This is a genomic window from Pseudomonas sp. GW821-FHT07E12 (assembly GCF_058986605.1).
In genome coordinates this window covers 1-46,860 of the sequence record NZ_JBYSVX010000011.1, presented here as the reverse complement: position 1 = coordinate 46,860, position 46,860 = coordinate 1, and the positions used below count along the sequence as shown (strand labels likewise).

Annotated in this window: 43 protein-coding genes; 26 read left to right on the top strand and 17 right to left on the bottom strand. The window is 66.6% G+C overall.

What is annotated here, in order from left to right:
* Positions 1-82: 82 nt before the first annotated feature.
* Positions 83-307 carry a YbdD/YjiX family protein gene (locus tag AC3WJE_RS08425; protein ID WP_493730331.1) on the bottom strand — a complete coding sequence of 75 codons (225 nt, stop codon included), beginning with the start codon at positions 305-307 and terminating at the stop codon, positions 83-85.
* On the bottom strand, positions 307-2,379 hold the full coding sequence (locus AC3WJE_RS08420; protein WP_493730330.1) for a carbon starvation CstA family protein: 2,073 nt from the start codon (positions 2,377-2,379) through the stop codon (positions 307-309). Before AC3WJE_RS08420 ends, AC3WJE_RS08425 begins: the two co-directional genes overlap by 1 nt.
* A 215-nt stretch (positions 2,380-2,594) precedes the next feature.
* Between AC3WJE_RS08420 and AC3WJE_RS08415 the strand changes: the two genes are divergently transcribed.
* Both AC3WJE_RS08415 and AC3WJE_RS08410 read left to right on the top strand, forming a co-directional pair.
* On the top strand, positions 2,595-3,455 hold the full coding sequence (locus AC3WJE_RS08415; protein ID WP_493730329.1) for a pirin family protein: 861 nt from the start codon (positions 2,595-2,597) through the stop codon (positions 3,453-3,455).
* A 44-nt stretch (positions 3,456-3,499) separates the two neighbouring features.
* Positions 3,500-3,901: an OsmC family protein gene (locus AC3WJE_RS08410; RefSeq protein WP_493730328.1), complete on the top strand. Its 402-nt coding sequence runs from the start codon at positions 3,500-3,502 to the stop codon at positions 3,899-3,901.
* On the opposite strand, the gene AC3WJE_RS08405 is transcribed toward AC3WJE_RS08410, so the two are convergent.
* The 5 genes from AC3WJE_RS08405 to nfi form a co-directional block, all read right to left on the bottom strand.
* A complete protein-coding gene (locus AC3WJE_RS08405; protein ID WP_493730327.1) occupies positions 3,882-4,457 on the bottom strand; it encodes a P-loop NTPase family protein in 576 nt (191 codons plus the stop codon). The genes AC3WJE_RS08410 and AC3WJE_RS08405 overlap by 20 nt on opposite strands.
* 76 nt (positions 4,458-4,533) lie before the next feature.
* On the bottom strand, positions 4,534-5,250 hold the full coding sequence (gene aqpZ, locus AC3WJE_RS08400; protein WP_493730326.1) for an aquaporin Z: 717 nt from the start codon (positions 5,248-5,250) through the stop codon (positions 4,534-4,536).
* Between the two features lie 83 nt (positions 5,251-5,333).
* Positions 5,334-5,795, bottom strand: coding sequence for a hypothetical protein (locus AC3WJE_RS08395; protein ID WP_493730325.1), 462 nt, complete (start codon positions 5,793-5,795; stop codon positions 5,334-5,336).
* Between the two features lie 200 nt (positions 5,796-5,995).
* Positions 5,996-6,889 carry a pirin family protein gene (locus AC3WJE_RS08390; protein ID WP_493730324.1) on the bottom strand — a complete coding sequence of 298 codons (894 nt, stop codon included), beginning with the start codon at positions 6,887-6,889 and terminating at the stop codon, positions 5,996-5,998.
* Between the two features lie 57 nt (positions 6,890-6,946).
* On the bottom strand, positions 6,947-7,660 hold the full coding sequence (nfi, locus tag AC3WJE_RS08385) for a deoxyribonuclease V (RefSeq protein WP_493730323.1): 714 nt from the start codon (positions 7,658-7,660) through the stop codon (positions 6,947-6,949).
* A 99-nt stretch (positions 7,661-7,759) separates the two neighbouring features.
* Between nfi and gpmA the strand changes: the two genes are divergently transcribed.
* Both gpmA and AC3WJE_RS08375 read left to right on the top strand, forming a co-directional pair.
* Positions 7,760-8,509, top strand: a complete 750-nt coding sequence (gpmA, locus tag AC3WJE_RS08380; protein WP_493730322.1) for a 2,3-diphosphoglycerate-dependent phosphoglycerate mutase — start codon at positions 7,760-7,762, stop codon at positions 8,507-8,509.
* Between the two features lie 281 nt (positions 8,510-8,790).
* Positions 8,791-10,290: a sensor domain-containing diguanylate cyclase gene (locus AC3WJE_RS08375; protein ID WP_493730413.1), complete on the top strand. Its 1,500-nt coding sequence runs from the start codon at positions 8,791-8,793 to the stop codon at positions 10,288-10,290.
* A gap of 33 nt (positions 10,291-10,323) precedes the next feature.
* Here AC3WJE_RS08375 and mfd read toward each other — a convergent pair whose 3' ends face one another.
* Together mfd and AC3WJE_RS08365 are read right to left on the bottom strand one after the other, a co-directional pair.
* Positions 10,324-13,917: a transcription-repair coupling factor gene (gene mfd / locus AC3WJE_RS08370; RefSeq protein WP_493730321.1), complete on the bottom strand. Its 3,594-nt coding sequence runs from the start codon at positions 13,915-13,917 to the stop codon at positions 10,324-10,326.
* 127 nt (positions 13,918-14,044) lie between these two features.
* Entirely contained in the window at positions 14,045-14,668 is a 624-nt protein-coding gene (locus AC3WJE_RS08365) for a TetR/AcrR family transcriptional regulator (RefSeq protein WP_493730320.1), read from the bottom strand.
* A 121-nt stretch (positions 14,669-14,789) separates the two neighbouring features.
* Here AC3WJE_RS08365 and AC3WJE_RS08360 point away from each other — a divergent pair, with 121 nt between their 5' ends.
* The 3 genes from AC3WJE_RS08360 to AC3WJE_RS08350 are packed head-to-tail and all read left to right on the top strand — an operon-like array spanning position 14,790 to position 20,580.
* The gene (locus tag AC3WJE_RS08360; RefSeq protein WP_493730319.1) at positions 14,790-15,935 is read left to right on the top strand and encodes an efflux RND transporter periplasmic adaptor subunit; all 1,146 of its coding nucleotides are present in this window, start codon (positions 14,790-14,792) and stop codon (positions 15,933-15,935) included.
* Positions 15,932-19,102 carry an efflux RND transporter permease subunit gene (locus tag AC3WJE_RS08355; RefSeq protein WP_493730318.1) on the top strand — a complete coding sequence of 1,057 codons (3,171 nt, stop codon included), beginning with the start codon at positions 15,932-15,934 and terminating at the stop codon, positions 19,100-19,102. Before AC3WJE_RS08360 ends, AC3WJE_RS08355 begins: the two co-directional genes overlap by 4 nt.
* A complete protein-coding gene (locus AC3WJE_RS08350) occupies positions 19,099-20,580 on the top strand; it encodes an efflux transporter outer membrane subunit (RefSeq protein ID WP_493730317.1) in 1,482 nt (493 codons plus the stop codon). Before AC3WJE_RS08355 ends, AC3WJE_RS08350 begins: the two co-directional genes overlap by 4 nt.
* Positions 20,581-20,683: 103 nt before the next feature.
* On the opposite strand, the gene AC3WJE_RS08345 is transcribed toward AC3WJE_RS08350, so the two are convergent.
* Both AC3WJE_RS08345 and AC3WJE_RS08340 read right to left on the bottom strand, forming a co-directional pair.
* Positions 20,684-21,226 carry a GNAT family N-acetyltransferase gene (locus AC3WJE_RS08345; protein WP_493730316.1) on the bottom strand — a complete coding sequence of 181 codons (543 nt, stop codon included), beginning with the start codon at positions 21,224-21,226 and terminating at the stop codon, positions 20,684-20,686.
* A 151-nt stretch (positions 21,227-21,377) separates the two neighbouring features.
* A complete protein-coding gene (locus tag AC3WJE_RS08340) occupies positions 21,378-22,235 on the bottom strand; it encodes a 23S rRNA (adenine(2030)-N(6))-methyltransferase RlmJ (protein WP_493730315.1) in 858 nt (285 codons plus the stop codon).
* 93 nt (positions 22,236-22,328) lie between these two features.
* Here AC3WJE_RS08340 and creB point away from each other — a divergent pair, with 93 nt between their 5' ends.
* The 9 genes from creB (at position 22,329) to AC3WJE_RS08295 (ending at position 30,302) form a co-directional block, all read left to right on the top strand.
* Positions 22,329-23,018 (top strand): two-component system response regulator CreB, encoded by a 690-nt coding sequence (gene creB / locus AC3WJE_RS08335; protein ID WP_493730314.1) that lies wholly within the window; start codon positions 22,329-22,331, stop codon positions 23,016-23,018.
* 1 nt (position 23,019) lies between these two features.
* Positions 23,020-24,474, top strand: coding sequence for a two-component system sensor histidine kinase CreC (gene creC, locus AC3WJE_RS08330; protein WP_493730313.1), 1,455 nt, complete (start codon positions 23,020-23,022; stop codon positions 24,472-24,474).
* Between the two features lie 219 nt (positions 24,475-24,693).
* On the top strand, positions 24,694-26,010 hold the full coding sequence (gene creD / locus AC3WJE_RS08325; RefSeq protein ID WP_493730312.1) for a cell envelope integrity protein CreD: 1,317 nt from the start codon (positions 24,694-24,696) through the stop codon (positions 26,008-26,010).
* The gene (locus AC3WJE_RS08320; protein WP_493730311.1) at positions 26,007-26,411 is read left to right on the top strand and encodes a hypothetical protein; all 405 of its coding nucleotides are present in this window, start codon (positions 26,007-26,009) and stop codon (positions 26,409-26,411) included. The genes creD and AC3WJE_RS08320 overlap by 4 nt, the downstream gene beginning before the upstream one ends.
* Positions 26,411-26,743: a hypothetical protein gene (locus AC3WJE_RS08315; protein ID WP_493730310.1), complete on the top strand. Its 333-nt coding sequence runs from the start codon at positions 26,411-26,413 to the stop codon at positions 26,741-26,743. The genes AC3WJE_RS08320 and AC3WJE_RS08315 overlap by 1 nt, the downstream gene beginning before the upstream one ends.
* A 48-nt stretch (positions 26,744-26,791) precedes the next feature.
* Positions 26,792-27,397, top strand: coding sequence for a GNAT family N-acetyltransferase (locus AC3WJE_RS08310; protein ID WP_493730309.1), 606 nt, complete (start codon positions 26,792-26,794; stop codon positions 27,395-27,397).
* A complete protein-coding gene (locus tag AC3WJE_RS08305; protein ID WP_493730308.1) occupies positions 27,394-28,284 on the top strand; it encodes a carbon-nitrogen hydrolase family protein in 891 nt (296 codons plus the stop codon). Before AC3WJE_RS08310 ends, AC3WJE_RS08305 begins: the two co-directional genes overlap by 4 nt.
* A 91-nt stretch (positions 28,285-28,375) precedes the next feature.
* On the top strand, positions 28,376-29,782 hold the full coding sequence (gltX, locus tag AC3WJE_RS08300; protein WP_493730307.1) for a glutamate--tRNA ligase: 1,407 nt from the start codon (positions 28,376-28,378) through the stop codon (positions 29,780-29,782).
* 22 nt (positions 29,783-29,804) lie between these two features.
* Positions 29,805-30,302 (top strand): transcriptional repressor, encoded by a 498-nt coding sequence (locus tag AC3WJE_RS08295; RefSeq protein ID WP_493730306.1) that lies wholly within the window; start codon positions 29,805-29,807, stop codon positions 30,300-30,302.
* 78 nt (positions 30,303-30,380) lie between these two features.
* Here AC3WJE_RS08295 and AC3WJE_RS08290 read toward each other — a convergent pair whose 3' ends face one another.
* Positions 30,381-31,619, bottom strand: coding sequence for an MFS transporter (locus AC3WJE_RS08290; RefSeq protein ID WP_493730305.1), 1,239 nt, complete (start codon positions 31,617-31,619; stop codon positions 30,381-30,383).
* A gap of 431 nt (positions 31,620-32,050) precedes the next feature.
* Positions 32,051-34,090, bottom strand: coding sequence for a TonB-dependent receptor (locus AC3WJE_RS08285; RefSeq protein ID WP_493730304.1), 2,040 nt, complete (start codon positions 34,088-34,090; stop codon positions 32,051-32,053).
* A gap of 157 nt (positions 34,091-34,247) precedes the next feature.
* Between AC3WJE_RS08285 and AC3WJE_RS08280 the strand changes: the two genes are divergently transcribed.
* Together AC3WJE_RS08280 and AC3WJE_RS08275 are read left to right on the top strand one after the other, a co-directional pair.
* Positions 34,248-34,661 carry a MerC domain-containing protein gene (locus AC3WJE_RS08280; protein ID WP_493730303.1) on the top strand — a complete coding sequence of 138 codons (414 nt, stop codon included), beginning with the start codon at positions 34,248-34,250 and terminating at the stop codon, positions 34,659-34,661.
* A 178-nt stretch (positions 34,662-34,839) separates the two neighbouring features.
* Positions 34,840-35,019, top strand: coding sequence for a 30S ribosomal protein THX (locus AC3WJE_RS08275; protein WP_493730302.1), 180 nt, complete (start codon positions 34,840-34,842; stop codon positions 35,017-35,019).
* 267 nt (positions 35,020-35,286) lie between these two features.
* Here AC3WJE_RS08275 and AC3WJE_RS08270 read toward each other — a convergent pair whose 3' ends face one another.
* The 3 genes from AC3WJE_RS08270 to AC3WJE_RS08260 are packed head-to-tail and all read right to left on the bottom strand — an operon-like array spanning position 35,287 to position 38,591.
* Positions 35,287-36,552, bottom strand: a complete 1,266-nt coding sequence (locus AC3WJE_RS08270; RefSeq protein WP_493730301.1) for an alkaline phosphatase family protein — start codon at positions 36,550-36,552, stop codon at positions 35,287-35,289.
* Positions 36,553-36,606: 54 nt separating this feature from the next.
* Entirely contained in the window at positions 36,607-37,128 is a 522-nt protein-coding gene (locus AC3WJE_RS08265; RefSeq protein WP_493730300.1) for a methylated-DNA--[protein]-cysteine S-methyltransferase, read from the bottom strand.
* The gene (locus AC3WJE_RS08260; protein ID WP_493730299.1) at positions 37,125-38,591 is read right to left on the bottom strand and encodes a DNA-3-methyladenine glycosylase 2 family protein; all 1,467 of its coding nucleotides are present in this window, start codon (positions 38,589-38,591) and stop codon (positions 37,125-37,127) included. The genes AC3WJE_RS08265 and AC3WJE_RS08260 overlap by 4 nt, the downstream gene beginning before the upstream one ends.
* 137 nt (positions 38,592-38,728) lie before the next feature.
* Here AC3WJE_RS08260 and AC3WJE_RS08255 point away from each other — a divergent pair, with 137 nt between their 5' ends.
* From AC3WJE_RS08255 to ubiM, 6 genes are all read left to right on the top strand, one after another.
* Positions 38,729-39,805 carry a COG3904 family protein gene (locus AC3WJE_RS08255; protein ID WP_493730298.1) on the top strand — a complete coding sequence of 359 codons (1,077 nt, stop codon included), beginning with the start codon at positions 38,729-38,731 and terminating at the stop codon, positions 39,803-39,805.
* 113 nt (positions 39,806-39,918) lie between these two features.
* Positions 39,919-40,140, top strand: coding sequence for a hypothetical protein (locus AC3WJE_RS08250; RefSeq protein ID WP_493730297.1), 222 nt, complete (start codon positions 39,919-39,921; stop codon positions 40,138-40,140).
* 120 nt (positions 40,141-40,260) lie between these two features.
* Positions 40,261-40,788, top strand: a complete 528-nt coding sequence (locus tag AC3WJE_RS08245) for a DUF4019 domain-containing protein (protein ID WP_493730296.1) — start codon at positions 40,261-40,263, stop codon at positions 40,786-40,788.
* 84 nt (positions 40,789-40,872) lie between these two features.
* The gene (locus AC3WJE_RS08240) at positions 40,873-41,223 is read left to right on the top strand and encodes a FlxA-like family protein (RefSeq protein ID WP_493730295.1); all 351 of its coding nucleotides are present in this window, start codon (positions 40,873-40,875) and stop codon (positions 41,221-41,223) included.
* A 162-nt stretch (positions 41,224-41,385) separates the two neighbouring features.
* Positions 41,386-41,778, top strand: a complete 393-nt coding sequence (locus AC3WJE_RS08235; RefSeq protein ID WP_493730294.1) for an MAPEG family protein — start codon at positions 41,386-41,388, stop codon at positions 41,776-41,778.
* 64 nt (positions 41,779-41,842) lie between these two features.
* Positions 41,843-43,024 (top strand): 5-demethoxyubiquinol-8 5-hydroxylase UbiM, encoded by a 1,182-nt coding sequence (gene ubiM, locus AC3WJE_RS08230; protein ID WP_493730293.1) that lies wholly within the window; start codon positions 41,843-41,845, stop codon positions 43,022-43,024.
* Between the two features lie 101 nt (positions 43,025-43,125).
* On the opposite strand, the gene AC3WJE_RS08225 is transcribed toward ubiM, so the two are convergent.
* Positions 43,126-43,344, bottom strand: a complete 219-nt coding sequence (locus tag AC3WJE_RS08225) for an RNA-binding S4 domain-containing protein (protein ID WP_493730292.1) — start codon at positions 43,342-43,344, stop codon at positions 43,126-43,128.
* Positions 43,345-43,730: 386 nt separating this feature from the next.
* Between AC3WJE_RS08225 and AC3WJE_RS08220 the strand changes: the two genes are divergently transcribed.
* Together AC3WJE_RS08220 and AC3WJE_RS08215 are read left to right on the top strand one after the other, a co-directional pair.
* Positions 43,731-45,719 carry a DEAD/DEAH box helicase gene (locus AC3WJE_RS08220; RefSeq protein WP_493730291.1) on the top strand — a complete coding sequence of 663 codons (1,989 nt, stop codon included), beginning with the start codon at positions 43,731-43,733 and terminating at the stop codon, positions 45,717-45,719.
* Between the two features lie 152 nt (positions 45,720-45,871).
* Positions 45,872-46,594: a pseudouridine synthase gene (locus AC3WJE_RS08215; protein ID WP_493730290.1), complete on the top strand. Its 723-nt coding sequence runs from the start codon at positions 45,872-45,874 to the stop codon at positions 46,592-46,594.
* Positions 46,595-46,860 lie beyond the last annotated feature (266 nt).

Genomic DNA, 46,860 nt, shown 5'->3' with positions numbered 1-46,860 from the left:
ACCCCCCCCCCCCCCCCCCCCCCCCCCCCCCCCCCCCCCCCCCCCCCCCCCCCCCCCCCCCCCCGCTCCTACGAATCCCCAATCAACAGCAGCGAAATCCGCTCTTGCCGCCGTAACGCGCCTCCTGACGCTCGCGGAAGAACGTCTTGTAATCCATCGGCTGCTTGTCCGGGTGCTTCTCCAGCACGTGGCGGACGTAGTTGTCGTAGTCGGGGATGCCGCAGCACAGCCGTGCGGTCTGCACCAGGCGCCGCCATAAGCGGCGGTGCGCCTGGTACTGGCCGATCGGGACCAGATCGGTGCTCATCACAGGTCCGCCATCTGGGCCGGGGTGAGCGCGACGTATGGCGTCTCCTTGTCGGTGCGCTTGGGTGTACGGCGTGCCACGGCGATCGTCTTGATCGCGTAGGTCAGCGTCGAGAGCACCACGAACAGGAACAGCACGGTCAGCCCGGTGTTGACGTAGGCATTGGTGACGATCTGCTGCATCTGGCCGACGCTCTTGGCCGGTGCGGTGATCGTGCCGCTGGCGATGGCAGCCTGGAACTTCTGCGCCTGCGCCAGGAAGCCCTGCGCCGGGTTGCTGTCGAAGATCTTGATCAGGCCGGCGTAGCTGGTGCAGATCAGCAGCCACACCGCCGGCACCGCGGTGACCCAGGCGTAGCGGTCACGCTTCATCTTGAACAGCACCACGGTGCCCAGCATCAGCGCGATGCCGGCCAGCATCTGGTTGGAGATGCCGAACAGCGGCCACAGCGTCTGGATGCCGCCGAACGGATCGACCACGCCGGTGTAGAGCAGGTAGCCCCACAACGCGACACAGCCGGCGGTGGCAATGATGTTCGCGGTCCACGACTCGGTGCGGCGCATCGCCGGGATGAAGTTGCCGAGCAGGTCCTGCAGCATGAAGCGGCCGGCGCGGGTGCCTGCATCCACGGCGGTCAGGATGAACAGCGCTTCGAACAGGATCGCGAAGTGGTACCAGAACGCCATCGTGTCCTCGCCCGGCAACACGTGATGCAGGATCTGCGCGATACCCACGGCCAAGGTGGGAGCACCGCCGGCGCGGGCCAGGATGGTGTGCTCGCCGATGTCCTTGGCGGTGGCTTCCAGCATCTCCGGAGTGATGGCGAAGCCCCATTCGGACACCTTGGCCGCGACCGACACCACGTCCGAGCCGACCAGCGAGGCCGGGCTGTTCATGGCGAAGTAGATGCCCGGCTCGATGATCGAGGCCGCCACCAGCGCCATCACCGCGACGAACGACTCCATCAGCATGCCGCCGTAGCCGATGTAGCGCATGTGGCCTTCATTGGCGAGCAGCTTGGGGGTGGTGCCCGAGGCGATCAGCGCGTGGAAGCCCGAGACCGCGCCGCAGGCAATGGTGATGAACAGGAACGGGAAGATGCCGCCCTTCCAGACCGGGCCGTCGCCGCTGGCGGCGAACTGGGTCAGTGCCGGCATTTTCAGGTCGGGCATGACGATCAGGATGCCGATCGCCAGCGCGATGATCGTGCCGATCTTGAGGAAGGTGGACAGGTAGTCGCGCGGTGCCAGCAGCAGCCACACCGGCAGCACCGAGGCGACGAAGCCGTAGCCGATCAGCATCCAGGTGATCTGGATACCGGTGAAGGTGAAGGCCGGACCCCAGGTCGGATCGGCCGCGACCTTGCCGCCGAACCAGATCGCCGCCAGCAGCAGGATCAGCCCGACCACCGAGATCTCGCCGATCTTGCCGGGGCGGATGTAGCGCATGTAGACGCCCATCATGATCGCGATCGGCATCGTCGCGATCACCGTGAACATGCCCCAGGGACTTTCCGCCAGGGCCTTGACCACCACCATCGCCAGCACCGCCAGGATGATGATCATGATCAGGAAGGCGCCGAACAGCGCGATGGTGCCGGGCACCTGGCCCATCTCCTCGCGCACCAGATCGCCGAGCGAGCGGCCGTTGCGACGGCTGGACAGGAACAGCACCACGAAGTCCTGCACCGCGCCGGCGAAGACCACGCCGACCACCAGCCACAGCAGGCCGGGCAGGTAGCCCATCTGCGCGGCCAGCACCGGGCCGACCAACGGGCCGGCGCCTGCGATCGCGGCGAAGTGGTGGCCGAACAGTACGTGCTTGTTGGTGGGGACGTAGTCCAGGCCGTCGTTGTTGAGCACGGCGGGCGTGGCGCGGGTCGGATCCAGCTGCATCACCTTGTCGGCGATGAACAGGCTGTAGAAGCGATAGGCGATGAGATAGATCGAGACGGCGGCGACCACGATCCACAGCGCGTTGATATGTTCGCCGCGGCGCAGTGCCACGGTCCCAAGACAGAACGCGCCCACGACCGCGAGCGCGGCCCAGGCGAGCTTCGAGAAACCTTTCATGCAACGTCCCCTCCGGAAAGACTCGTTAAGGTTCACCCCCCGCCGCGACCCGGTCAATGGTGTGAAGGAGGTGGCTGCTAGCACTTTGGTCGTAGGCGGGGGGCGGTTCGTCCACATCGCGCTCCGGCGGTTCTGGAACAATAGGTTGCGCCGGTCGTCATTGGCGCCTGGAGTCCAGGCGCCCATATCCGCGGTTTCCAACAGGAGCGCGATCCATGAGCGACATCTCCCGTACCTCCCCCGTGCGGATCCTGCGCACGCTGCGTGGTCAGCCGACCTCCGATGGCGCTGGCGTCAAGCTGACGCGGGTCATCGGCACCTCCGAACTGCCGGACCTGGACCCGTTCCTGATGCTGGACGAGTTCGGCACCGATCAGCCGCAGGACTACCTCGCCGGTTTCCCGAGCCATCCGCATCGCGGCTTCGAGACGGTCACCTACATGCTCGACGGGCGCATGCGCCACAAGGACAACCACGGCAACGAGGGCCTGCTGACGCCGGGCAGCGTGCAGTGGATGACCGCCGGGCGCGGCCTGGTGCATTCGGAAATGCCCGAGCAGGAATCCGGGCGCATGCGCGGCTTCCAGCTGTGGGTGAACCTGCCGGCCAAGGACAAGATGACCGCGCCGAAGTACCAGGAGTTCGCGCCGGATCGCATCCCGGTGGCGACGCCGGCTGCGGGCGTGGCGGTCAAGGTGATCGCCGGTCAGGTCGGCGACGTGCTCGGGCCGATCGTGCAGCCGGCGACCGACCCGCTGTACCTGGACATCGAACTGGACGCGGACACGGCGTGGGAGTACCTGCTGCCGCCCGGTCACAACGCCTTCGCCTACGTTTTCGAAGGTGGGGCGACGGTGGGTGAGGGCGAGCAGGCGCGACCGCTGGAAACGCAGCAACTGGCGGTGCTCGGCGGTGGCGAACGGCTGGTGCTGCGCGCCGGTAGCCACGGTGCACGGCTGATCCTGGTCGCCGGCCGTCCGCTGCGCGAGCCGGTGATGCGGCACGGGCCGTTCGTGATGAACACCCGGCAGGAACTGATGCAGGCCTTCGTGGATTTTCAGGAAGGTCGTTTTTGAATCTGCGGCCGGCGAGTGCCGGCCGCTCCACGACGGAGCAGGCAATGAGCGACACCCCTTTCGTTACCGCGCGCAGCGATGCGGCGGCATATCACGTGGTCATCGGCGATGGTCGTCATGAATGGGCGGCCGACACGGTGCCCGATAATGGCGGCGGTGATAGCGGGCCCGATCCGGAATCGCTGGTGCTCGGTGCGCTCGGTGCCTGCACCGCGATCACGTTGCGGATGTTCGCCGCGCGCAAGCAGTGGCCGTTGCAGGGTGTCCAGGTGCAGCTGCATTACAGCAAGCGTGATGGCAGCGGTACCGGGATCGAACGCAGTATCCGTTTGCAGGGCGAACTCGACGACGCGCAGCGCCAGAAGCTGCTTGAGATCGCCGGGAAGTGCCCGATCCACCGGTTGCTGACCGGCGAGGTAAGCATCGCTACCGATCTGGCGGAATAGGTCGGTCCAGGCCCCACTGCCGATATGCGTGTTCGATCGCGCGCTTGGACGGCAACCGCACTTTCGGCAAATCGATTGCGCGGAACATGTCCGCGTAGCGTTGGCGATTCTTGCGGGTGACGATGGTGATGTGGTGAAGCATCTCCCACTTGATGCTGTCGCGGTTGCCTTCCAGTGCACCGGCTCTTGCGTGCTCGAACAGCGTTCGGCGGAAGTAGCGGAACAGGCTGGCGGGCGTGGAGATATCCAGCAGGATCAGGCCGGTCGCGCGCTGGAAGCGTTGCGGCATGTATTTCGAATAATTGCCGTCCATGACCCAGCGCTCGCCCGCGATTGCTGCATCGTGCAGTGCCGCGAATTCGGCGGCCGGACGCACTTCCCAGTCGGTGCCTGGGCGGTGATGCAGGCGATCGAGATGGATGACTTCCAGGCTGCGCTTCCGCGCGATGGCGTTGGCCAGGGTCGATTTGCCGCTGTTCGAAGGCCCCAGGATGCAGATGCGGTCGCCAAGATCAGCGAGCTGCAGGTCGGGTAGGTTCTGGGTGATGTGCTGCATGGAGAGCGCGATGAATGTCGTGAACCGGCTTCCCGGTCACGCCGAATCCGGTTTCGGCGTGACCGGGCGTATTGCATCAGCGCTTGCCCAGCACCTTGTAGATCAAGCCGCCGATCGCGCCGCCGAGCAACGGCGCCAGCCAGAACAGCCACAGCTGGCCGATCGCGCCACTGCCGGCGAACAGTGCTACGCCGGTCGAACGCGCCGGGTTCACCGAGGTGTTGGTCACGGGGATGCTGACCAGATGGATCAGGGTCAGTGCCAGGCCGATCGCGATCGGGGCGAAGCCGACCGGAGCGTTGCCATGGGTCGAGCCCATGATGACCAGCAGGAACACTGCGGTCAGCACTACCTCGCACAGGAACGCCGCCGCCAACGAATAGCCACCGGGCGACAGCGCGCCGTAGCCATTGCTGGCAAATGCACCTGCCTGGCTGCCGTCGATCGCGAAGCCCGGGTTGCCCTGCGCGATCTGCAGCAGGATGAAGCCGGCGAAGATCGCACCGGCGACCTGCACCAGGACATACGGCACCAGATCGGCGAGTGGAAAGCGTCCGCCGACCCATAGACCAAAACTTACCGCCGGGTTGAAGTGCCCACCCGAGATGTGTCCGAACGCGTAAGCGCCGGTCAGCACGCTCAGGCCGAACGCCAGTGCCACACCCACGAACCCGATACCGAGTGGATTGCCATCACCGCCGAACTTCGCGGCGAGTACCGCGCTGCCGCAACCACCCAGAACCAGCCAGAACGTACCCAGGAACTCCGCCGTCAATCGCTTGGCCAATGACATGGTCGAACTCCGACAAACCCGCCCGGGTCGGGCGGGACGCGTCATTCAATACCCGGGCGGGGGCAGGTTCAATGAGCAGCGTGTCAAGGCTGGATCGCCAGGCTGGCCGGCTCCAGATTCAGGCTCTGCACCAGCGACTGGGTCGAGGCCAGCTCGCTGCCGCTGGTGGCGTCGATCCAGATCTGCGCATAGCGGTGTTTGCCGAGCTCGACCACGGTGATGCGGCGCGACTCCATCTCCGGCGGCGTGTTGCCGCCCAGGTCGAGCTTGTACCAGTACATCGACTCAGGGCCGATCACACCCTTCTCGGCGCGGCGGTCGCGCGACAGCGCGATATTGGGATCACGGGTGGTGAACATCAGGCCGATCACCTGCCGTCCGTCGGCGATGGTGTTGGCCTTGCAGACCAGATAGTCGCTACCGGCTTGCTGGGTCCATTGCAGTCCTGCCGTCGGCGGCAGGGCAGGGCAGGTGGGTTGTTGCTGCGCCCACGCGGACGCGGACAGCAGCCAGGACAGGCCGACCAGGCACAAAGCGGATTTCATTCAAGGTTCCCCGGACAATGAGATGCCATCCGGCGATGCACCGTGTTGCGACAAACATTGCTGCGCGGACCCCCATCCCCGATTGCCCGTGCAACGCACCCCTGGCACACCCCCGTACCTGACCGGAGGTCAGGTCAGGCCACCATAACCAAGCGTGTCGGTCTTGACAATTGTGTCCGGGTGTTTGTCGTGCGCAAGCCTCAGGGATAGTTCGGCGGCTTCGGCGCGGGTTGTTCGGGCAGCGGGATGAACTCGTGGTCATCGCCGGGAATGGTGCCGAAGCGGCCGTTGCGCCAGTCGTCCTTGGCCTGCTCGATGCGTTCCTTGGAGCTGGACACGAAGTTCCACCACAGATGCCGGTGTGCATCCAGCGGCTCGCCGCCCATCAGCATCGCCTTCAGTGGGGTCCTGGCGCGCAGGCGTGCGCGACTGCCGGGTTCGGGGATCACCAGATGGCGCGAGGGGATGTCCACGCCATCCAGTTGCGCCTCGCCTTCGAGGATGTAGAGCGAGCGCTCGCGATGGCCGGCGTCGAGGTCGATCTCGGCGTCCGGTTCCAGATCGATGGCGACGTTGAGCGTGTCGGCGAATACCTTCACCGGTGATTCCTCGCCATAGGCTCGGCCGGCGATCACGCGCAGCCAGGCACCGTTGAGGCGTTGTTGCGGCAGCGCGGCAGCGGCGTGGTGGTAGAACGCCGGTTCGACTTCCTCGTAGTCCTTCGGCAGCGCGACCCAGGTCTGCATGCCATGCAGGTGTTGCCCGTTCGAACGCTCGGTTTGTGGCGAGCGTTCGGAATGGGCGATGCCGCGACCGGCAGTCATCCAGTTGACGTCGCCGGGGCGGATCACCTGGTCCGAGCCGAGCGTGTCGCGGTGGTGGATCGCGCCGTCCCAGAGGAACGTCACTGTCGCCAGACCGATGTGAGGGTGCGGACGCACGTCCATGCCACGGCCGGGTTCGAACACTGCCGGCCCGACGTGGTCGACGAACACGAACGGGCCGACGCTGCGCATCTGCAGGGTCGGCACGGCGCGGCGTACCGTGAAGCCGTCGCCCAGGTCGTGGGTGCGGGGATCGATGATCGTGGTCATGCGCGCTCCGGTTCGAGTCGGGGCGGCAGGATGGCATGAGGTCCGCGCGTTGGATGTTTACGGGGCGGGAATGGGGTGTTCCAGCGGTGGCATCTCACCGCGGCGTGAGGCCAGGCGGTCGGCGAGCCGGGTCGGCTCGGGCAGGCGATAGCCGCGCAGGGTGCGTTGGGTCCAGGCCAGCGCCGAATCGAGGCTGACGCCGTGTCCGGGCGAGACGATCAGTGGGTTGCAGCGCGCCTTGCTGCGCAGCGCCCAGCCGACCTGCTCGCCGCGCAACAGGATCGGGGAGTGGTCGCCGGCCGCCGCGCCGGGTGTATCGAAATGGCCGGCCAGCGGTTTCTTGGCCACGCCGAGTGTCGGCAGTCCGGTTGCCACGCCGAAATGCGCGGCGATGCCGAGCCGGCGTGGATGGGCGATGCCCTGTCCATCGACGAACACCAGCTCCGGTTGGCGCGACAACTGCGCCAGTGCCTTCAGCAGTGCGGGCAGTTCGCGGAAGCTGAGCAGGCCCGGCACGTACGGCATCGAGGTCGGTACCCGTGCCACCTGCAGTTCCAGTGGTTGCAGCGTGCGCGCGTCGAGCAGCACCGCGGCCGCGCGCGTGGTCGCGCCTTCGTCCTCGAAACCGACGTCGAAGCCGGCCAGCAGCGTCGGTGTGGCAGGGAAACGGTCCTCCAGCAGCACCTGCGTCGCCAGCTCCTTCTGCAGCGTACGAGCGCGGAGGATGCTGCCGTCCCAGTCCGGGAATGCGGAAGAAGTCTCGGTCGTCATGTGCCCAGCATGCACCCGGCAGGGATGGATGTCGTGCCAGGGGCGGGGGCGCTGCCGCTACAATCAGCGGTCTCACCCCGCGCATTCCGGAGATCCGTAGTGACCCGCAAACTCGTACTGCTGCGCCATGGCCAGAGCCAATGGAACCTGGACAACCGTTTCACCGGCTGGGTGGACGTGGACCTGACCGCGCAGGGCCGCGCCGAAGCCGCCGCCGCCGGCCAGCTGATGAAGGAAGAGGGGCTGCAGTTCGATGTCGCCCACACCTCGGTGCTCAAGCGCGCGATCCACACGCTGCAGGGCGCGCTGGCCGAGCTGGACCAGGACTGGCTGCCGGTGCAGAAGAGCTGGCGTCTCAACGAGCGCCACTACGGCGGCCTGCAGGGCCTGGACAAGGCCGAGACCGCGGCCCTGCATGGCGAGGAGCAGGTCAAGATCTGGCGCCGTTCCTACGACATCCCGCCGCCGCCGATGGCGCTGGAGGATCCGGGTCATCCCTCGCACGATCGCCGCTACGCCGGCCTGGACCGCAATGCGCTGCCGGCTACCGAATCGCTGGCGACCACGCTCGATCGCGTGCTGCCGTACTGGCACGACGCGATCGCGCCGCAACTCAAGGACGGCAAGACGGTGCTGGTGACCGCGCACGGCAATTCGCTGCGCGCGCTGTACAAGTACCTCAACGACGTGAGCAAGGAAGAGATCCTGGAGCTCAACATCCCGACCGGCATCCCGCTGCTGTTCGAGCTGGATGACCAGTTGAACGTGCTGTCCTACCGCTACCTGGGCGATCCGGAAGCGGCCAGACGCGCCGCTGAAGCTGTGGCCAATCAGGGCAAGGCGAAGTGAGGCATCGCTTTCGGCGATGAATCCTGGACACCCGGCTTCGGCCGGGTGTTTTCGTTTGGATGTGACGAGCCCATCCACTGGTCGGCGATGGGCTGACCGCAGGTCAGGGCGTGAATGTTGATGCAGATGTGGCGAGATGGCCTGCGTGCTGGGTAAGGTGGGCGCCAGCACACCCCGGTCGTTCTTCAATGCCAGGCAGCAGGCGCGGTCTTCCGCACATCAATCTTCGTCAGTTGGTCCTGATCCTGTCGGGGATATCGGTCGTTCTGACCTTGGCCAGCGTGCTTTCGGCGAGCTACCGCGTGCAGAAGGAACTGCTGATAGAAAGCACGCTGGAAGCCAACCGGGTCTATGCGCGCAAACTCGCCGACACCACCGACCTCTATCTCACCGGGGCCGAACGCATGGTGCAGGCGCATGCCCGCTCGGTGGCCGAGCAGTGGAACGCGCCTGCTGCCCTGGAACGGGAGCTGATACAGATACGGGACGAGTACCAGGGCTTCAATTCCATCTTGATCGTCGATGCCGACGGCCATGTGGTGACCATGATGCCGAAGGTCCTGGCGCCCGGTACGTTGCTGGACAACCTCGGCTCGCGTCTGGCCAGGAAGCATCACGAGGTGCAGATCAGCCCACCCTACGTGGCCGCGAGCGGGCGCCTGGTGGTGGTCGTGTCCAGCCCGGTATTCGCTGCGGATGGACGCTACCTGGGGTATGTCGCCGGCTCCATCTACCTGCTGGAGGACAACGCCCTGCACAAGCTGCTGGGCGAGCACTACTACAAGGACGGCTCGTACCTGTACGTGGTGGATGCCGAACGCCGCTTGATCTATCACCAGGACACGAGCCGCATCGGCAAGCCGGTCGGGGCCAATCCGATCATCGATCGCGTGCTGGCGGGCGGGGCGGGCAGCATGCGGGCCGCGAACAGCCTGCATGTGGAGGTGCTGGCCGGGTTTTCACCGCTCAAGACGGTCAACTGGGGCGTGGTGGCGCAGCGCCCGCTCGATATCACGCTGGCGGGGCTGGATGCGCTGTCGCGGCGGCTGGTGCTGTATACGCTGCCGATGCTGCTGGTGACGCTGGTGCTGATCTGGTGGCTGTCGCGGCTGATCGCGCTGCCGCTGTGGAAGCTGGCCCGGCGCGCGCAGATCATGGAGGAGCCCGGCGCGGAGCAGTCGATCCAGGGCGTGCGCGCCTGGTACTTCGAGGTTGCCCAGCTCAAGCGCGCGATCCTGGTCGGGTTGGCGGCGATGAGCAACACGATCCGCCGTCTCAATGTGGAATCGCTGACCGATCCGCTGACCGGCCTGCTCAATCGTCGCGGATCGCAGGCGTTCCTGGAGAACTGGCGCCAACTCGATCGCAGCTTCTCGGTGATCCTGCTGGACATCGATCACTTCAAGGTGATCAACGACACATGGGGCCACGACAGCGGTGACCGTGTGCTGGCATCACTGGGGCGGCTGTTGAGCGATGCCCTGCGGCCGGACGATGTGCCCTGCCGCAGCGGCGGCGAGGAGTTCACCATCCTGCTGCCGGACACCTCTCTGGAACTGGCCATGCAGATCGCCGAGCGGCTGCGGCGGCAGGTGGCGGATGCAGCGCTGGGCGTGGAGGCGACGATCACCATCTCGGCCGGCGTGGCGCATTTTCCCGAGACCGCCACCGATATGGAGGTGGTGCTCAAGCATGCCGACCGGGCGCTCTACAGCGCCAAGGAGCAGGGCCGCAACCGTGTGGTCCTGGCCACCCGGGACGAGCACCCGCTTCCGCCGTAGTGGCGACGCCACCCTCGCGGCTTCGAGGGGGCGTCAACCCGGCCGCAACGTCGTCAGCAGTGCCTTGGCGGCATTGAAGCGGTCGGCGGCTTCCGGCAGCGGATGCTTGATGCGCAGCTTGTCCGGCCCGTCCATGGTGTACAGCTTCGGCTGTTTCTGGATCAGCTGGATCACCGTCATCGGATCGATGTTGGGCTTGCTGTCGAACACGATGCGGCCGCCGCTCTCGCCCAGTTCCAGCTTGCGGATGCCGAGCGTGTTGGCCTGCAGCTTGAGTTCGGCGATCGCGAACAGGTGCTTGGTCGGGTCCGGCAGCAGGCCGAAGCGGTCGATCATCTCCACCTGCAACTCGCGCAGCGTGTCGCTGTCGCGCGCGCTGGAGATGCGCTTGTACAGGGTCAGGCGGGTGTGCACGTCGGGCAGGTAGTCATCCGGGATCAGCGCCGGCACGTGCAGCTCGACCTCGGCGCCGCGCGCTTCATCGCTGGTATCCAGGTCCGGCAGCTTGCCTTGCTTGATGCTGCGCACCGCGCGTTCCAGCAACTCGGTGTACAGGCTGAAGCCGACCTCGGCCATCTGTCCGCTCTGATCCTCGCCGAGCAGCTCGCCGGCGCCGCGGATTTCCAGATCGTGGGTGGCCAGGGTGAAGCCGGCGCCCAGTTCGTCCATCGAGGCGATCGCCTCCAGCCGCTTCTCCGCGTCCGAGGTCATCGAGCGTTTGTCGGGCACCACCAGATAGGCGTAGGCGCGGTGATGCGAACGACCGACGCGGCCGCGCAGCTGGTGCAGCTGGGCCAGGCCGAAGCGGTCGGCGCGGTTGATGATGATGGTGTTGGCGTTGGGGATGTCGATGCCCGATTCGATGATCGTGGTCGACAGCAGCACGTTGAAGCGCTGCTTCTGGAAATCCAGCATCACCTGTTCCAGCTCGCGCTCGGGCATCTGCCCATGCGCAATGCCGATGCGCGCCTCCGGTACAAGTTCGGACAGATCGCGTTGCATGCGGCCGATGCTTTCCACATCGTTGTGCAGGAAGTACAGCTGACCGCCGCGCGCCAGTTCGCGCTGGAACGCCTCGCGCAGCAGCGCGTTGTCCCAGCCGGTGATGAAGGTCTTGACCGCCAGCCGGTTCGGCGGCGGCGTGGCGATGATCGACAGGTCGCGCAGCCCGGCCATGGCCATGTTGAGCGTGCGTGGAATCGGCGTGGCGGTCAGCGTCAGCAGGTGCACGTTGGCACGCAGCGCCTTCAGCGCTTCCTTCTGGCGCACGCCGAAGCGCTGTTCCTCGTCGACCACGACCAGGCCGAGGTCCTTGAACTTCACGTCCGGCTGCAGCAGCCGGTGGGTACCGATGATCACGTCGATGGTGCCCTCGGTGACCTTCTCCAGCTCGGCCTTGATCTCCTTGGTGCTCTTGAAGCGCGACAGCACTTCCACGCGCAGCGGCCAGTCGGCGAAGCGGTCGCGGAAGTTGCGGTAGTGCTGCTCGGCCAGCAGGGTGGTCGGCACCAGCACCGCGACCTGCTTGCCACTGCTGGCGGCCGCGAACGCCGCACGCACCGCGACCTCGGTCTTGCCGAAACCGACGTCGCCGCAGACCACGCGATCCATCGGCTGGCTGCTGGCGAGATCGCGCAGCGTGGCCTCGATCGCGGCGAGCTGGTCGGTGGTCTCTTCGAACGGGAAGCCGGCCGCGAACGGCTCGTACATCGCACGATCCACCTGCAGCGCAAGTCCGGCGCGCGCGCGGCGGCGTGCCTGGATTTCCAGCAGCTCGGCGGCGACGTCACGTACCTTCTCGGCGGCACGGCGCTTGGCCTTGCTCCACTGCTCGCCACCGAGCGAATGCAGTGGCGCGGTCTCTGCCGAGGCACCGGAGTAGCGGCTGATCAGGTGCAACTGCGCGACCGGCACGTACAGGCGGTCGCCCTTGGCGTATTCGATTTCGAGGAACTCGCCGGGCATGCCGCCGACGTCCATCGCGATCAGTCCGCGATAGCGGCCGACGCCGTGGTCCTCGTGCACGATCGGCGCGCCTTCGGTCAGCTCGCCGAGATCGCGGATGATCGCTTCCGGCTCGCGACCGGCGCGGCGGCTGCGGCGCGGCTGGCTTGCCCGCTCCGGGAAAAGCTGGCGCTCGGTGAGCACCGCGATATTCGGGTCGTCGAGCGCGAAGCCGTCTTCCAGCGGCGCGACGGCGATGGCGAATCTTGCTTCGTCCCCGTGAAGCCGAGCGCTCGAGGCTTTTTTCTTTCCGGCACCGGTGCCGGAAGTCGCGGGATCCCCGGCTTCGCGGGGACGACGGCCGAGGAAGTCGGAGAAGTCACTCAGCACTGCCGGCCGCAATTCGGCTGCTGCGAGCACCTCCAGCAAGGCCTCGCGACGACCGGGCGAATCGGCGGCGATCAGCACGCGGCCGGGGTAGTGGTCGAGGAACGACTTCAATGCCTGCCCGGCCGGTGCGTCCTTGGCCGCCACCGGCAGCGGCGGCAACGGCTGGTCGCCGAGCGCGCTGGCCTTGTCGATGTTGGCGTGATCGGACGGCCACACTTCGATGCGCGGCAGCTCGTTCAGGCGCTCGCGCAGTGCGTCAGGCGACAGGTAAAGCTCGGTCGGCGGCAGCAGTGGACGCTCGACGTCATGCCGGCGCTGTTCGTAGCGGCCCTGGGTCTGCGCCCAGAACGCGTCGGCAGCGTTGGACATGCCCGGTGCGATCAGCGTCAGCAGGTTCTTGCCGAGGTAGTCGAACAGCGTGGCGGTGTTGGAGCGAGTGTCCTTGGTCGAGCCGCGTGCATCCTTGCCGGCGCTTTCGAAGAACAGCGGCAAGTAGTATTCGATGCCTGAGGGCGCCAACCCGGCCTTCAGATCCTGATACAGCGCGCTGCGGCGGGTATCGACGTCGAAGCGCTCGCGCAGCTTGGACAGCACGCGCTCGACGCTGGCATCGTCCATCGGCACTTCGCGGCCCGGCAGCATCTTCACCGCCTCGACCCGGTCCAGCGAGCGCTGCGATTCGGGGTCGAATTCGCGGATCGAATCGATGTCCTCGTCCAGCAGTTCCACCCGCAGCGGCGCGCTGGCACCCATCGGGAACACGTCGAGCAGGCCACCGCGTACCGCGAAGTCGCCCGGGTCCATCACCTGCGGCACGTTGCGGTAGCCGGCGCTTTCCAGGCGGCGCTTCTCGGTCTCCAGGTCCAGCCGCTGGCCGACCTTGAGGTCGAAGCTGCCGCCGACGATGTAGTTCAGCGGCGCCAACTGCTGCATCAGCGTCTGCACCGGCACGATCACGATGCCGCGCTTGAGCGAGGGCAGCCGGTGCAGCGCGCTCAGACGCTGGCTGATGATGTCCGGGTGCGGACTGAACTGGTCGTAGGGCAGGGTTTCCCAGTCCGGGAACGGCACCACCGGCAGCGCGGCGTCGCCGCCGAGCAGCGTCTGCAGGTCCGATTCGAGCTGGTGCGCGCCCTGGTTGTCGCGCGCGACCACCAGCAAGGGGCCGTCATGTGCTTCGGCGGCACGGGCGACGTACCAGGCGAGCGCACTGAGCGATGCGGGAGCGCGCCACCAGGCGCGGAGCTGCCCGGCACGGGGCAGCGGCGGAGCGGGGAGGGAGGTATGCGACATGAACCGCGATTTTAACGCGCTTGTCCAAGCGGCTGCCTATCCGATGTCTGCATACCGGTTCGGCCGTTCCGCATGCCGCGGCTCGATCGTCAAGAGCGGCGGAGAGGGCGCGCGATCCGTGAGCTAGTTACGGCTCACTTGGCGTACTGAAGAAAATGGCGGCGAATATCGCGGCCAGCATCGCGCGTGCCTGCTTGTCGTCGAACTCTTTTGACATGCATTCGCTGAAGAAGCGTGAGCCGTCGATCAGGGCCATGACGCCGAACGCGAGATCCTCGGCGGGTACCGGCAGCTTGCGGCCGAGCGTCTTGCAGAACTCGGTGATGAAAAAACCGATGGTGTCGCGCTTTTCCAGCAGCAGGGCGTTGAGCTTGGTGCGGAACTTGGGGTCGCGCAGGGCGCATGCGCGGGCCTCCGCCCACAACGCGAAGCTGGTGTCGCCGCAATAGGCCTGCACATAGAACGCCGTAAGCCGGGGCTCCAGGTCTTCGCGCGGCAGGTCCGCGTCATGGATCTGCTGCAGGCCGCCCTGTATGTCGGCGTGATCGCGCTTGAGCAGCTCGATGAACAGGTCGTCCTTGCTGGCGAAGTTGGAGTAGAACGCGCCTCGCGTGTAGCCGGCCTGGATGGCGATGTCTTCCACGCTGCTGCCGGCCAGGCCCTTTTGGGCGATGACGACCGATCCCGCCTCAAGCAGGCGGTCGCGGGTGAGGTCGCGGCTTTCTTCGCGGGTCATTCGCTTGCGTGGCATGGCGGCATGCTAGCACGGGCGGGTTTTCGTGTATTTGGATACAGTATTGTATTTGAATTCAAATATGAATTAGAATTCAGGACCGAATCCAAGGGCGAACCCGCCGTTGCAGGAGTGGCTAGTGAGTGCATCCCTTTTTCCTTCCCTGGTCGGGCCGGTGTGGGCCGGGCCTGCGCGCCGAGCGGCCCTGCCAATGGCGACCTTGCTGGCATCGACGATGCTGCTTTCCGGCTGTGGCCGCGAGGCGCCGCAAGCTGAGCCGGCGCGACCGGTGATCGCGATGCCGGCGCAGGCGGCCGACGGTGGCAACCAACTGCGATTCCCGGGCGAGGTGCAGGCACGCTACGAGATGCCGTTGGCGTTCCGCGTGCAGGGGCAGTTGGTGGCGCGGCTGGCGCATCTGGGCGACGCAGTGAAGAAGGGGCAGGTACTGGCGCGGCTCGATGATGCCGACGCCACCCGCAACGAAGTCTCGGCCCTGGCTGCCCAGCAGGCCGCCGAGCACCGCCTGGCGTTTGCCACCCAGCAGCGCGACCGCGATGAGGCGCAGGCCAAGGCCGACCTGATCAGCCGGCAGCAGCTGGATCAGACCCGTGATGCCTATGCTTCCGCGCTGGCCGGGCGCGACCAGGCACGCCAGCAGTTGGCGCTGGCGCAGAACCAGACCCGCTACACCAATCTCGTCGCCGATCGCGATGGCCATATCACCCGCGAGCAGGCCGAGGTGGGACAGGTACTGGCCGCCGGGCAGGCGGTGTTCGGCTTCGCCTGGTCGGGCGAACGGGATGTCTACATCGACGTACCCGAGCAGCAAGTCGCGCAAGTGAAGCCGGGGCAGACGGCGACGCTGGCCGCGTCAGCGCTGCCGGGTGTGACGCTGGCCGCGAAGGTGCGTGAGGTATCGCCGGCGGCCGATCCGCAGGCGCGCACCTACCGGGTGAAGCTGACGCTCGACGCCGCTGCTCAAGACCTCCCGTTGGGCTTGACCGTCGAAGTGACGTTGTCTACCGGAGCGGCCGTGCAGGGCGTGCGGTTGCCAGCCACGGCGCTGTTTCATCAGGGTGAGAAGCCGGCGGTGTGGGTGATGAAGCGCGACGCCACGCTCGAACTGCGGCCGGTGACGGTACTGCGCTACGGCGAGCGCGATGTGCTGGTCGGTGAAGGGCTTGTCCCCGGCGAACAGGTGGTGATGCAGGGCGTGCATACGGTAAGCGCGGGCGAGAAGGTGGTGGCTATCGCGCCGCCGCACCCGGAGGACGCGCCGTGAGCGATGAGGGCCGCTTCAACCTGTCGGCGTGGACGCTACGGCACCGCTCGCTGGTGATGTTCCTGATGGTGATGGTGACGGTGTTCGGCATGCTCTCCTACAGCCGGCTATCGCAATCGGAGGATCCGCCGTTCACGTTCAAAGTGATGGTGATCCAGACCTATTGGCCGGGGGCGGATGCGAAGCAGGTACAGGAGCAGGTGACCGACCGCATTGCGCGCAAGCTGCAGGAAGTGTCGTCGATCGACTTCCTGCGCAGCTATTCGCGGCCGGGCGAATCGCTGATCTTCTTCAATGTGAAGGATTCGGCGCCCGCTTCGGCGGTTCCGGACACCTGGTACCAGGTGCGCAAAAAGGTGGGCGACATCGCCGCGCAACTGCCGGCAGGTGTGCAGGGGCCGTTCTTCAATGACGAATTCGGCGACGTCTACACCAATATCTATGCGCTGGAGGGCGATGGGTTCTCGCCGGCACAACTGCACGACTACGCCGAACAACTGCGCGTGGAGCTGTTGCGTGTGCCTGGCGTAGGCAAGGTCGACTACTTTGGCGACCAGAAACAGCGCATCTACGTCGAGATACCCAATGCGCGACTGTCCCGGCTCGGGATCAGCCCGCAGCAGATCGCCCAGGCGATCAACCAGCAGAATGCGGTGGCCCAGGCCGGCGTGATCACCACGACGGACGACCGTGTGTTCGTACGCCCGAGCGGGCAGTTCAACGATGCCAATGCGCTGGCCGACACGCTGCTGCGTATCGGCAGCCGCAGTTTCCGGCTGGGCGACATCGCCACCATCAAGCGTGGTTACGACGACCCACAGGTGGAACAGGTGCGCTTCATGGGGCGCCCGGTGCTGGGGATTGGCGTGACCATGCAGCCCGGCGGCGACGTGATCCAGCTCGGCAATGCGCTGGACGAGGCGACCGCGTCGTTGCGCAAGCGCCTGCCGGCGGGGCTCATGCTTAACAACATAACCAGCATGCCCAAGACGGTGTCGCACTCGGTAGACGACTTCCTGGAGTCGGTGGCCGAAGCCGTCGCGATCGTACTGCTGGTGAGCCTGGTCAGCCTCGGCTTCCGCACTGGCATGGTGGTGGTGATTTCGATTCCACTCGTGTTGGCGAGCACCGCCTTGTGCATGAATCTGTTCGGCATAGGCCTGCACAAGGTGTCGCTCGGCACCTTGGTGCTCGCGCTGGGCCTGCTGGTGGATGACGCGATCATCGCGGTGGAAATGATGTCGGTGAAACTGGAGCAGGGCTGGAGCCGGGTGCGTGCGGCTGCGTTCGCCTACACCAGCACCGCGTTTCCGATGCTCACCGGTACGTTGGTGACGGTATCCGGCTTCCTGCCGATCGCGCTGGCCAAGTCGGGTACGGGTGAATACACCCGCTCGATCTTCGAGGTATCGGCGATCGCCCTGCTGTTGTCGTGGCTGGCCGCGGTGATCGTGATTCCGCTGCTGGGTTATCAGATGCTGCCGGAACATCACGCACGTGCCCGGCCCGGCGAGGAATGGTGGGCGCGCCTCATGCCGCAAGGCTGGAACGCACGTCGCCGCACGCGTGCCGCTGCCATCGTGCACCGCGAAGGCGACATCGAGATCTATGACACCGCGTTCTACCGCCGTTTCCGAGGCTGGCTGGATGTCTGTCTGCGGCATCGTTCTGTGGTGCTGGGCGCGACCGGGGTGTTGTTCGTGGTGGCACTGGCTGGTTTCGGGCTGGTGCCGAAACAGTTCTTTCCCAGCTCCGATCGACCGGAACTGATGGTGGACCTGCGCCTGCCGGAAGGTGCCTCGTTCGATGCCACGCTGACTCAGGTGAAGCGCCTGGAGGCGGCGATCAAGGACCGGCCGGAGATCGACAATTACGTCAGCTTCGTTGGCGCCGGCGCACCGCGCTTCTACCTGCCGTTGGACCAGAAACTGGCACAGCCGAACTTCGCCCAATTCGTGATCACCGCCAAGAGCGTGGAGGCACGCGAGAAGCTGGCGCATGATCTGGACAGCGTGCTGGAGCACGACTTCACCGCCGTGCGCACGCGCATCAGCCGGCTGGAAAATGGGCCGCCGGTGGGCTTTCCTGTGCAGTTCCGCATCACCGGCAACGATATCCGCACGGTGCGTGGCATCGCCGACAAGCTCGCCGAGATCGTCCGCGCAGATTCGCAGACCCGTAACGTGCAATTCGATTGGGACGAGCCGGGCGCACGCTCGGTGCGTTTCGAGATCGATCAGGCGCGGGCGCGCCAGCTCGGCATCACTTCGCAGGATGTGGCCGACTTCCTGGCGATGTCGCTGTCCGGAACCACGGTTACCCAGTACCGCGAGCGCGACAAGCTGATCGCGGTGGACCTGCGCGCGCCGAAGAACGAACGCGTGCATCCGGACCGGATCGCCGAGCTGGCGATCCCCACGCCCGGCGGCGCCCCGATTCCGTTGGCGCAGTTGGGCACACTGCACTATGGGCTGGAATACGGCGTGATCTGGGAGCGCAATCGGCAGCCGTCGATCACCGTGCAGGCTGATGTGCGCGGCGGAGCCCAGGGGCTGGACGTGACCCACACCATCGATGCCAGGCTTGCAGATCTGCGTAGCCAGCTGCCGGTGGGCTATCGCATCGAGGTGGGCGGTTCGGTGGAGGAGAACCAGAAGGCGCAGGGTTCGATCAACGCGCAGATGCCGTTGATGGCCATCGCCGTGCTGACCTTGCTGATGATCCAGCTGCAGAGCTTCAGTCGCACGCTGATGGTGGTGTTGACCGCGCCGTTGGGGCTGATCGGCGTGATCGGATCGCTGCTGCTGTTCGGGCAACCATTCGGCTTCGTGGCGATGCTGGGCACGATCGCGATGTTTGGCATCATCATGCGCAACTCGGTGATCCTGGTGGACCAGATCGAGCAGGATATTGCGGCGGGTCATCCACGTTGGGAGGCGATCATCGGCGCCACGGTGCGGCGTTTCCGTCCGATCACGCTCACCGCGGCGGCGGCCGTGCTGGCGCTGATTCCGCTATTGCGCAGCAACTTCTTCGGGCCGATGGCGACCGCGCTGATGGGTGGTATCACCGTCGCTACCGTGTTGACCCTGTTCTACCTGCCGGTGCTGTACGCCGTCTGGTTCCGTGTGCGTGCGGACGAGCCCGCACGGGAGGTTGCGCCATGAGCGTCATCGTCAAACATCGTCTGCGGCAGGGTGTATGGGTCAGTGCGATTCTGCTCTCCGGTTGCGCGTTCGCACCGCCGTCGCGGCCAGCGGCGCCGCCTCAACCCGAGCGTTACACCGCCGATGCTGTCGCCAACTCCGAGGCCAGCTCCACGATCGCCGCCGACGGCGAGCAGGGTTTCGAACGCAATGCGCCGGTGGTGGTGGAGTGGTGGCATGTGTTCGGCTCGGCGACACTCGACGGCTGGGTCGAGGAGGGGTTGCGCAACAGTCCTTCGCTGGATGCGGCACGCCACACGCTGGAGGCGGTGCGTCAGCAGTACCGTGCCCAGGTAGGTAGCACGTTGCTGCCTACCGTGGACGCGCAGGCGCAGACCAGCCGGCAGCGCGCGCTGGGCCTTCCCAACATCAATCCGCCGACCAGCCTGTACAACGTCTATGCCGGCGAACTCGATCTCAGCTATGACTTCGATCTGTTCGGTGCCTCGCGTTACGGGGTGAAGCAGGCAGCGGCACAAGTGGATGCGCAGGCCTATCAGCTCGCCGGCGCTCGTCGGGCATTGGCGGCGAACATCGTGATCACGGCGATTCAGGCGTCGGCCGCAGCAGAGCAGGTCGACGCGACCAGCCGCGCGGTGACGTTGGCGAGCACCCAGGCGGAACTGGTGTCGAAGGCCTATGCGCTCGGTGCGTCCTCGCATGACGACGTGCTGGCGGCGCGGCAGAATGCAGCCGCCTTGGCCGCTACGTTGCCGCCATTGCGTGCACAGGCGATCCAGGCGCGGCATGCGTTGGCGGTCTACCTGGGACGGACACCGGACCAGGCGCCCGAGGTACTGCCGCTGGCCGATTTCAAGCTGCCGGCGACGGTGCCGGTCAGCGTGCCCTCGGAGCTGTTGCGGCAACGCCCGGACGTGTTGGCGGCCGAAGCCGACTTGCGTGCAGCCTCGGCACAGGTCGGCGTCGCCACCGCCAATCTGTTTCCGCGTCTCTCGTTGTCGGCCTCGCTGGGCTCGGCTGCCTTCAAGGATTCCGTGCTGTTTGCCAGTGGCTCGAAGATCTGGAGCGCCGGGCTGGGGCTGACCCAGCCAATCTTCCATGGCGGTGCGTTGCGCGCCGAGCGCAAGGCGGCGATCGCCCAATACGAGGCGAGTGCGGCGCAGTATCGGCAGACGGTGCTCAATGCGTTCCGCAATGTGGCCGATACGCTGGTGGCGCTGGAGCAGGATGCCGGCGCGCTACAGGCCGCGAACGCGGCGGCCGAGGCCTCGCGACAGTCGTTCGACGAAACCCAGGCGCGCCACCGAATGGGCTCGGCGTCGTATCCCGCGACGATCGCGAGTGAGCAACGCTGGCAACAAGCGCGGCAGTCGGAAATCCAGGCTCGGGCCACGCGACTGGTGGATACGGCGGCGTTGTTCCAGGCGATGGGCGAGCCGCCCGCCGAGATTGCAAACAGCGAGACAACCGCTCGATAGAGGTTGTGCGGACGCGTTCGGCTATCTGCTGCTGAGCTTGAGCAATTGCCTGCGGAGTGCTGGCTGCGGGGCGGGGGATGGTCAAGTCGCCATGGCGACTTGGCTAGCTCTCCAGTTCAAGCACCATCCGCACCAGCTCCGGCGAATCCGGATGCGGATGCGGCTTGAAACCGAGCGATTCGGCCAGTTGCAGCATCGGCAGGTTGCTGCGCAGCGCGTCGCCCCAGATCTGGTCCAGGTACTTGCGGCGCGCCCACTTCACCAGCTTGCGCATCAACTGACGGCCCAGGCCCTGGCCGGCGACGAAGCGGCTGACCAGGATCGTGTACTCGGCCTGGCGCGAGCCGGGCAGCACGGTGGCGCGCGCGACTGCGACGATCACCGCCTCGCCCGGCGGCAGCGTCTCGGCCGCCACCAGCACGATCTCGGTCTTCGGGTTGGGGTGGGTCAGCTTCTGCAACTGGTCGTGGGTGAGCTCGCCGCCCGGCCGTGCCAGCCGGTCGCGAATCTCGCTCGGTTCGAGCAGGCTGAACGCGCCTTGCAGCGGCGGCCCGTCTTCCGGGCGGATCGGACGGAGCAGGAGGGTATGGCCATTGGGCAGGGTGAAGTTTTCATGCCAGGGGGGCATGCGATTGCGGATGGCCATGACCGTTGTTCCTCAGGGACGGGGAGATTCTGGCATTACCCACGACGGCAAAATGAACGCTTCCGATGCGCGGCACCCACCACCTGAACAGGGGCCGCGGCGCGACTGTACCCACCTCGGGCGTGATCCGTTCGTGAATCGAGCGTGAAACTCAGCCTTCCTGCTTGAGCCACTCCAGCCGGGTCGATGCGCCGGCCTCGCCCAGATGGGTTTTCAGCACCGGCAGCGCCGTCGCGAGCACCTGATCGAAATGCCAGGGCGGGTTGACCAGCAGCATGCCGCTGCCGTTCAAGCGCAGCGGGGAGTCGTCCGGGCGCACCTGCAGCTCGGCCAGCAGCACCGACTTCACCGGCAGCGCGGCGGCCTTGCGGAAGAACGGCTGCAGGCTGCGACGCTGCTTGATCGGATACCACACCGCGCAACTGGCCTGCGGCCAGCGCGCAAAGGTTTCGCGCAGGGTTTCGATGATGCGCGGGTACTCGGCGTCCTGCGCCTCGTAGGGCGGGTCGATCAGTACCAGGCCACGGCCGATCTTGCTCGCGCCGGCCTTGGGCGGCAGGAATGCGCGGATCGCCGCGTAGCCATCGCCGGCATGCACGCGCACGCGCGCGTCGTGGGCGAACAGGGTCTTGAGCGCGGCGGCTTCCTCGGGCTGCAGCTCGCAGAACGCCAGCCGGTCCTGTTCGCGCGTGGCCTGGGCAGCCAGCAAGGGTGAGCCGGGGTAGGCGATCAGCGAGCCGACCGGGTTGTCGGCCTGGACCGCACGCAGGTAGCGCTCCACCACCTCGGGCAGCTGCGGTTGCGCCATCAGCCGCATCACCCCGTCCTCGGCTTCGGAGGTCTTGCGGCTTTCCTCGCCGGCGAGCAGGTAGCGGCCGCGGCCGGCGTGGGTGTCGAGGATGAAGAACGGGCTGTCCTTGCGCTTGAACGAGTCGATCAAGGCGAGCAGGACGAGGTGCTTGAGCACGTCGGCATGGTTGCCGGCGTGGAAGGCGTGGCGATAGTTCATGCCGCCAGTGTAGAGGCTTGGTGCGATCGGGTCGCTGTGGAGCTGCTTGGCCCGCAGCCGTCGGTACCCCCGAGTGCCGCTATGCTGCGCGCCATGTCCGCTCCCGCCGCCCGTGTCCTCGTGGTCGAGGACGAGCCCGCCATCGCCGATCCCGTGCTGTATGCCTTGCGTAGCGAAGGGTATGCGGTGGAGCACGTGCTGCTCGGCCGGCAGGCGCTGGCGCGGCTGCGCGAGGAGGTGGCGATCGATCTGGTGTTGCTGGACGTCGGCCTGCCGGACATCAGCGGCTTCGACGTGTGCCGGGAGCTGCGCGGTTTCAGTGCGGTGCCGGTGGTGTTCCTGAGCGCCCGCAACGATGAGATCGACCGTGTACTGGGCCTGGAGCTGGGCGCGGACGACTACGTGACCAAGCCGTTCTCGCCGCGCGAGCTGATGGCGCGCGTGCGGGCGCGATTGCGCCGGCACACCTCGTCGACCGAGGCGGCCTGGCAACGGCACGGCGAATTCGCGATCGACCGCGAGGGTTGCCGGATCCACTACCGCGAGCGGCCGTTGCCGCTGACCCGCTACGAATACACCCTGCTGGCCGCGTTGCTGGCACGCCCGGGCGCGATCCTCAGCCGTGCCCAGCTGATGGATCGTGCCTGGGACAGCGATGCCGACAGTGCCGACCGCACCGTCGATACTCACATCAAGACCCTGCGCGCCAAGCTGCGCGCGGCCGGGGCGATGGCGGATCCGATCCGCACGCATCGCGGCCTCGGCTACGCGATCGAGGGCTGACGTGCGCCTGGGCCTGAAGCTGTTCCTGGGTTTCTTCCTGATCGTCGGCGTGGCCGCGTTCTTCGTGATGCGGGTGTTCGTCAACGAGGTCAAGCCGGGCGTGCGCCAGGCGATCGAATCGACGCTGGTGGACTCGGCCAATCTGCTGGCGGAAATCGCCGCGCCGGACCTGGCCGCCGGCCACATCGGCGATGGCGCGTTCGCGCATCAGATCGCCCGTGCGCAGCAGCGCGACCCGCATGCGCTGGTGTGGCGTTTTCCCAAGCGCAGCATCGATTACCAGGTCACCGTGACCGACGCGCATGGCATCGTCGTGTTCGACTCCAGCGGTCGTGATCTTGGGCGCGACAATTCGCGCTGGAACGATGTCTACCGCACCCTGCGCGGCGAGTACGGCGCGCGTTCCAGCCCGGAAGACGTGGGCGCGCCGGACAATGCCAGCGTGATGCACGTCGCCGCGCCGATCTACGATCCTGCCGACGGCAGCCGCATGATCGGCGTGCTGACGGTGGCCCAGCCGAACCGCAGCATCGAGCCGTTCATCGTCGCCAGCCAGCGCAATATCCTGCGACGCGGTGCGTGGCTGGTCGGCATCGCCGCGCTGATCGGGGTGCTGGCGACCTGGTGGTTGTCGCGCGGCATCGGCCGGCTGAACCGTTACGCGCGTGCGGTCAGCGCCGGCGAGCCGGTGCCACCGCCGCCACGCCGGCGCGACGAGATCGGCGATCTCGGCCAGGCGCTGGAGCAGATGCGCCGCAAGCTGGAAGGCAAGGCGTACGTGGAGCAGTACGTGCAATCGCTCACCCACGAGATGAAGAGCCCGCTCGCGGCGATCCGTGGCGCGGCCGAGTTGTTGCAGGAACCGTTGCCGGAGCCGGATCGCCAGCGCTTCGTCGGCAGTATCCAGTCGCAGGAACGGCGCCTTACCGAGACCATCGACAAGCTGCTGGCGCTGGCTGAAGTCGAACAGCATGGCTGGTTGCAGAAGCGCGCGCCGGTGGACGTGGGCGTACTGCTTGAGCAGGCGGTCGAAGCGTGCGCGATGCAGGCAGCAGGCCGCGAGGTGAGGCTGAGGCTGGTTGTCGAGGGTGCCTTGCCGGGCATGGAGGGTGATGTGTTCCTGCTGCGTCAGGCGGTGGGCAATCTGCTCGACAACGCGATCGCGTTCTCGCCGGCCGGCGGCGTGGTCGTACTGACCGCACAGGTGGAAGCCGGCGTGCTGCGTCTGAGCGTCGAGGACGATGGTCCGGGTCTGCCGGATTACGCCGGTGAACGCGTGTTCGAACGGTTCTATTCGCTGCCGCGGCCGGATGGCACGCCGCGCAGCTCCGGGCTGGGCCTGCCGTTCGTGCGTGAGGTGGCGCGCCTGCATGGCGGTGAGGCGCGATTGGACAATCGGGTCGAAGGCGGCGCGCGTGCCGTGCTGTCACTGCCGCTGGCCGGCGCTGTGCGCTAGAGCATTTTTTCAGGTGGTTACCAAACCCCGTTCATCGTAGGAGCGGCTTCAGCCGCGATGAGGCTTTACCCGTAAAGCCCCATCGCGGCTGAAGCCGCTCCTACGGTCCATGACATTGAAGCGTGCTGGATCCAGGCACTTCACACAGACTTCAAATTCGCCACAAACCGCGCTCACCGTGTGGTCGCAAGCTGCAGGCCTCTCCGACGAGGACTGCTGATGAAATCTCCCAAGTTGTTGCTGCGGTTCACCCTGATGGGCGGGCTGATCCTGTTGCTGCTCATACCGCTGCTGGCGATCCGCAGCGTCATCGCCGATCGCGAGCGCTACCGCGAGGAAGCGGTGACCAAGGTGACGCAGAGCAGCGCCGGCGAGCAGCGCTTCATCGCGCCGTTGCGCTACATCCCGTGGACGCGCGAGGTCGAGGTCAAGGTCCGCGACGACGACGGCAATACCACGACGCAGCGGCGGCGCGAGAGTGGTCGCCTGGTGCAGGCGCCCACGCGGTTGCGGATCGATGGCGTGCTGACGCCTTCGCAGCGCCGCGTCGGCCTGTTCAAGGTGCCGGTGTACACCTGGAAGGCGCAGGTACGTGCCGAATTCGCGCCGATGGCTTACGAGGCCACGCCGGGCCGCGTGTATGGCCAGCCTTATCTGGTGATGGGCATCTCCGACGTGCGTGGATTGACCGGCGAGCCGAGCCTGCGCCTGGACGAGCGCAGCGTGAAGCTGGAAAGCGGCGGCAGTGATCTGCCTGCGGTCCTGCAGGGGCTGCGTGCGCGGTTGCCGGACTTGCCCGACACCGTGAGCGGCGCGTTGCCGGCGCTGGCGAACGTCACGCTCGACCTGCAACTGGCCGGTACCCGCGCGCTGTCGGTGGTGCCGGTCGGCGACAGCAACCAGGTGACGTTGCGCTCGTCCTGGCCGCATCCGGGCTTTGGCGGCCAGTTCCTGCCGACGGAGCGGCAGGTCGATCCCGCCGGTTTTCGCGCGCAGTGGTCGCTGTCCTCGCTGGCGACCGGTGCGCAGGCGCAATTGGCGGCCGGCGAGCAGCCCGACGTGCTGCGCGTGGATCTGGTCGACCCGGTCGACGTCTATACCCAGGTCGATCGCGCCAGCAAGTACGGCCTGCTGTTCGTGGTGCTGACCTTCGTCGGCTTCGTGCTGCTGGAATTGATCAAGCAGCTGCGCATCCATCCCGTGCAATACCTGCTGGTCGGGCTGGCGCTGGCGATCTTCTTCCTGTTGCTGCTGAGCCTTTCCGAGCACATCGCGTTCTGGCAGGCCTATCTGATATCGGCCGCGGCCTGTATCGGGTTGCAGTTCTTCTATCTGGTCGGGGTGCTGGGCAACCGGATGCTGGCTGCCGGCTTCGCGCTGTTGCTGACCACGCTGTATGGCCTGCTCTACAGCCTGCTCGGGTCGGAGGACAACGCGTTGCTGATGGGCTCGCTGCTGCTGTTCGGCATCCTGGCGGCGATCATGTGGCTGACCCGCAAGCTGGATTGGTACGAACTGGGCAATCAGCTGCGATGAGCGCGCTATCGGCTCATGTGCGCCTGCTGAGGCGGGCGCAACGCTTGTTGCCGGCGGCCCTGCGCACGGTCGCGGTGCTGGCGCCGCACGATGGCGGATGCTGGGAAAGCTCGCCGCTGTCACGGCTGCCGCTGCGAAGCGGCGGCCGTGGCCTGATCGGCCTGCGGCTGGAGCGCGGTGTCGCGGCAACGATCCGCGCGCAGGGTGTGGCGTGGTTGCAGGCGGCGGTGATGCGATCTGGTGCCAACTTCATCTGTGCCGACTGGCGAAGGCTGCGCGGTTGGGGCCATGACGTGTTCTGGAGCGAGCGCGAGGATGCGCGGTTCGCGCTGCTGCTCGATCCGGCGAGCGAATCGCTGTGGCTGTTCTGGCAGGAAGAAAGCGGAGGTTCGAGATGTTGATGCTGATCCTGATCGCGGCGGCGTTGCTGCTGTGCCTGGCGATGCTCACCTGGGCGGCCACCCGTTCCTGGACGTTGTTCGCATGGCTTACGGTGCTGCCGAACCTGTTGACGCTGCTGACGATTGGCATGTTGTTGAGCATGTCCGACCGTTCCAGTAACCAGGACGTGGCGCTGCAGGGTCTGGAAGTCTTCCTGCTGGGCTATGTTGAAGCGTTGCTGTTCACGCTGTCCGTGGTCGCCGCATTGCTGGGTCTGCTGCTGCGAGGAATGCTGCGGTGGTACGCGCGGCGGCTGGGTCCGTCCATTGTTTCGAACGAGGCGGAGGCTTGACAGCTTCAAGCACTGCGTCGGAACAGGGCTGCCGCTAGAATCCGCGGCATGTCCTCACTGCCTGCCATCACCGCACTGCGCGGCCCCGAGATTGCCCCTTTCCTCGACGACGTCGCGCGTCTGCGCATCGCGGTGTTTCGCGACTGGCCCTATCTGTACGAAGGCGATCTGGCCCACGAACGTGACTATCTGGCGGCCTACGCGGGCTCGCCGGACAGCGTGTTCGTGCTGGCGCGTGATGGTGATGCGGTAGTCGGCGCTTCCACCGGCCTGCCGCTGCTCGACGATACCGTGGCGTTCCGCCAGCCGTTCCTCGACGCGGGTCTGGACCCGGCCCCGGTCTTTTACTTCGGCGAATCGATACTGCTGCCGGCGTATCGCAGACGTGGGGTGGGACACGCCTTCTTCGATGCGCGCGAGGCGCATGCGCGCCAGCTCGGACGCTTCGCCACCACCGCGTTCTGCGCGGTTGATCGCGATGGCGACGATCCACGTCATCCGCCCGGCCACCGCGGCAACGAGGCGTTCTGGCACAAGCGCGGCTACGAGCGCCAGCCGGGCCTGAGCATGCGCCTGCATTGGGATGAGATCGGTCGTGGCGAGGTCGAACACGTCCTGACATTCTGGACTCGCGTGCTGGAACCCTCCGCATGAAAGTCGCCGTCGCCAAGTATCCCGTCGGCCAGCCAACCGATTTCACCGCCTTCGCCGAGAAGCAGAGCGCGTTGCTGACCGAGGCCGCGCACGCCGGCGCGCGGTTGGCGGTATTGCCCGAGTACCTGTCGCTGGAACTGGCCGCTACCTTCGGTCTGCCGGTGTTTGCCGACCTGCAAGCCTCGCTGGCGGCGACCCAGCAGCGTCACGCCGACTACCTTGTGCTGTTCGCGAATCTGGCGCGGCAGCTCGATCTGCACATCGTCGCCGGCAGCTTCCTGCTGGCGGTGGGCGAGGGCCGCTATCGCAACCGTGGCTACTGGTTCACGCCGGATGGGCGCCATGGCTGGCAGGACAAGCTGCAACTGACCGGCTTCGAGAAGAACACCGGCGTGATCGAGGGCGGCGACGCGCTCAAGGTGTTTGAAGCCGACAACGTGCGTGCCGGGATTTCGATCTGCTACGACAGCGAGTTCCCGCTGCCGGTGCGCGCGCAGGTCGAGGCCGGTGCACGCCTGCTGGTCGTGCCCAGTTGCACCGACACCGTCGCCGGCGCTACCCGTGTACAGGTCGGCTGCCTGGCGCGTGCGCTGGAGAACCGGATGTTCGTGGCGCAGTCGGTCACTGCCGGCCTGGCCGAATGGAGCCCGGCGCTGGACGTGAACACCGGCGAGGCTGCGCTGTATGCGCCGATGGACGTTGGCCTGCCTGCCGATGGCGTGCTGGCGCGCACCGCAGGCGGGCAGGTCTGGGCAATCGCCGAACTCGATTTCGACGCCCTGGAAGCCAGCCGCGCCCGTGCCCAGGTCGCCAACGACCGTGACTGGTATGGCCAACTTCAGCCGGAATTGCAGCGGGCGCGGCTGGAATTGCTCGATCGGCCCTGACGCCCGCAAAGTGGGGGCGTACGGCGCCACGCCGGCAGGGCGGGCGCGGGCCGGGTAAAATTGACCGGATTTCCGTCTTCACGAGCGTTCCATGACCTGCCGCACCCGCTTCGCCCCCAGTCCCACCGGTTATCTGCACATCGGCGGCGCCCGCACCGCGCTGTACTGCTGGCTGGAGGCGCGCCACCGTGGCGGCGAATTCGTGCTGCGGATCGAGGACACCGACCGCGAGCGCAGCACCCAGGCCGCGATCGACGCGATCCTGGAGGCGATGGACTGGCTGGGCCTGGATTACAACGAAGGCCCGATCTACCAGACCCAGCGCATCGACCGCTACAAGCAAGTGGCCGAGACGCTGCTCGCCGAGGGTAAGGCCTATTACGCCTACGAGACCCGCGAGGAGCTCGACGCCATGCGCGAGGCCGCCATGGCCAGGCAGGAGAAGCCGCGTTACAACGGCGCCGCGCGCGAGCAGAACCTGCCGTACCGCGATGATCCGAACCGGGTGATCCGCTTCAAGAACCCGCTCGACGGCGTGGTCGCCTTCGACGACCTGATCAAGGGCCGCATCGAGATCGCCAACAGCGAGCTCGACGACATGGTGATCTTCCGCCCGGACGGCTACCCGACCTACAACTTCGCGGTGGTGGTGGACGATTGGGACATGCGCATCACCGAGGTGATCCGCGGCGACGACCACATCAACAACACCCCGCGCCAGATCAACATCTATGAAGCGCTGGGCGCGGTGGTGCCGAAGTTCGCGCACATGCCGATGATCCTCGACGAGCAGGGCGCCAAGCTGTCCAAGCGCACCGGCGCGGCCGACGTGATGCAGTACAAGGACGCCGGTTACCTGCCGCACGCGCTGATCAACTACCTGGCGCGGCTGGGCTGGTCGCATGGCGATCAGGAGCTGTTCTCGGGCCAGGAGTTGATCGACCTGTTCGACGTGAAGGACGTCAATTCCAAGGCCGCGCGCCTGGACATGGCCAAGCTTGGCTGGGTCAACCAGCACTATCTCAAGAGCGACGATCCGGCCGCGATTGCGCCGCAACTGGTCTACCAGTTGCAGAAGCTCGGCCTGGACGTGGCCGCCGGCCCGGCCCCGGTCGACGTGGTGATCGCCCTGCGCGAGCGCGTGCAGACCCTGAAGGAAATGGCCGAGAAGGCCACGGTCTGGTACCAGCCGCTGGAGACCTACGACGAGGCAGCCGTCGCCAAGCACCTCAAGGCCGGCGCCGATGTCGCGCTGGGCAAGGCGCGCGAACTGCTGGCCGCGCAGCCGCAATGGACCGTCGAAAGCGTGTCCGCCGCGCTGCATGACACCGCCGCCGCGCTGGAGCTGGGCATGGGCAAGGTCGCCCAGCCGCTGCGCGTGGCGATCACCGGCACCCAGGTCAGTCCTGACATTTCCCATACCGTCTATCTGGCCGGTCGCGACGAGGCCTTGAAACGCATCGACGCGGCGCTTATCAAGGTCAGTACGGCGGCCTGAGCCGTCCCGATTCGAGGTCACCATGCCCGCCAAATCCGCCAAGCACAGCTGCACCGATCCCCACCATCACGTCGATAGTGCCGATGCGTTCGTCCAGGCGGTGGAGCGCGCGAGCATCGAGCGCGGCCTGCGACTGACTCCGATCCGCGCCAACGTGCTGCGGTTGATCGCCGACGCCGGCAAGCCGGTGAAGGCGTATGAGCTGCTGGAATGGGTCCGCGAAGGCAAGGGCGTCGGCGCCGATGCCCCGCCGACGGTGTATCGGGCGCTGGATTTCCTGATGGCCAATGGTTTCGTGCACAAGCTCGAATCGGTCAACGCGTTCGTCGCCTGCCACCATCCCAACAGCCTGCAGCACTCGGTGCCGTTCCTGATCTGCGACCGCTGCCATAACGCGGTCGAACTGGAAGATCGCGAGGTTGTGGCCCAGCTCGACGCCCGCGCCAAGGCGCTGGGCTTCCACCCGCAGGCGCAGACGCTGGAAGTGCACGGCCTGTGCGCGAAGTGCGCTGAGGCCTAGCTCGTTCCCTTCTCCCGCGAGCGGGAGAAGGGAAGGGCGCGAGCGGCGTGCAGTCCATAGGGGCGCCGCCGGAATCTCTCAGGCCATCGCCACCGCTCGCGTGATCTTGGCTTCCCGGATCGGCAGATTGACCAACGCCGCGAGCAGCGCCAGCACCATGTCGGCGTACCACATCCACGTGTAGTCGCCGAACTTCTCCAGCGCCACGCCGCCGAGCCACGCGCCGAAGAAGCCGCCTAGCTGGTGCGAAAGCAGCGTCAGGCCGAACAGCGTGCCGAGGTAGCGCGGGCCGAACAGCTTGCCGACCAGACCCGCGGTCGGCGGCACCGTCGCCAGCCAGGTGAAGCCGAGCGCGGCAGCGAACAGGTAGAAGGTCAGCGGCGTCGGCGGTGCCAGCAGGTAAAGCCCGATCAGCACCGCGCGGCTGGTGTAGATCACCAACAGCAGCCACTTCATCCGGAAGCGCTCGCCGAGCTTGCCGACCACCAGACTGCCGGCGACGTTGAACAGACCGATCAGCGCGATCGACGCGGCCGACACGCTGGGCGACAGCCCGCACAGCGCCACTTCGCCCGGCAGGTGGGTGACCAGGAAGGCGATGTGCAGGCCGCAGGTAAAGAAACCCAGATGCAGGCACCAGTAGCTGCGGTCGCGCAGTGCGATGCGCAGCTGCGCGCGCAGGCCGCCATCGGGCTGTGGCAGATGCGCGGCAACGGGTTCGCGCCGCTTGCCACGCAGCGGCCACGCCAGCGGCAGGGTCAGCAGTGAAAGTGCCGCCAGCCCGGTCATCGCCATCGCCCAACCGGCGGCGCCGATCGTGAACTGCACCAGCGGCGCAAGCAGGAACTGTCCGAGTGAGCCACCGGCGTTGATGATGCCGGCGGCGAAGGAGCGCTTCTCCGGCGCCATCCGATGTGCGGTGGCGCCGATCAGTACCGAGAAACTGCCGGCGCCGGCACCCGCGGCGGCGAGCAGGCCCAGGCTGAAGATCAGTCCCCATTCGCCGGGCATCAGCGGTGTCAGGCCGAGACCGAGCGCCAGCAGCAGGCCGCCGCCGACCAGCACCGGCAGTGGCCCGCGTTGATCGGCGAGGGCGCCGAACAGCGGCTGCACCGCACCCCAGACGAACTGTCCGATCGCCAGCGCGAAACTGATCGCGGCGATGCCGACACCGGTGTCGCGATGGATCGGATCGACGAACAGCCCGGTGGTCTGGCGCGCACCCATCGTCAGCATCAGCACCGCCGAAGCGGCGATGAGCAGGCCCCAATGGTTGGCCGGGCGAGTTGCGCCGGTATCGTTTGGCAGCGAACTCATGCCGCTGCTCCGGTACGCAGCGCTTGATCCACTCGATATGGACGCGTGGTCCAACGCATGGCACGACGCAGATGGAAGCAGGTGCAACGGCGAGGGCTGTCGGACATGACGGTAAGCGGTTTGGGGTGCTCGATGGTAGGTGCATATGCATGGAACTGACCAGATTGCCGCACGCGCACTCTTTACGTTTGCGAGGCCGAGTGGCATTCCCAAAAAACTCACCACCGTCATCCCCGCGCAGGCGGGGGTCCAGGGACTTTCGAGCCGTTCGCAGCAACGTCCATGGGCTCCCGCCTTCGCGGGAGCGACGGTAGAGGGATCATTGCGATCGTCGAGGTAGGGAACATTCCCTGAGAAGAAATACCGAAGCAACGCGCAAAAAAAAGCCGCCCCGAAGGGCGGCCAGGTACTCCAGCCAAACCGGACTGCGATCAGAAGAACAACCGCACACCGAACGAGTAATTGCGGCCCGGCAGCATCACGTCGTCCTTGAGGAACGAGGTGTGCACGCGTGCGTCCTGATTGGTGAGGTTGTTGCCGTCCAGGAACACTTCCCATGCGGTGTTGCCGTGATCGATGTGGTAGGCCACGTGCGCATCCACCATCGTGTAGCCGGCGGTGGGCGTCTCGCCCTCGGCGACCTTGTCCTGCTTGTTGACGCGGGTGGCGCCCAGCGAGGCGCGCCAGGCGTTGTTTTCCCAGCGCAGCTGCGTGCCCAGGCGCGAAGGTGCGATGCGCGGCAGGTTGCCGCCGTCCTTCAAGCGTGCGCGCACGGTGTCGCCGAACACGTGCAGATCCCAGGCGCCGCTGTCGTTGTTGGCCAGGTGGAAGGTCGCTTCGCCCTCGAAGCCGTGGAAGATCGCGTCGGCCTGCGTCCACTGGCGGATCGGCAGGTACTCGTCTTCCTCGTCGAAGTACCACTGGTTGCCGGTGTCGACCAGATAGATGAAGTCGTTGTAGCGGTTGTAGTAGGCAGAAACCTTCGCGTCGACCCAATCGTTCTGGTAGCTCAGGCCCAGCTCGGCCTGGTTGGCGGCTTCCTTCTTCAGGTCGGCGTTGCCGATCTCGTAGGCGAGCGTGGCGATGTGCGGGCCGTCGGCGAACAGTTCTTCCTCGGCGGGCGCGCGTTCGGCGTGGTCGAGGTTGAGGGTCAGGCGCCAGTTTTCATTGAAGCGCCAGCCACCGCTGAGCGAGACGCTGCCCGGATGGAAATCGCGCGAGATGCCGGTCTCGGTCTTGTACTTGACCTGGTCCACGCGCGCACCGAGATCGACCTGCAGTGGGCCCCAGCTGTTGCGGGCCACGCCGAATACGCCGATCGCGGTGTTGTCCGTCTTGGGCACGAACGATTCCTCGCCGACCGCCTGGAAGGTCGAGTCGCTGCCCTGCACGCCGATCGCGGTCTTCCAGCCATTGTCGGCGGCGAAAGACGCCTCGATGCGGCCTTCGTTGGCGCGCTTGCTGAACACCGTGCCGACCTCGTCGCCCTCGAACTCGGTGTGCGAATAGTCGGTGTGGCCGAAGCTGTAGCGCAGGCCGCTGCCTTCGCCCCACGGATCGTTCAGACCCCCCTTCAACTCGTAGCGATCCTGCTGCATGTGCAGCCATACGCCACGCTCGCCCGCAGCGCGGTCACCCGGCTCGCCGGGATTGCCGTAGTTGTCGCGGAAGCGCGAGGCCGACACGCCGACAAAACCCCAGTCACCGGCCAGCGAAGCGCCGACCGAGCCGGATTTGGTGTCGATGAAGGAGTTCTCCTGCTTGCCTTGCGGCGTGTCGTAATCCTTCTGATTGCGATAGACGCCGTCGGCATGGATCGACAATCCGCTGCCGTTGCCGGCATCGACGCGGAACATGTCGGTGTTGCCGTTCTTGTCGCCGCCGTCGAAGCGCATTTCGGCACGGCCGTTGAAGCCGTCCACCGGGGTTTCGGCGATGCGGCCATCGACCACGTTGACCACGCCACCGATCGCGCCGGAGCCATACAGCAGCGTGGACGGGCCCTTCAGCACCTCGATCTGGTCGGCCAGGAACGGCTCGACCGCCGGTGAATGGTCCTGGCTGACGGTGGAGACGTCCTGCGAGGACAGCCCATCGTTGAGCACCGCCACGCGTGGGCCGTCCAGGCCACGGATGATCGGGCGACCGACGCCGGGGCCGAAGTTCGAACTCTGCACGCCGGGCAGGCCGGCAACGGTTTCGCCCAGGCTGGAGGCGCGGGCTTCGTCGAGCTTCTCACCGGCCAGCACCTCGACCGGACGGCTCAGCTCGGCAGCGGTATCGCGCAGCGGGCTGGCGGTCACCACGACGCGGTCGAGATCCTTCACGTGACGGCCCGCAGCGGGCTTGGCGTCGTGCTTCGGATCGGAACTGGGCGGGCTCTGCAGATCGTCGACGGCGAGCGCCAGGCTGGGCGTCAGCAGGACGGCGAGGGCAAGGCAGAGCGGGGTGCGGCGGGGAGATGAGGTCATAAGGGCAAGGTCCAATCTATTGTTACTTTGTATCATTGTGACGCCAAGCCAAACGGTCGCGGCGCCAATGGGTGATCCGGCGTGGAGCGAGGGGGAGATACGAGGAATTGAATGTTATATTATTCCAATCGCTACTTCACCGTCCCTGCTGGAAGTCATGCAACTGCCCGTTTCGCTGCGCCGCCTTCTCGACCGCTTCGGCGCCACTGGTTCACTGCTGTGTGCGGTGCATTGCGCGGTGCTGCCGTTGGCGCTGGCCTTGGCGCCCTCGCTGGGCCTGTCGTTCTGGCTGGGTGACGCCGTGGAGTACACGATCGTGGTGTTCGTGACCCTGCTGGGGCTGTTCAGCCTGTTGCTGGGCTATCGCCGCCACCACACGACACGGGCGCTGGTGCTGTTGCTGCCGGGGCTGGCGGCGTTGTGGCTGGGCATCCTGTATGCGCCGCTGCACCACGCGGCCGTGCCGCACGCGGTGGTCATGACCTTGGGCGGCACGCTGGTAGCGGTGGCGCATCTGGTGAACCTGCGGCTGAATCACAGCCACGTTCACGACGCCAGTTGCGCGCATTAGGACCTATTACTCGCAGCTGAGCGGGGCGTGCGTCCTGTGGGGCTGCGCAGGGACTTGATGGCACGCGTTGGAAGCGACGTGATAGGCTTCCCGGCCTTGCGCGAGGGGGCTGAACAGCCTGCCTCGCCGGACCCGTGTCCGCACGGGGTTTTCGTAATCACATTGAGGAGTCGATGACATGGGTAAGGGTGACCGCAGAACCGCCAAGGGCAAGCGCTACAACGCCAGCTACGGCAACGCACGCTCGCACAGCGTGAGCAAGGTGGCCGTGGGCGCAGGTGCGCCGGTCGCCAAGAAGACCGTGGTCAAGGCCGCCAAGAAGGCTGTTGCCAAGAAGACGGCGACCAAGGCCGGTTAATTCGGGCTCTGGGCGACAACGGAAAAACGCGGCGCTTGCGCCGCGTTTTTTTATGCCCGGTTCGCGCTGGATGCGGAATACAGATCTGGTTGGAGATCCTGTGGGAGGGACTCTGGGTGGCCTCGGGCCATCAGTCCCGACGCTTTACCGGTACAGCCCGTCGGGACTGATGGCCCGAGGCCACCGAGAGTCCCTCCCACAAGGAAAAACACCGGCACAAGTGATGTGCCGTGCTTTTGTGAGGGACTCAGAAAAAAACCAACTGCCTCAGCGTTCGGTTTGCGCGGACGTGCTGCGCAGGGCCGGCAGCAGCGTCTGCGGGTTGCCGTCGTTCGGTGCGGGGGTGATGCCGAGCAGACGCGTCAGCAGCGGATAGACATCGACGTTGTCGAACGGGGGGAGTTGCTGGCCGACCGCAAACGACGGTCCACGTGCGATGAATACCGCACGCATGGTCGGTAGTGCCGGATCGTAGCCGTGCGAGCCGCGCGGGCGATCGAGTTTGCGTCGGCTCTCGACCTGGGAGCGTGGGATGGCATCCCAGCCTTCATGCATCTGGCACACGATCGAGGGGATGCGTGGATTGCTGCCGTAGTGCCAGCGCGTGGGCAGTTCCTGTTTGCGCCAGCAGTCGTAGTGTTCGTGCGCGCCCAGCAGGCGGGCTTCGGCCTTGGTTTGCTGGCCGGGCAGCGGTTCGATGCCGATCGACTGGCCGACCGAAACCACCTTGGCTTCCTCGATCGGGACCATGTCCTCGACCGCGACCACGTGGTCGGGCTCGACGACCGCCATGCCGTGATCAGAGACGATGATGATGTCGGTGCTGTCCAGCGCGTGCTGGCGTGCCATGCCGGCCAGCAGGCGGCCGATGGCGGTGTCCACCTGGGTGATGGCCTGCGCGTATTCGGGTGATTGCGGGCCGTAGTCGTGACCGGCGTGGTCGACCGGGTCGAAATACAGCGTCAGGAAGCGTGGAGCGTCCGGCCCGGTCAGCGCCAGCCAGCCCAGCACGGTGTCCACGCGCGTCTCCAGCGGTATCGTTCCGTCGAAGATCTGCTGGCGGCTGGGGCGGATCCCCTGGATCGGTGCCTCGCTGCCGGGCCAGGCCCAGGTCGCGCTGCGTATGCCGGCCTTTTCCGCGCCGACCCAGATCGGCTCGCCCCCCCACCAAGCCGCATTGCCAACCGCATCGCGCTTGCTGAGCGTGAACCTGCCCAGTGCCGCGTCGTCCATGCTGTTGTGGACGATGCCATGGTGGTCCGGGCGCAGGCCGGTGACGATCGTGTAGTGGTTGGGGAAGGTCAGCGACGGATAGGACGGGCTCATCCAGCGTGCCCGCACGCCTTCGGCTGCCAGGCGCGAAAGGTTCGGTGACAGGCCGCGATCGAGCATGTCCGCCCGCAAGCCATCGATCGAGATCAGCAGCACCTTGTGCGGTGCAGTTGGTGCGGGCGATGAGGTGACGGGAGCATGGCTGGCGCAGGCGGCCAGCAGCGCGCAGGTGGCCGCGAGGAGGGGGAGTGAGAACTTCATCGCGTCATTTTAAGCGTCACCGGTTACTCATCGAAGACACGCGATGTGGTCGCGTCAGGCGAACAGGTCGGCTGCGTCGGCATGGGCCACGCAGGCGGCGCCTTCCAGTCGCAGCAGCGCCTGCTTGGTCGGCAGGCCACCGCCGAAACCGGTCAGTGCGCCGTCTGCGCCGATCACGCGATGGCACGGCAGCACGATCGGCAGCGGATTGCGGCCGTTGGCGGCACCGACCGCGCGGCTGGCGGACGGGCGGCCGACCCGCTGCGCCAACTGCGCGTAGCTCCAGGTTTCGCCATACGGAATCTGCGCGAGCGTGGTCCACACCTGCACCTGGAACGGCGTGCCGACCGGCGCGAGCGGCAGCTCGAAGCCGGTGCGCTCGCCGCGCAGGTAGTCGAGCAATTGGCGTCGAGCCTCGGCGACCGGGGCGGGATTGTGTTGCCAGCCGTCGCGATCGCGCGCCTCGTGGCGGTTGCGCGGGAACAGGATGTGATGGAGGCGGCCATCGGCGTCGGTGGCCACGGTGAGTGTGCCGATCGGGCTTTCGAAGGCGTCGTAATAGTAGAGGTTGGTCATTGCGGGTTCTCCTTGCGGTCGGTGGCCAAGTGCCACAGGTGCAGCACGGCATAGCTGCGCCAGGGGCGCCAGGCCTGCGAGCGGGCCTCGGTGGCGCGTTCGCTGAGGCGGTCGGGATGGCCGAGCACCTGTTGCAGGATCAGGTCGCCGGCCGGGAAGGCGTCGGGCTGGGCGAGCGCGCGCATGGCGATGTAGTGCGCGGTCCAGGGGCCGATGCCGGGCAGGGCGGTGCAGCGTTCGACGAACTCGGACAGGCGCTGGCCGGCACCGAAATGCAGGCGTTCTTCGGCCACGGCCCGTGCCAGTGCGCGGATCGTCGCGGCGCGGGTGCGCGGCAGTCCGATCTGCTCCAGCGGCGCGTCGGCCAACTGCGTGGGCGTGGGGAAGACGCGATCAAAGCCTTCCGGCATGCCATCGCGACGGTCGCCGTGGCGATCGACCAGCCTGGCTGCCAGTGTCGCCGCGCCGGCCACGCTGACCTGCTGGCCGAGAATCGCGCGCACCGCGACCTCGAAGCCGTCCCAGCCGCCGGGCACACGCAGTCCGGGTCGAAGCGCGATCGCCTCGGCCAATAGCGGTTCCTGCGCGAGCGTGGCGTGGACCGCCTGCAGATCCGCGTCGAGGTCGAACATCCGCCGCACCCGCCGCACGATGTCCGGGATCGCACGCGGATCGGTGGCGCCGATCCGCAGCCGCAGTTCCGGTCGCTTGGGATCGGCGGTGACGTGGATCAGCGTGGATGCGTCGGGCGGGCCGATCACGCGCCGGTAGCCGTCTTCGTCCACCTGTTCGATCCCGGGGATCGCACGTCGGCGCAGGAACGCCAGCATCAGCGGGAAGTCCAGCGGCGGGCGGTAGCCGAGTCGCAGCACCAGTTCGCCACCGGCGATCTCGCCGCGTTCCCGGCGCAGTGCCGAGGGCGGCATCCCGCAGCCTTCCAGGAACGCGGCGTTGAAGCGACGCAGGCTGTTGAAACCGGCCGCGAGCGCGACCTGGGTCACCGGCAGCGCGGTTTCGGTGAGCAGTTGCTTGGCCATCAGCAACCGGCGCGTGGCATGCACCTGCGCCGGAGTGGCGCCGAGCTGCTGCAGGCACTGGCGCTGCAACTGGCGCGCGCTGAGGCCGAGCTGCTGGGCGAGGTCATCGACCGAGCGTTCCTGCAGGAACCCCTCGGCGACCAGCCCCAGCGCGCGCTGCACAGTTTCCTCGCCGAGGTGCTGCTGCGCCTGCGGCGACAGCTCGGGCCGGCAGCGCAGGCATGGCCGATAGCCGGCGGCGCTGGCTGCGGCCGCACTCGGGTAATACGTGATGTTGCCGGGCTTGGGTGGCGGCGCCGGGCACACCGGCCGGCAGTAGATGCCGGTGCTCTTCACCGCGGTGAAGAACAGGCCATCGAAACGCGCATCGCGCGCCAGCCGGGCGCGGTCGCATTGTTCGGAGTCGGGTAGGCGGTTCGGGAGCATGGGGCCAGTCTAGGCGCTTGCCAGGAGGTTGGCTGGCCGTTTTCGGACATCAATGTTGCGGTTCAAGCCATGTTGGCCTGGTGCCGTGCCGGACGCCCTAGACTGTAAGGACTTTCCCTATTCCGTCCGTGTTTTCGATGCAGAAGCTCTGCTGGTTGTTCGTTTTGGGCCTGCCGTTGCTGGCCGCCTGCCACCGGCCCGAGCCGGTGTTGGCGCCGGTCGTCGCGCAGACCACGCCAGCCGCCGATGGCGACCATATGGTGTCGGTGGATGCGCCGCCACCGGCACCGGCGCCGCACAAGCCGGTGCGGCGGGACGAGGTGTGGCCCGAGGTGCAGCTCGATGCCGGCAACGCCTGGGTGGGTTGCGCGACCGATTACACCGCCGAGGGCGGCGACGGCCAGCCGCTGAAGGCGCTGGACAAGGCCTCGATCGAGGCAGTGATGAAGCCATGCCAGGATGCCGGACTGGTGCGTGTGCGCTACTCCGGCAAGATCAACCCGAGTTTCGCCGAACTGATGGGCCGGCTGGCGCAGGTCGCCGACGGGTTGCACCTGCAACGGCGCATCCTCGATCTGGATTCCAGCGGTGGCCAGGTCGAGGCGGCGATCCGCGCCGGCGATTCGATCGGCGCCTCGCACTGGACGATCTGGGTGCGTGAGGGCTCGATCTGCCACAGCGCCTGCGTATTCGTGCTCGCCGCCGGCGACAACCGCCTGATCGCCGGCAAGATCGGCATCCACCGGATGATGCGGATCAGTTCCAAGGCGACCTCGCGTGCCGAACTGCGCGACGAACTGCAGCAGGTCTACGGCAACGTGAAGGACTATCTGGAGCGCAACGGCGTGGCGGTGGCGATCGCCGATCTGATGATGACGGTGCCCAATCGCAGCCTGCGCCTGCTCACGCCCGAGGAACTGCACGAGTACGGCCTGGATGGCACCAACGCCGTGCAGGACGACCTGGATCGCATCCGGCTGATGCGCGAATGCGGCGACGATTTCGTTCGGCGCAAGGACGCGTTCCTGGTCGCGTTCGACCAGCAATGCAAGCGCCAGGGCGAGGAACTGGAGGCGGTCAATGCCTGTGGCCAGGCGTTGAAGGAGCAGTTCGGGTTCCCGGATCCGGCCTGTCCGGAGGAAAGCCCGCTGTCGGAGAACGACGCGGCCGCGCTGCTGCCGCAGCAACACATCAAGGATGTCTCCAGGTCCTGAGCGGGCATGCTCGCGCTACGGTTTCACGCTGGGGTTTCACGCCGGCCCTACCGGCATCTGCCTATCGTCGCATCGGCACTGAGGGGAAGGTGATGCGGGGTAGGCAGGCAGCGATGGTACGGGCCTACGCCTGGCCGGCAGCGTGGATATTGGCGGGCTTCGTGCTGGCCGAGATCCTGCAGCGGGTTGCCGTATCGACGGATACGCACTGGCCGGCCGTGGTCGCGGTCTGGCTGAGCCTGCTGGCGTTGCTGGCCGGCACGGTGCGTGCCCTGCAGGTGAGCTGGCGATTCTGGCGAGCGCGGCCGACGGCCCCAACCGGCGACGAGGATTGAGTGGCCGCACGCCTTGTCTCGACACGCCTCAGGTGGCTTCGCACTCATGAAAAAGTGCATGACACGCTCTAGACTCGCCATCCGACACGACACGGCTTTCCAGGAAAGGAACCTTTCGCCATGTATCGCAACGCATTGTTGTTCGCTTCGCTCTCGTTGGCCGCTTCGCTCGCGCACGCGCAGCAGCCGGCACCCGCGGCAACTACGGCGCGTCCCGCCGCCGCACCCGCCGCGCCCGCCGCGCCCGCATTGACGCCGGCCCAGCAGGCGCAACTGGCCAAGCAGAACGCCGAGATGAGCCAGGCCGCGCTGCAGGCAGCGCAGATGGTCGACGCCAACCAGACTGGCCAGCTCTGGGACGGGGCGTCGGTGGTGGCGAAGAAAGCGGTGACCCGCGACGTCTTCGTCAGGCAGGTCGGTAGCGAGCGGACCCGCCTGGGCGCGCTGGCCGGGCGCGGCGCGGGCACCGTGACGCGGGTGAAGTACGCGGCGGGCGCGCAGGTGCCGGAAGGCCTCTACGTCAATGTCAGCTTCCCCACGCGCTTCGCCAATGCCCCGCAGCCGGTACGCGAGCTGGTGTCGTTCCGGCTGGACGAGGACAACGTCTGGCGCCTGGCCGGCTACAGCCTGCGCATGCCCAGCAACTGAGTTTCGCTGGCTTCCCCTAAGGTTTCGCGTGTTCTTGCCGATAGGGCGGGAGCACGCTGCCGTGCGTCGATCAGGGATGTTCAGATGTCCATCGCGATTTCCTCGGTGACCACCAGTGTCGCCATCAGCTCGGCGGGGAGCGGTGCCAGCGGCGCGCAGACGATCGACAAGCTCAATCGCCAGATTGAAAAACTGACGAGTCAGGCGAAGGATCTGTCGGAGGAGGCCGCCAACGCCAGCAGCGATGACGAGCGCCAGAGCATCCAGCAGCAACAGGAGATGATCCAGGCGCAGATCGCGGTCCTGCAGGCGCAGATCGCGCGATTGCAGAACGCGCAGACGCAGGAGACGCAGACCTCCAGCGCCACGCAAGGCACCACGGCGGAGGGCGTGAACAGCGCCACGGAAGACAACAGGATCGATGTCTACGTTTGACCGGTGAGGCAGCGCCCGGTGCCCCGGCACAGCGTGTTCCGGGCAGTGGGCACTGGAGCGGGACTGCAGTCCGATCAGTGTCGCCCGATGCGGCAAGCCCGTTTGCTATCGTGCGCAGCGCGTCCATTCTCGGGACGCGCCGCGAGAACGAGGAGTCTGAAGATGGGCATCGAACTTCGCATGCTGGCCTGGGCGATCGTGCTTGGCATCGTGCAGTTGCTGATCGCCGCCAATGGCGCCACGGCCCAGCGTGGCCTGAAATGGAATGCCAGCGCCCGTGACGGTACGTTCCCGCCGCTGGAAGGCGTGGCGGCACGACTGGATCGCGCATTCCGCAACTTCCTCGAAACTTTTCCGTTCTTCGCCGCCGCGGTGCTCGGCTTGGTCGCGATGCAGCGCGCGGGCGACTGGTCGGCGCTGGCGGTGCAGTTGTATTTCTGGGCACGCGTGCTCTACGTGCCGTTGTATGCGGCCGGCGTACCGTATGTGCGCAGTCTGGTGTGGGTGGTGTCGATGTCGGGTATCGCGATCCTGGTGGTCCTGATGCTGATCTGAGCGCACGGACGGCGCCATTGTGCAGCGGCGTAGACTGGCGGCTCGGATCAACGCAGGAGCGGACATGCAGCATGTCGATGTCGCCGTGATCGGGGCCGGGCCCGCCGGGCTGAGCTTTGTGCGTTCGCTGGCCGGGAGTGGCCTGTCGGTCGCCCTGATCGAGCAGCAGGATCGACGGCATCTGGCCGATCCGGCGTTCGACGGCCGCGAAATCGCGCTGACCCATGCCTCGCGCCAGTTGATGGCACGGCTTGGTCAGTGGTCGCGGATTCCTGCTGGCGAGGTATCGCCACTGTGCGATGCGCGGGTGATGAACGGCTCATCGCCATTCGCACTGACCTTCGCCGCGGATGCGGGCGAGAAGGGGGAGTTGGGCTGGCTGGTGCCCAATCACCTGATCCGTCGTGCCGCCTGGGAGACAGTGCAGGGGCAGGACGGTCTGGAGATCATCGACAACGCGACGCTGTCGGCGGTGCAGACCGCGAGCGATGGCGTCACGCTCATGCTGGCCGACGGAACGAACTTGTCGGCACGCTTGCTGGTTGCCGCCGACAGTCGTTTTTCATCAACCCGGCGCCTGCTCGGGATCGGCGCACGCATGCGCGACTTCGGCAAGACCATGCTGGTATGCCGGATGCGTCACGAACGACCACATCACCACGCCGCATGGGAGTGGTTCGGCTATGGCCGGACCATGGCGCTGCTGCCGCTGCATGGCGACCGCGCTGGCGCGGTGCTGACGCTTCCGCCACGGCGGGTGGCGGCGCTGATGGCGATGGATGAGGCTGGCTTCAGCGCCGCCATGACCGAGTGTTTCGAAGGGCGGTTGGGCAGGATGGAGCAGGACGGCTCGCGCCACGCCTATCCGCTGGTCGCGGTGTATGCGGAGCGTTTTGTGGGTGAACGCTGCGCGCTGATCGGTGATGCGGCGGTCGGCATGCATCCGGTCACCGCGCACGGCTTCAATTTCGGTCTGCAGGGTCAGGCCCGGCTCGCGAAGGCGATCGTCGAGGCGGCAGCGGCTGGGCGCGATATCGCATCACCGGCCGTGCTGGACAGCTACGAGCGCAGCCACCGGCTGGCGACACGGCCGCTGTACGAGGCCACCAACGCGATCGCCTCGCTGTACACCGACGACCGGTTGCCGGCGCGGCTGCTACGCAGTGGCGCGTTGCGCGCGGCCAGCGTGATGACGCCGTTCCGCAAGGCTATCGCCGCGCACCTGACTCAGCGTGCTGTTGCCTGACTTCGTACTGCGCGGGGGCATCTTGTGGGAGGGACTTCAGTCCCGACGCTTTGCTGGTACCGCCCGTCGGGACTGAAGTCCCTCCCACAGGAGTATCCGGATCAGCCAGCAACCACGCGAATCTCCACCCCCTCAAGGCACACGACCTGTCCAGCCCGGATCTTGGCGGTCTTGCGCAGTTCCACGGCGCCGCCCACGCGCACCGCGCCGCTGGCGACGATCGCCTTGCCCTGGCCGCCGCTGTCGGCAATGCCGGTCAGTTTGAGCAGCAGGTTGAGTTCGACGTAATCGCCGTCCAGTACGAATTCGAGCGTCTGCATGGGCGTGGCATGGCCTGAGCGGGGAGGGCGGCGATTATCCGCCTACTCCCGCTCGAATTCGCGCACTTCCTCCTCGAGCAATGCCTGGGCCCGACGCAGGCTGAAGCCGGTGACAGGGTCTTCCAAGTGGCTGACCAGGCGGGGTTGCGCGAGTAGTGAACGGAGCGCGTAGGTATCCGGGTAGTCGCTTAGTCCACTGAGACTGCATGGGCCGACGATGGGGGCGGTTCGGTCCTGGCAAGAGGCTCACGACGCGATTCGCCGGTGCGGGCGGATCCCCGCACCTGAACGGATTCCCGGGTCCGCTTTCGACAGCAGGCCCGCCAAAGCGCACAATACGCTGTCCTGCGCCCGCCCGTTCGCGGCCGGCGCCTCCCGGAGTTCCCATGTCAAACGAATCCCCCGCGCCGCTGCGCTTTGCAGACCTCGGCCTGAGCGAAGCCGTGATGCGCGCTGTGGCCGAGGTCGGCTACGAGTCGCCGTCGCCGATCCAGGCCGCCACCATCCCGGCCCTGCTGCAAGGCCGCGACGTGCTCGGTCAGGCCCAGACCGGTACCGGCAAGACCGCCGCGTTCGCGTTGCCGGTGCTGTCCAATGCCGACCTGTCCCAGGTCAAGCCGCAGGCGCTGGTGCTGGCGCCGACCCGCGAGCTGGCCATCCAGGTCGCCGAAGCCTTCCAGAAGTATGCCGAGGCCATCCCCGGCTTCCGCGTGTTGCCGGTCTACGGCGGCCAGCCCTACGCCCAGCAGCTGACTGCGCTCAAGCGCGGCGTGCATGTCGTCGTCGGTACCCCCGGCCGCGTCATCGATCACCTGGATCGCGGCACGCTCGATCTGTCCCAGCTCAAGACGCTGGTGCTCGACGAAGCCGACGAAATGCTGCGCATGGGCTTCATCGACGATGTCGAGGCGGTGCTGAAGAAGCTGCCGGAGCAGCGTCAGGTCGCGTTGTTCTCGGCGACCATGCCGCCGGCGATCCGCCGCATCGCACAGACCTACCTGAAGGACCCGGCGGAAGTCACCATCGCCGCCAAGACCACCACCTCGGCCAACATCCGCCAGCGCTACTGGTGGGTGAGCGGTCTGCACAAGCTCGACGCGCTGACCCGGATCCTGGAGGTCGAGCCGTTCGACGGCATGATCATCTTCGCGCGCACCAAGGCCGCGACCGAGGAACTTGCACAGAAGCTGCAGGCGCGTGGTCTGGCTGCCGCCGCGATCAACGGCGACATGCAGCAGGCCCAGCGCGAGCGCACCATCGGCCAGCTCAAGGACGGCAAGCTCGACATCCTGGTCGCCACCGACGTGGCCGCGCGTGGTCTGGACGTGGAGCGCGTCAGCCACGTGCTGAACTACGACATCCCGTACGACACCGAGAGCTACGTCCACCGCGTCGGCCGTACCGGCCGTGCCGGCCGCAGCGGTGAGGCGATCCTGTTCGTCACTCCGCGCGAGAAGGGCATGCTGCGCGCGATCGAGCGCGCCACCCGCCAGCCGATCGAGGAAATGCAGCTGCCGAGCGTGGATGCGGTCAACGACACCCGCATCGCCAAGTTCACCTCGCGCATCAGCGACACCCTGGCCGAGGGAGATATCGAGTTCTATCGCGAGCTGCTGCAGCGCTTCGAGGGCGAGAACAACGTGCCGGCGATCGACATCGCCGCCGCGCTCGCCAAGCTGCTGCAGGGCGACGCGCCGTTCCTGCTGACGCCGCAGGCGCGTGCGCCGCGCCAGGAGCCGGTGGGCGAGCGCACCCCGCGTCGCAATGAACGCCCGGAACGTGCCGAGCGCAGTGAGCGCGGTGAGCGTCCGGCCCGGTTCGAGCCGCGCTTCGAGCGTGCGCCGCGTCCGGCCGCTGCCGCTGAAGCTCCCCGTGAGCCGGGTGCGCAACCGCACGCGGAACGCCAGGGCGGTGATTTCAACTATGAGCGCGATGTCGGCAGCTTCGAGCGTCCGCGTCGTGACAAGGTGGCGCCGCGTGGCGAGCCTGAGTTCGGCATGGAAACCTACCGGATCGAAGTCGGCCACACGCATGGCGTGAAGCCGGCGAACATCGTCGGCGCCATCGCCAACGAGGCCGGGCTGGAAAGCCGCTACATCGGCCGCATCGACATCCATGACGATCATTCGATCCTGGATCTGCCGGCGGAAATGCCGCGTGAGCTGCTGCAGCACCTGAAGAAGGTCTGGGTGTCTGGCCAGCAGCTCCAGATGCGCAAGGTGGACGGCAGCGAAGAGCAGGCACCGCGTGCCGCGTTCAAGCCGAAGTTCGCGCGTGGCGACAAGCCGGCGGGCAAGCCCGCACGCTTCGGCGACAAGCCGGCCGCACCGCATCGCAAGGGTCCGAGCAAGCCCAAGGGGCCGCGCGGTCCGTAATGACGGACAGAGGGCGTCCGGGATTTGGACGCCCTCGCTGTTTTGGTTTTCTGTAGGGGCGGCTTCAGCCGCGATGAGGTCTTCCCGAGGAAGTCCCCATCGCGGCTGAAGCCGCTCCTACAGTTGAGTTCCACGTATTGAGCTTTCAGCTGATGACCACTCGACTCAACAAGCACATCGCCGAGACCGGCTTCTGCTCGCGCCGTGAGGCCGATCGCCTGATCGGCGAGCGCCGCGTCACCGTCAACGGCATCGTCGCGGGTACTGGCGCAGTGGTGGGCGAGGATGACGAAGTACAGGTCGATGGCCAGTCGCTGCGCATCCGTGTGGCGAAGAAACCGGGCGCGCGTCGCCACGTCTACATCGCACTGAACAAGCCGGTCGGGGTCACCTGCACCACCGAGAGTTCGGTGAAGGGCAATATCGTGGACTTCGTCGGTCACGAGCAGCGTATTTTCCCGGTCGGCCGGTTGGACAAGGATTCGGAAGGGCTGATCCTGCTGACCAGCAACGGCAATATCGTCAACGAGATTCTGCGCGCCGAGAATCGTCATCAGAAGGAATATCTGGTGGCGGTCAACAAGCCGGTCACCGACGAGTTCCTGCGCGGGATGGCGCGCGGTGTGCGCATCCATGGCGAGATGACGCTGCCGTGCCGCACGTCGCGGGTTGCCAAGTTCGGTTTCCGGATCGTGCTGGAGCAGGGGTTGAACCGGCAGATCCGGTTGATGGCGTCGGAGTTCGGTTATCGCGTCAATCAGTTGCGTCGGGTGCGTATCGACAACATCAAGTTGGGTGCGCTCAAGCCGGGGCAGTGGCGCAATCTCACCGATGCGGAGTTGCATGGGTTGTTGCCGCAGCGGCAGGATTTTTGAGGGTTGGGTTTGGTTGTTTTCTGCGATGGTTTTGACGTGCCTTCTGCATAATCTTTCCACCGTCATCCCCGCGAAGGCGGGGACCCAGTGACTTTCGCGCGATCTCTCTATCGTCATTCCCGCGAAAGCGGGAATCCATGGACGTTGCTTTTTAGCTTCCTGGCGTTGAAATAGCAGCAACAGCAACTTCAACAGCCAAGGCTTTCGCTCCTTCGGAGCGAGTTACCTTTCTTTGCTCGTGCAAAGAAACGTAACCCAAAGAAACA

Bases quoted from the DNA above. Each gene is read 5' to 3' on its own strand.
- AC3WJE_RS08275 (WP_493730302.1), top strand. From the start codon at position 34,840: ATGGGTAAGGGTGACCGCAGAACCGCCAAGGGCAAGCGCTACAACGCC.
- AC3WJE_RS08235 (WP_493730294.1), top strand. From the start codon at position 41,386: ATGGGCATCGAACTTCGCATGCTGGCCTGGGCGATCGTGCTTGGCATC.
- AC3WJE_RS08415 (WP_493730329.1), top strand. From the start codon at position 2,595: ATGAGCGACATCTCCCGTACCTCCCCCGTGCGGATCCTGCGCACGCTG.
- AC3WJE_RS08365 (WP_493730320.1), bottom strand. From the start codon at position 14,668: ATGCCACGCAAGCGAATGACCCGCGAAGAAAGCCGCGACCTCACCCGC.
- AC3WJE_RS08270 (WP_493730301.1), bottom strand. From the start codon at position 36,552: ATGAAGTTCTCACTCCCCCTCCTCGCGGCCACCTGCGCGCTGCTGGCC.
- AC3WJE_RS08290 (WP_493730305.1), bottom strand. From the start codon at position 31,619: ATGAGTTCGCTGCCAAACGATACCGGCGCAACTCGCCCGGCCAACCAT.
- nfi (WP_493730323.1), bottom strand. From the start codon at position 7,660: ATGACGACCGAGACTTCTTCCGCATTCCCGGACTGGGACGGCAGCATC.
- AC3WJE_RS08265 (WP_493730300.1), bottom strand. From the start codon at position 37,128: ATGACCAACCTCTACTATTACGACGCCTTCGAAAGCCCGATCGGCACA.
- ubiM (WP_493730293.1), top strand. From the start codon at position 41,843: ATGCAGCATGTCGATGTCGCCGTGATCGGGGCCGGGCCCGCCGGGCTG.
- AC3WJE_RS08390 (WP_493730324.1), bottom strand. From the start codon at position 6,889: ATGACCACGATCATCGATCCCCGCACCCACGACCTGGGCGACGGCTTC.
- AC3WJE_RS08395 (WP_493730325.1), bottom strand. From the start codon at position 5,795: ATGAAATCCGCTTTGTGCCTGGTCGGCCTGTCCTGGCTGCTGTCCGCG.
- AC3WJE_RS08240 (WP_493730295.1), top strand. From the start codon at position 40,873: ATGTCCATCGCGATTTCCTCGGTGACCACCAGTGTCGCCATCAGCTCG.
- AC3WJE_RS08345 (WP_493730316.1), bottom strand. From the start codon at position 21,226: ATGGCCATCCGCAATCGCATGCCCCCCTGGCATGAAAACTTCACCCTG.
- AC3WJE_RS08420 (WP_493730330.1), bottom strand. From the start codon at position 2,379: ATGAAAGGTTTCTCGAAGCTCGCCTGGGCCGCGCTCGCGGTCGTGGGC.
- AC3WJE_RS08425 (WP_493730331.1), bottom strand. From the start codon at position 307: ATGAGCACCGATCTGGTCCCGATCGGCCAGTACCAGGCGCACCGCCGC.
- AC3WJE_RS08260 (WP_493730299.1), bottom strand. From the start codon at position 38,591: ATGCTCCCGAACCGCCTACCCGACTCCGAACAATGCGACCGCGCCCGG.
- AC3WJE_RS08215 (WP_493730290.1), top strand. From the start codon at position 45,872: ATGACCACTCGACTCAACAAGCACATCGCCGAGACCGGCTTCTGCTCG.
- AC3WJE_RS08350 (WP_493730317.1), top strand. From the start codon at position 19,099: ATGAGCGTCATCGTCAAACATCGTCTGCGGCAGGGTGTATGGGTCAGT.
- AC3WJE_RS08220 (WP_493730291.1), top strand. From the start codon at position 43,731: ATGTCAAACGAATCCCCCGCGCCGCTGCGCTTTGCAGACCTCGGCCTG.
- AC3WJE_RS08295 (WP_493730306.1), top strand. From the start codon at position 29,805: ATGCCCGCCAAATCCGCCAAGCACAGCTGCACCGATCCCCACCATCAC.
- AC3WJE_RS08225 (WP_493730292.1), bottom strand. From the start codon at position 43,344: ATGCAGACGCTCGAATTCGTACTGGACGGCGATTACGTCGAACTCAAC.
- AC3WJE_RS08245 (WP_493730296.1), top strand. From the start codon at position 40,261: ATGTATCGCAACGCATTGTTGTTCGCTTCGCTCTCGTTGGCCGCTTCG.
- AC3WJE_RS08305 (WP_493730308.1), top strand. From the start codon at position 27,394: ATGAAAGTCGCCGTCGCCAAGTATCCCGTCGGCCAGCCAACCGATTTC.
- AC3WJE_RS08315 (WP_493730310.1), top strand. From the start codon at position 26,411: ATGCTGATCCTGATCGCGGCGGCGTTGCTGCTGTGCCTGGCGATGCTC.
- AC3WJE_RS08255 (WP_493730298.1), top strand. From the start codon at position 38,729: ATGCAGAAGCTCTGCTGGTTGTTCGTTTTGGGCCTGCCGTTGCTGGCC.
- mfd (WP_493730321.1), bottom strand. From the start codon at position 13,917: ATGTCGCATACCTCCCTCCCCGCTCCGCCGCTGCCCCGTGCCGGGCAG.
- AC3WJE_RS08320 (WP_493730311.1), top strand. From the start codon at position 26,007: ATGAGCGCGCTATCGGCTCATGTGCGCCTGCTGAGGCGGGCGCAACGC.
- AC3WJE_RS08250 (WP_493730297.1), top strand. From the start codon at position 39,919: ATGGTACGGGCCTACGCCTGGCCGGCAGCGTGGATATTGGCGGGCTTC.
- AC3WJE_RS08310 (WP_493730309.1), top strand. From the start codon at position 26,792: ATGTCCTCACTGCCTGCCATCACCGCACTGCGCGGCCCCGAGATTGCC.
- aqpZ (WP_493730326.1), bottom strand. From the start codon at position 5,250: ATGTCATTGGCCAAGCGATTGACGGCGGAGTTCCTGGGTACGTTCTGG.
- AC3WJE_RS08285 (WP_493730304.1), bottom strand. From the start codon at position 34,090: ATGACCTCATCTCCCCGCCGCACCCCGCTCTGCCTTGCCCTCGCCGTC.
- AC3WJE_RS08340 (WP_493730315.1), bottom strand. From the start codon at position 22,235: ATGAACTATCGCCACGCCTTCCACGCCGGCAACCATGCCGACGTGCTC.
- AC3WJE_RS08280 (WP_493730303.1), top strand. From the start codon at position 34,248: ATGCAACTGCCCGTTTCGCTGCGCCGCCTTCTCGACCGCTTCGGCGCC.
- gltX (WP_493730307.1), top strand. From the start codon at position 28,376: ATGACCTGCCGCACCCGCTTCGCCCCCAGTCCCACCGGTTATCTGCAC.
- AC3WJE_RS08405 (WP_493730327.1), bottom strand. From the start codon at position 4,457: ATGCAGCACATCACCCAGAACCTACCCGACCTGCAGCTCGCTGATCTT.
- AC3WJE_RS08410 (WP_493730328.1), top strand. From the start codon at position 3,500: ATGAGCGACACCCCTTTCGTTACCGCGCGCAGCGATGCGGCGGCATAT.
- creD (WP_493730312.1), top strand. From the start codon at position 24,694: ATGAAATCTCCCAAGTTGTTGCTGCGGTTCACCCTGATGGGCGGGCTG.
- creB (WP_493730314.1), top strand. From the start codon at position 22,329: ATGTCCGCTCCCGCCGCCCGTGTCCTCGTGGTCGAGGACGAGCCCGCC.